This is a genomic window from Bradyrhizobium sp. CCBAU 45389, from assembly GCF_028128625.1.
GTDB lineage: Bacteria > Pseudomonadota > Alphaproteobacteria > Rhizobiales > Xanthobacteraceae > Bradyrhizobium > Bradyrhizobium liaoningense_B.
Genome location: NZ_LBIY01000089.1, coordinates 169323 through 226993, shown reverse-complemented (window position 1 = coordinate 226993; position 57671 = coordinate 169323). Strand labels below are relative to the sequence as shown.

51 protein-coding genes (2 of these 51 cut by a window edge) are annotated in these 57671 nt (G+C 63.6%); 25 read left to right on the top strand and 26 right to left on the bottom strand.

Going from position 1 to position 57671, the window contains the following annotated elements; genetic code table 11:
* On the top strand, positions 1–3876 hold the 3' portion of the coding sequence (locus XH79_RS19990; RefSeq protein WP_271582746.1) for an RHS repeat protein. It extends 486 nt beyond the left edge of the window; the window shows 3876 of its 4362 coding nt (coding positions 487–4362); its start codon lies off the left edge, out of view; its stop codon occupies positions 3874–3876.
* A gap of 142 nt (positions 3877–4018) precedes the next feature.
* A complete protein-coding gene (locus tag XH79_RS19985) occupies positions 4019–4180 on the top strand; it encodes a hypothetical protein (protein WP_271582745.1) in 162 nt (53 codons plus the stop codon).
* 119 nt (positions 4181–4299) lie between these two features.
* Here the strand turns inward: XH79_RS19985 and XH79_RS19980 are convergent, their stop codons facing one another.
* The 6 genes from XH79_RS19980 to XH79_RS19955 form a co-directional block, all read right to left on the bottom strand.
* The gene (locus XH79_RS19980) at positions 4300–5409 is read right to left on the bottom strand and encodes an acyltransferase family protein (protein WP_212346689.1); all 1110 of its coding nucleotides are present in this window, start codon (positions 5407–5409) and stop codon (positions 4300–4302) included.
* 352 nt (positions 5410–5761) lie between these two features.
* Positions 5762–6313 (bottom strand): serine O-acetyltransferase, encoded by a 552-nt coding sequence (locus XH79_RS19975; RefSeq protein WP_271582744.1) that lies wholly within the window; start codon positions 6311–6313, stop codon positions 5762–5764.
* A gap of 31 nt (positions 6314–6344) precedes the next feature.
* Positions 6345–7799 (bottom strand): lipopolysaccharide biosynthesis protein, encoded by a 1455-nt coding sequence (locus tag XH79_RS19970; RefSeq protein WP_271582743.1) that lies wholly within the window; start codon positions 7797–7799, stop codon positions 6345–6347.
* Positions 7800–7847: 48 nt separating this feature from the next.
* The gene (locus tag XH79_RS19965; protein ID WP_271582742.1) at positions 7848–8900 is read right to left on the bottom strand and encodes an acyltransferase family protein; all 1053 of its coding nucleotides are present in this window, start codon (positions 8898–8900) and stop codon (positions 7848–7850) included.
* An 88-nt stretch (positions 8901–8988) separates the two neighbouring features.
* Positions 8989–10347, bottom strand: coding sequence for a hypothetical protein (locus tag XH79_RS19960; protein ID WP_271582741.1), 1359 nt, complete (start codon positions 10345–10347; stop codon positions 8989–8991).
* Between the two features lie 4 nt (positions 10348–10351).
* A complete protein-coding gene (locus XH79_RS19955) occupies positions 10352–11536 on the bottom strand; it encodes an acyltransferase family protein (RefSeq protein WP_212346704.1) in 1185 nt (394 codons plus the stop codon).
* A 266-nt stretch (positions 11537–11802) separates the two neighbouring features.
* Here XH79_RS19955 and XH79_RS19950 point away from each other — a divergent pair, with 266 nt between their 5' ends.
* From XH79_RS19950 to XH79_RS19925, 6 genes are all read left to right on the top strand, one after another.
* The gene (locus XH79_RS19950) at positions 11803–13182 is read left to right on the top strand and encodes an O-antigen ligase family protein (RefSeq protein WP_271582740.1); all 1380 of its coding nucleotides are present in this window, start codon (positions 11803–11805) and stop codon (positions 13180–13182) included.
* A gap of 11 nt (positions 13183–13193) precedes the next feature.
* Positions 13194–13856 (top strand): hypothetical protein, encoded by a 663-nt coding sequence (locus XH79_RS19945; RefSeq protein ID WP_271582739.1) that lies wholly within the window; start codon positions 13194–13196, stop codon positions 13854–13856.
* Between the two features lie 158 nt (positions 13857–14014).
* Positions 14015–14656 carry a transglutaminase-like cysteine peptidase gene (locus XH79_RS19940; protein ID WP_271582738.1) on the top strand — a complete coding sequence of 214 codons (642 nt, stop codon included), beginning with the start codon at positions 14015–14017 and terminating at the stop codon, positions 14654–14656.
* 332 nt (positions 14657–14988) lie between these two features.
* On the top strand, positions 14989–15576 hold the full coding sequence (locus XH79_RS19935; protein WP_271582737.1) for a hypothetical protein: 588 nt from the start codon (positions 14989–14991) through the stop codon (positions 15574–15576).
* A gap of 20 nt (positions 15577–15596) precedes the next feature.
* On the top strand, positions 15597–17807 hold the full coding sequence (locus XH79_RS19930) for a GNVR domain-containing protein (protein WP_212346713.1): 2211 nt from the start codon (positions 15597–15599) through the stop codon (positions 17805–17807).
* A complete protein-coding gene (locus tag XH79_RS19925; RefSeq protein ID WP_271582736.1) occupies positions 17791–18591 on the top strand; it encodes a hypothetical protein in 801 nt (266 codons plus the stop codon). Before XH79_RS19930 ends, XH79_RS19925 begins: the two co-directional genes overlap by 17 nt.
* A gap of 133 nt (positions 18592–18724) precedes the next feature.
* On the opposite strand, the gene XH79_RS19920 is transcribed toward XH79_RS19925, so the two are convergent.
* On the bottom strand, positions 18725–20149 hold the full coding sequence (locus XH79_RS19920) for an undecaprenyl-phosphate glucose phosphotransferase (protein WP_245004034.1): 1425 nt from the start codon (positions 20147–20149) through the stop codon (positions 18725–18727).
* Positions 20150–20490: 341 nt separating this feature from the next.
* Between XH79_RS19920 and XH79_RS19915 the strand changes: the two genes are divergently transcribed.
* On the top strand, positions 20491–20769 hold the full coding sequence (locus tag XH79_RS19915) for a hypothetical protein (RefSeq protein WP_271582734.1): 279 nt from the start codon (positions 20491–20493) through the stop codon (positions 20767–20769).
* Between the two features lie 170 nt (positions 20770–20939).
* Positions 20940–21674 (top strand): metallophosphoesterase family protein, encoded by a 735-nt coding sequence (locus XH79_RS19910; protein WP_212346719.1) that lies wholly within the window; start codon positions 20940–20942, stop codon positions 21672–21674.
* Between the two features lie 18 nt (positions 21675–21692).
* Here XH79_RS19910 and XH79_RS19905 read toward each other — a convergent pair whose 3' ends face one another.
* From XH79_RS19905 to XH79_RS19895, 3 genes are all read right to left on the bottom strand, one after another.
* Positions 21693–22115 (bottom strand): hypothetical protein, encoded by a 423-nt coding sequence (locus XH79_RS19905; RefSeq protein WP_271582733.1) that lies wholly within the window; start codon positions 22113–22115, stop codon positions 21693–21695.
* Positions 22116–22166: 51 nt separating this feature from the next.
* Entirely contained in the window at positions 22167–22586 is a 420-nt protein-coding gene (locus XH79_RS19900; protein ID WP_333938883.1) for a hypothetical protein, read from the bottom strand.
* Positions 22587–22664: 78 nt separating this feature from the next.
* A complete protein-coding gene (locus tag XH79_RS19895; RefSeq protein ID WP_212346726.1) occupies positions 22665–22820 on the bottom strand; it encodes a hypothetical protein in 156 nt (51 codons plus the stop codon).
* Positions 22821–23546: 726 nt separating this feature from the next.
* On the opposite strand from XH79_RS19895, the gene XH79_RS19890 reads away from it, so the two are divergent.
* The 4 genes from XH79_RS19890 (at position 23547) to XH79_RS19875 (ending at position 25055) form a co-directional block, all read left to right on the top strand.
* Positions 23547–23720 carry a hypothetical protein gene (locus tag XH79_RS19890; protein ID WP_183246004.1) on the top strand — a complete coding sequence of 58 codons (174 nt, stop codon included), beginning with the start codon at positions 23547–23549 and terminating at the stop codon, positions 23718–23720.
* Between the two features lie 233 nt (positions 23721–23953).
* On the top strand, positions 23954–24205 hold the full coding sequence (locus XH79_RS19885; RefSeq protein WP_212346729.1) for a hypothetical protein: 252 nt from the start codon (positions 23954–23956) through the stop codon (positions 24203–24205).
* A gap of 174 nt (positions 24206–24379) precedes the next feature.
* Positions 24380–24538 carry a hypothetical protein gene (locus tag XH79_RS19880; RefSeq protein WP_271582732.1) on the top strand — a complete coding sequence of 53 codons (159 nt, stop codon included), beginning with the start codon at positions 24380–24382 and terminating at the stop codon, positions 24536–24538.
* Positions 24539–24686: 148 nt separating this feature from the next.
* Entirely contained in the window at positions 24687–25055 is a 369-nt protein-coding gene (locus XH79_RS19875; RefSeq protein WP_271582731.1) for a VanZ family protein, read from the top strand.
* 19 nt (positions 25056–25074) lie between these two features.
* On the opposite strand, the gene XH79_RS19870 is transcribed toward XH79_RS19875, so the two are convergent.
* From XH79_RS19870 to XH79_RS19815, 12 genes are all read right to left on the bottom strand, one after another.
* Entirely contained in the window at positions 25075–25359 is a 285-nt protein-coding gene (locus XH79_RS19870; RefSeq protein WP_271582730.1) for a hypothetical protein, read from the bottom strand.
* Positions 25360–25484: 125 nt separating this feature from the next.
* On the bottom strand, positions 25485–25934 hold the full coding sequence (locus XH79_RS19865) for a hypothetical protein (protein ID WP_271582729.1): 450 nt from the start codon (positions 25932–25934) through the stop codon (positions 25485–25487).
* A 153-nt stretch (positions 25935–26087) separates the two neighbouring features.
* Positions 26088–27815, bottom strand: coding sequence for a chemotaxis protein (locus tag XH79_RS19860; RefSeq protein WP_271582728.1), 1728 nt, complete (start codon positions 27813–27815; stop codon positions 26088–26090).
* Positions 27816–27820: 5 nt separating this feature from the next.
* On the bottom strand, positions 27821–28912 hold the full coding sequence (locus tag XH79_RS19855) for a protein-glutamate methylesterase/protein-glutamine glutaminase (RefSeq protein WP_212346747.1): 1092 nt from the start codon (positions 28910–28912) through the stop codon (positions 27821–27823).
* A gap of 16 nt (positions 28913–28928) precedes the next feature.
* A complete protein-coding gene (locus XH79_RS19850; protein WP_271582727.1) occupies positions 28929–29783 on the bottom strand; it encodes a CheR family methyltransferase in 855 nt (284 codons plus the stop codon).
* Positions 29784–29915: 132 nt separating this feature from the next.
* Positions 29916–31718 (bottom strand): methyl-accepting chemotaxis protein, encoded by a 1803-nt coding sequence (locus XH79_RS19845; protein WP_271582726.1) that lies wholly within the window; start codon positions 31716–31718, stop codon positions 29916–29918.
* A 61-nt stretch (positions 31719–31779) separates the two neighbouring features.
* Positions 31780–32268, bottom strand: a complete 489-nt coding sequence (locus XH79_RS19840; RefSeq protein ID WP_211407569.1) for a chemotaxis protein CheW — start codon at positions 32266–32268, stop codon at positions 31780–31782.
* Positions 32269–32333: 65 nt separating this feature from the next.
* Positions 32334–34031 (bottom strand): methyl-accepting chemotaxis protein, encoded by a 1698-nt coding sequence (locus XH79_RS19835; protein ID WP_271582725.1) that lies wholly within the window; start codon positions 34029–34031, stop codon positions 32334–32336.
* A gap of 46 nt (positions 34032–34077) precedes the next feature.
* The gene (locus XH79_RS19830) at positions 34078–34539 is read right to left on the bottom strand and encodes a chemotaxis protein CheW (protein WP_271582724.1); all 462 of its coding nucleotides are present in this window, start codon (positions 34537–34539) and stop codon (positions 34078–34080) included.
* Complete coding sequence (locus XH79_RS19825) at positions 34539–36614, bottom strand: chemotaxis protein CheA (RefSeq protein WP_271582723.1); 2076 nt, start codon at positions 36612–36614, stop codon at positions 34539–34541. The genes XH79_RS19830 and XH79_RS19825 overlap by 1 nt, the downstream gene beginning before the upstream one ends.
* The gene (locus XH79_RS19820) at positions 36611–36976 is read right to left on the bottom strand and encodes a response regulator (protein WP_018644022.1); all 366 of its coding nucleotides are present in this window, start codon (positions 36974–36976) and stop codon (positions 36611–36613) included. Before XH79_RS19820 ends, XH79_RS19825 begins: the two co-directional genes overlap by 4 nt.
* The gene (locus XH79_RS19815) at positions 36976–37299 is read right to left on the bottom strand and encodes an STAS domain-containing protein (protein WP_197961182.1); all 324 of its coding nucleotides are present in this window, start codon (positions 37297–37299) and stop codon (positions 36976–36978) included. Before XH79_RS19815 ends, XH79_RS19820 begins: the two co-directional genes overlap by 1 nt.
* Positions 37300–37560: 261 nt before the next feature.
* Between XH79_RS19815 and XH79_RS19810 the strand changes: the two genes are divergently transcribed.
* The 3 genes from XH79_RS19810 (at position 37561) to XH79_RS19800 (ending at position 41724) form a co-directional block, all read left to right on the top strand.
* A complete protein-coding gene (locus XH79_RS19810; RefSeq protein ID WP_271582722.1) occupies positions 37561–38700 on the top strand; it encodes an HD domain-containing phosphohydrolase in 1140 nt (379 codons plus the stop codon).
* Positions 38701–38885: 185 nt separating this feature from the next.
* A complete protein-coding gene (locus XH79_RS19805; protein WP_271582721.1) occupies positions 38886–39554 on the top strand; it encodes a hypothetical protein in 669 nt (222 codons plus the stop codon).
* A 19-nt stretch (positions 39555–39573) separates the two neighbouring features.
* Positions 39574–41724 (top strand): adenylate/guanylate cyclase domain-containing protein, encoded by a 2151-nt coding sequence (locus tag XH79_RS19800; protein ID WP_271582720.1) that lies wholly within the window; start codon positions 39574–39576, stop codon positions 41722–41724.
* A 180-nt stretch (positions 41725–41904) separates the two neighbouring features.
* Here XH79_RS19800 and pobA read toward each other — a convergent pair whose 3' ends face one another.
* A complete protein-coding gene (pobA, locus tag XH79_RS19795) occupies positions 41905–43077 on the bottom strand; it encodes a 4-hydroxybenzoate 3-monooxygenase (protein ID WP_271582719.1) in 1173 nt (390 codons plus the stop codon).
* A gap of 50 nt (positions 43078–43127) precedes the next feature.
* Between pobA and XH79_RS19790 the strand changes: the two genes are divergently transcribed.
* Together XH79_RS19790 and XH79_RS19785 are read left to right on the top strand one after the other, a co-directional pair.
* Entirely contained in the window at positions 43128–44033 is a 906-nt protein-coding gene (locus tag XH79_RS19790) for a helix-turn-helix domain-containing protein (RefSeq protein ID WP_271582718.1), read from the top strand.
* Positions 44034–44385: 352 nt separating this feature from the next.
* Complete coding sequence (locus tag XH79_RS19785; protein WP_271582760.1) at positions 44386–44997, top strand: LabA-like NYN domain-containing protein; 612 nt, start codon at positions 44386–44388, stop codon at positions 44995–44997.
* Between the two features lie 24 nt (positions 44998–45021).
* Here the strand turns inward: XH79_RS19785 and pcaG are convergent, their stop codons facing one another.
* Entirely contained in the window at positions 45022–45648 is a 627-nt protein-coding gene (gene pcaG, locus XH79_RS19780; protein WP_271582717.1) for a protocatechuate 3,4-dioxygenase subunit alpha, read from the bottom strand.
* 4 nt (positions 45649–45652) lie between these two features.
* Positions 45653–46441, bottom strand: a complete 789-nt coding sequence (pcaH, locus tag XH79_RS19775; RefSeq protein ID WP_271582716.1) for a protocatechuate 3,4-dioxygenase subunit beta — start codon at positions 46439–46441, stop codon at positions 45653–45655.
* Positions 46442–46538: 97 nt separating this feature from the next.
* Between pcaH and XH79_RS19770 the strand changes: the two genes are divergently transcribed.
* The 4 genes from XH79_RS19770 to XH79_RS19755 all read left to right on the top strand — a co-directional run bounded on the left by XH79_RS19770 (position 46539) and on the right by XH79_RS19755 (position 53384).
* On the top strand, positions 46539–47468 hold the full coding sequence (locus XH79_RS19770) for a LysR family transcriptional regulator (RefSeq protein WP_212346787.1): 930 nt from the start codon (positions 46539–46541) through the stop codon (positions 47466–47468).
* An 80-nt stretch (positions 47469–47548) separates the two neighbouring features.
* On the top strand, positions 47549–48853 hold the full coding sequence (gene pncB, locus XH79_RS19765; RefSeq protein WP_271582715.1) for a nicotinate phosphoribosyltransferase: 1305 nt from the start codon (positions 47549–47551) through the stop codon (positions 48851–48853).
* 238 nt (positions 48854–49091) lie between these two features.
* Positions 49092–50402: a sensor domain-containing diguanylate cyclase gene (locus XH79_RS19760; RefSeq protein WP_271582714.1), complete on the top strand. Its 1311-nt coding sequence runs from the start codon at positions 49092–49094 to the stop codon at positions 50400–50402.
* Between the two features lie 459 nt (positions 50403–50861).
* Positions 50862–53384, top strand: coding sequence for an autotransporter outer membrane beta-barrel domain-containing protein (locus XH79_RS19755; RefSeq protein WP_271582713.1), 2523 nt, complete (start codon positions 50862–50864; stop codon positions 53382–53384).
* Between the two features lie 10 nt (positions 53385–53394).
* Here the strand turns inward: XH79_RS19755 and XH79_RS19750 are convergent, their stop codons facing one another.
* Entirely contained in the window at positions 53395–54030 is a 636-nt protein-coding gene (locus XH79_RS19750; RefSeq protein ID WP_271582759.1) for a TetR/AcrR family transcriptional regulator, read from the bottom strand.
* A gap of 51 nt (positions 54031–54081) precedes the next feature.
* Here XH79_RS19750 and XH79_RS19745 point away from each other — a divergent pair, with 51 nt between their 5' ends.
* Together XH79_RS19745 and XH79_RS19740 are read left to right on the top strand one after the other, a co-directional pair.
* A complete protein-coding gene (locus XH79_RS19745; RefSeq protein ID WP_271582712.1) occupies positions 54082–54348 on the top strand; it encodes a hypothetical protein in 267 nt (88 codons plus the stop codon).
* A 355-nt stretch (positions 54349–54703) separates the two neighbouring features.
* Positions 54704–57671, top strand: the 5' portion of a protein-coding gene (locus XH79_RS19740) for an acyl-[ACP]--phospholipid O-acyltransferase (protein ID WP_271582711.1). Its footprint extends 437 nt past the window's final position; only the first 2968 of its 3405 coding nucleotides appear in the window; it begins with the start codon at positions 54704–54706; its stop codon lies beyond the right edge, outside the window.

The following is a 57671-nucleotide window of genomic DNA, read 5'->3' as shown; positions in this document are numbered from 1 at the left end:
TATAACGACACCACCGACTACGCAAAGCTCGGAGACCTCTCGGGCTCGACGGATTACGCAAATTCCCACGCATATGTCAGCACGAGCCTGACGCCTGCGGCCGCCCTTGAGGCCCTGCTCGGCAATGCCACGTCGGTGACCGGCACCGATCCGGTCGTGATCACCGAGACCGGCTACACGACCAAGAGCGATACACCTTATATTGGCGCCAACGAGAATGTGCAGGCGAAGTCGATCCTGAACACGTTGGTCGATGCCTACAAGGACGGCGTCAGCACAACTTACCTCTATCAGCTGCTCGACGCTTCGGCGAGCAACGACACCACGGACTCCGAATCGCACTGGGGCCTGTTCAACAGCGATGGAACCCCGAAGCTCGCAGCGACCGCGATCCACAACCTGACGACAATCCTGGCCGACGACGGCACGGGCGGCCATACGCCGACCGCTTCGCTGAACTATACGCTCGACGGTCTGCCTGCGAGCGGGAACAGCATGGTTCTCGGCAAAAGCAACGGCGCCTATGAGCTGGTGGTCTGGGCGGAACCGAAGATCTGGAACGACGCTACCGACACCGAGATCTCGAACCCGACCACCTCGGTCACCGTCAATTTGGGCAGCGTCCATCATCTGATCAGCGTTTACGATCCGCTGCAGGGCTCCTCGCCGATTGCCACCTACACCGACGTCAGTCAGATCGTGGTTCCGATCACGGATCATCCCCTGATCATCGAGATCGACGCCCCGACGGGAGGCGGCACGACACCGCCCGCCGTGACCGATGTCAGCGGAACCGCTGAGGACATCGTGTCGCAGATGTCCGAGCTGAACGCCTCGGATTCGCTTCAGACCATCACGCTCACCGACACGCATGTGCTTCCGGTCGCCTCGACCTCGACCATGGAGTACATGATCTCGCACTATACGAAGGCGCTGGCGGCGATCCAGGGCGGCTACCAGTTCTCGGTCACCAATTCGACCGACACCTGGAGCGTGACCAAGGTCTACGACTCCTCGGCGACGCTTCTATCGACCAGCACGTCGAACTTCACGAACGGCGTCATCACCAGCAAGGCCACGATCAATACCGACGGCTCGACGGAGAGCATCGCCTACACCGACGGCAAGATGGTGCGTGACGTCACGGTCACGGCGATCGGCGACAAGGACACCAAGACCTACGATGCGAGCGGCAATTTGATCGCGGACCTCGTCCAGAACAAGGACGGATCCTCCTCGAACACGCTCTACTCGGCCGGCGTCAAGACCAAGATGTACGTCACCAACGCCGACCGCACTCACGACAACTACTATTACAACATCACCGGCCAGTCCTATACCAGCGAGCATGACCAGCTCGACGCCAGCGGAAGGCTGCTGTCCGTCGTCCGCACGCATGCCGACGGCTCCATGGCCTACAGCCAGGTCTTCAACAGCGACGGCAGCAAGGTCACGACCCAGTACGACTCCACGGGTCACAAGACCTCGGTGATCACCGTCACGTCGACGGCGACCACGACCGACCTCTATACCACGGCCGGCGTGCTCAAGCAGACGATCGTGCAGACGACCTCCGGCAACGTGACGACGACCAACTACAATGGCGCGCTGCTGGCGTCCGTCTACGTGGTCAATGCCGACGGGTCCAAGGATTCGAAATTGTATGACGCCAAGGGCATCATCGCGAGCGACCTGATCCAGAACGCCGACGGCTCGTCGTCGAACACGCTCTATACGGCGGGCGTCAAGACCAAGACCTATGTCACCAACGCCGACGGCAGCCGCGACAACTACTATTTCAACATCACCGGCCAGTCCTACACCAGCGAGCACGACCATCTCGATGCAAGCGGCAAGCTGCTGTCGGTGAGCCGAACGCATGCCGACGGCACGATGGCCTACAGCCAGGTGCTGAACAGCGACGGCAGCAAGGTCACGACCCAGTACGACTCCACGGGCCACAAGACCTCGGTCGTCACCACGACGTCGACGGCCACCACGACCGACGTCTACACCACCGCCGGCGTCCTCAAGCAGACGGTCGTGCAGACGACCTCCGGCAACGTGACAACGACCAACTACAACGGCTCGCTGCTGGTGTCGGTCTACGTGGTGAACGCCGACGGCTCGAAGGACTCGAAGCTCTACGACTCCAACGGCATCATCGCGAGCGACCTCGTGCAGAACAAGGACGGCTCGTCCTCGAACACGCTGTACACGGCAGGCGTCAAGACCAAGGCCTATGTCACCAACGCCGACGGCAGCCGCGACAATTACTACTACAATATCACCGGCCAGTCCTACACGACCGAGCACGACCACATCGATCCCAGCGGGAAGCTGCTGCTGGTCAGCCGCACCCATGCCGACGGCTCGATGGCCTACAGCCAGGTGCTGAACAGCGACGGCAGCAAGGTCACGACCCAGTACGACTCCACGGGTCACAAGACCTCGGTCGTCACCGTCACCTCGTCGGCAACGACGACCGACACTTACGACCCGTCGTCCGGCGCGCTGAAGCAGGAGATCGTCAAGACGAGCTCCGGCGACACCACCACGACGAACTACAATGGCACGGTGCTGGCATCGGTCTACGTGGTCAACGCCGACGGGTCAAAGGACACCAAGCTGTACGACTCCAACGGCATCATCGCCAGCGACCTGGTGCTGAACAAGGACGGTTCGTCCTCGAACACGGTCTATTCGGCCGGCGTCAAGATGAAGCTCTACGTCACCAACGCCGACGGCAGCCACGACAATACCTTCTACAACATCACGGGCCAGAGCTATACGACCGAGATCCAGCACCTCACCGCGGCCGGCACGCTGACGACCCTGACCCGGCTTCATGCCGACGACACGCTTGCCTACAAGCAGGTGATCAACAGCGACGGCAGCAAGGTCACCGATCTCTACGACAGCACCGGTCACAAGACGAGCGAGATCCTCAACGGCACCGATGGGTCGACCACGACGGACACCTACAATTCGTCCGGTGACGTCACCCAGCATGTCGTCAAGACCGCCGGCGGCGACGTGACGACGACGAACTACGCGAACGAACTGCCGACGTCGATCTACGTCGTCAACGCCGACGGCACGAAGGAGACCAAGCTGTTCGACAGCAGCGGCAGCCTCACCAGCGACTACGTGCTGAACAAGGACGGGTCGAATTCGACGACCATCTACACGTCAGGCGTCAAGACCAAGGCCTACATCAACAATGCCGATGGCAGCCACGACAACTACGCGTACAACATCACCGGCAAGAGCTACGTGACGGAGCACCAGCACCTCGATTCTTCGAACAAGGTGACGCTACTCGAACGCTCCCACGCGGATGGCACGCTCGACTACACGCAGGTTCTCAAGTCGGACGGCAGCAAGATCACGGATGTTTACGACAGCACCGGGGTCAAGACGACGGAGACCATCAACAACGCCGACGGCAGCTCCGACATCTTCAAGTTCCAGCTCTCGGGCCAACCGGGCGCCGTCGAGCACGACAGCTACAATTCCAGTGGCTCGCTGCTCGCGATCGACGTGACCAACAGCGACGGCACCCACGCCGTCACCGCGGTGAGCGCGGGACTGACGCTGGCCGGCGGAAGCGGCAACGACGTCTTCTCCGCGGCGCCGGGCACCACGACCATCATGTTCGACGGCGGCAACGATCAGATCAAGAGCTTCCACGCCGGAACAGCCTCCAACCACGACACGATCGAAATCCTGAAATCACTGGTGGCCGACTACAGCCATTTGCAGATTTCGCAGTCGGGCTCAGATACGCTGATCCAGATGTCGACGAACGACAGCATCCTGTTGAAGAACGTCAATTCGGCGACGCTCGATCACGGCAACTTCCTGTTTGTCTGACACAGAGGCATGCGCCGGCAGGTTCGCCTGCCGGCGCAGTCTCCGGGACAAGAGGAAGAGCGACTTCAGTGTGACCGGGAAGCTGCGGCCGAGCCGGTGTCGAATTTCCCGCCGACCTCATTTCCGAACGGCCGTGTCCTCAATGACCGGACCATCAGCCGCTGACACGCGCAGTCGTGCAGGCCATTTGACTTTCTTGATGAGCTTCCCGGCAGCCAACGCCGGACGTTCGACAAACCACCACAAAAAGGCTGCGAAACAAACGGTCGCGACGCTCGATCACGGCAATTTCCTGTTCGTCTGACACAAAGACAAGCGCCGGCAGGTGAGCCTGCCGGCGCAATCTCTTTGATAACAGGAAGAGCGACTTCACTAGGGCCGAAGCGCTGTGGCCGCGCAGATGTCGAACCTCCCGGCCGGCAGTCATTTGCGTACGGCTGCGTCCTCAATCTCCATGACTGTACGATCGGGCGCTGACAAGCGCAGTCGTGCAGGCCATTTGATTTTCTTGAGAAGCTTCCTGGCGCCCAGCGCCGGGCGTTCGACACACCACCATGAAAAGGCTGCAAAGCAAACAGTTGCGACGACAGCCGCTGCCGATCCCAGGTTCAGACCCGGCCACAGATGAGCAGCGGCCTGCTGAAGCGGGAACCCGTACAGATAGATGCCGTAAGAATAGTCTCCGCTGAGCATGACCTTGTTTCGAGCGGGATTGGCAACCCCCAGGAACACCGTCACGTATGTCAGCGGGACTGCGACGACAAGGTCGCCATTGGGAAGGCGGAGCAAGAAATACGAAACCGCCAGGGCGATGCCGAACAGCGCAAAAGACCACCTGATCTTGCTCGCGTAAAAGTAGAACAGCACGCCAACCAGAAACGATATCGGCAGCAACGCGGCCTTGGCAGTCAATGGCGACTTCGCCTCATGAACGCTGTACCAATACATCGCGAAGAGATGAGCTGCGACAATTGCGACGATCAACAGCGTTCTGCTCTTCTTCAAACCTGCAAACGCAAGTGCCCCGAGCACAATGTAGCAATCCAGTTCCCACGGGATTGTCCAGAGTTGCTGATTGACCATGTTCGGCCGCGGATTGTCCAGAAACACGCCGGGCAGCGTGAAATGGATATATCCAATGATGTTCAGGAGGTAAGCCCAGAACTTGGGGTGCGAAAAATACTCGGAGAGCGGTAGCGCCGTGAACAAGGCGCCAATCACAAACGCGCTCAGGACAACTTCCGCAATCAGCGCAGGCGCAAGCCTGATGACGCGAAGTGCAAAGAATTCCGGCAAGGTTTGCGTCCGCACCAGACTGCCGGCGACCAAAAAGCCGCTCAGTGCGAAAAACATAGGCAATATGCAGGCCACCAGCGGGCGAACAACGGGCGTGAGATAGGCGCTGGCTGCCTCGTCGCCTAAACCGGTCTGGAAAATATGCACCGCGACTACGCTTAAGGCGAGAGCAAGTCTGAGATAGTCGAATCCAGTCGGCCGACCATTGGCCGCTGCAATCTTGTCCTCAAGCATCATCGAATTGTTCCGGGAATTGCATTTGCCTAAACGCATAATGATTACAGATGAGAAGCAATGCAACATCATTAGAGACGATCAGCAATGCATGTTCATGCGAGGGTTTCACGCACGCATTGAGATCGACGACGGATCCGGCTGAGATACGTTGCTGCAGCCCGCGCCTGCTCCGCGGATTGAACCGCGAAGCGCTGACCGTCTCTCGTGAAACGTCGGGAGAAAACTGTTCGTCATCCTCGGAGCGCCACAACATTCGCCGCGCCAGAGATTGCTGTGCTCGTGCTCAGGCGCGGGCGATCGCCTCTTGCCGTCGACGAACGATCAAACGGCAGGATGGTCCCGTCGCGCTGTTTCAGGCGCGCTTGCGGTCCGGTGCTTCCGAACGCACGATCCGGGCGGGGGCTCCCGCAGCGACGGAATGCGGCGGAACATCACGCGTCACGACCGCATTGGCCGCAACGTTGGCGCCCTCGCCAATCGAAGTCGGGCCGACAATGACGGCCCCGGTGTAGATGACGACGTTGTCGCCGATGGTCGGGCAACCCGGTTCATCCCAGGCGCGCCGTCCGAGCGTGACGTTGTGATACAGCATCACGGAACGGCCGATCCGCGAGCCCTCGCCGATCACGACGCCGGTCGGATGCGGCAGGATCAGCCCCGGGCCGATCTCCGCGAGAACGGAGATGTAGCAGCCGCGGCGCATCAACGCCCGCACCAAGAGCCAGGTGATCTGGTGCCCCCAGCGTGTCTGGAAGCGCAGCATCTTGGCTATCCGCCAGGTCGTGATCACCGCAAAGCCCGGGCTCGTGAGCAAGGCGATGAAGGCTGCTCCGACACCGGACTTGCCGGTATTCGCCATCAGGTCCTCGCGCCACGGAATTCCCGCCTGAGGCTCGCTCCCCATTCCCGCTCCTGAAGACATCAACCAATCTCTACTAACTTGCCGAGGGAAGATTTGCCTGAATCGGCGGAGCCGACCCGCCGAGCAGCGACTGCACGCTGCTCCAGATCCGCCGCCTGAATACCACATAGCTGCCGAGCACGATCAGCGCATAGACCGCCGTCGCGATCAGCCAATGCGACAGGCTTGCGACATCCCCCTTCGTCACGACGAGCGCGCACAGAGCGCCGAGCGTCGTGGCGACCGTGGCCGGCATCAGGGCTCCAAGCAACGATGCATAGGGCACCGCGCAGTTCCGGGCTCCGATGATCAGCATGAACGCGCAAACGAGGATCGATACGACCAGATACACGACGGCCACGGCCGTGAGCCCAAACGGCAATGCGATGAGGAAGGCGAGAATCATGCTGGCGCTGTTGGCGGTGCTGACCCAGAACTGAAGTCGCGCCTTGTCGTGAGCCAGAAGAATCGGGCCGGCATAGGCCGCGATCGACTGCGCGGCGCCGGCCGGCGCGAGAATCGCAATCAGCGGCAATACTTCCTGCCAGTGGGCCGACAGGAATGTCGCAACGGGGTATTTCAGCCCGAATGTCAGATAGATCATCGCCGGGAACGTGATCATCGCCGTCATGCCGAGAACCGCGCAAATCGCCGCCTTGCGCCGTTCCCGTTCTTGCTCGCCGTTCATCCGGCTCAAGGTGGCCATCAGAACTCCGCCGCCCGGCCATGACAGGATCATCAGCGGCAGCGTCATGAACTGGAAGGCGAGACCGAACAGGCCGACCGCCGCTGCGCCCAATTTGGCGCCGATCATGAGATTGCCGACGTTTCTCGCCGCGAAGTTGAGGACGTTCGAAGCCAGCACCCAGCCGCCGAACGACAGCATCAGGGCGACGCTGCGCCATTTGAAGGACAGGTGAATGTGGCGCCTGGTGTTCACATAGAACGCGACGGCGCGCACCGCCTGCATCAGGACGTAATACGCGATCAGCGCCCAGATTCCCCAGCCCAGCACGGCGCCGACCACGCCGACGATCGCAGCAATGAGGGCCGCTCCAGCCTCGATCAGCGCGATCGTCTGATAGCGCAGGGATCGCTCCAGAACCGCGCGCGGTCCCATCGCGGAGATCGACAGGACGACCGAACCGGAGAGCGCAGCCAGCACCGCCGGCAGGCCTGGCATATTGACCGCGGCACCGAGCGGCTTCGAGGCTGCGGCCAGCACCAGGGCGCAGCCGATCCCGATCGCAACCATCAGGGTCGTCGCCGCACCGGCCTCCTCCTTCGTCAGCGAGCTCCTCTGGATCATCGCGCTCGAGAGCCCGAGATCGGTCAGCATGGAGATGAAGGCGATGAACGGCAGCGAAAACGCCACGAGCCCGAATTCGGTCGGCGTCACGAAATAGGTGATGAGCAGCGTGATGAGGAACTGAACCGCCGACTTCACGACGTTCACGCTCGACATCGAGAGCAGATTCTTGATGATCATGACGTCACCCGTACGTGATCCGGCTGAAACGATGGCATGGGGACGCGCTCAGGCGACATAACGGGCTTCACGACGCACTCCGAAAAACAGGCCCCGCAGCGCCGGATCGAGCAAGCGGCGGAGTCTCACCTCGATCAGCTCGTAGCTGACCGCACCCGCGATCAGCGAAGCAACCAGACCGAGGCCCGCAAAGGCGGACCAGATCAGCCACAGATTGACGCCATGCGCCGCCAGCTTCACGCCGATGACCTGCAACGGAAATAGCGCAAAAGGATGGACCAAATAGAGGCTGTAACTGATCTTTCCGAGGAACTGCAGGAACTTGCCGCTCAGCGCGACGGCAACACCGGAGTCCGGAGCAAGGACCATTCCAAACAGCAGCGCTCCCGGCAGCAGCCCGACCAGCGGATGCACATATTCGATCGACACATACATGGCGGCGCCGCAGACGATGCCGGCCAGCAACCCGAGCCAGCCGCCGATCCGGATCCGCAGGTCGATGAGACTGAACAGCAATCCGACCAGGAAGAAGGCGGCGATCGGCCGGAACGCGATGCCTGCAACACCGAGCAGGATGAACGGCGCCGCCAGCAGCCAGTTCCTCCGCTGCACCACCATCATGAAGGCCAGCGCGAACAGGATGTAGAACGCCCATTCATAGCTCAGTGTCCAGGCGTTCTGCTGGCCGATCGGCAATCCCAGCGCGTCCGGCAGGAACGCGAGATTGACGAAGAACAGCTTGAGATATGTCGGCAGATCGATGCCCTTGAAGAACTTGTAGCCGACCAGGGGCCCCGCCGTGAACAGGATCAGATGCAGGATCACGAACACGGGCAGGATTCGCAAAGCGCGATCGAGAAAAAACTTTCCGACACTGCGGTGACGCATGAGGCTCGCCGGGATCAGAAAGCCGCTGATCATGAAGAACAGCTCGACGCCGTGCCCGCCCATATTGACCGTGGCTTCGAGCCACGGCCAGATCGGAGGCAGGAAGCCCGCCAGAAGCGGCATGTCCTGCAGATGCACGATCAGAACGCTGAGCGCCGCGATGCCGCGCAGCCCCTGGATCGCCTCCACGAAATTCTTGCTGTCTCCGCTCACTGCTGCGATCCGATCCCAAGATAAAGGAAAGTTACGGACCGGAGCCCGTGCCGCACGACGCAGCTCATTGCATGGGGCAACATGGCCCTCACGCCGGCCGCGAAACCAGGTCATCGACGTCAGGCGCCAGCGGCGCCGCACTCGAGGCGATCCTGTCAGCCCTCCCCTTTTCCCGCGCGAAGACCTCGCTGAATACCACACTCAGCATGATCAAGCCGCTTGCCGGACCATAGGCCAGAACCGTGATGGTGAAGAGATTCATCGCGATCGCGAAAGAGAGCTTGTAGATGTCCCTGGTCCTCGCGACCGCGAGGATGACCAGGATCACAAACACCACGAAGATCGGCCCGAACATCAGATACGTGCCGAGGTAGAAATTATCCACCGGCACGTAATAGCTGAGCTTGTTCGAGAACAGCAGCTGCGGATAGTTGAAGCATCCGAGGCCGCAGCCGAAGAAGAAACCCACCGGCATGAGATCGGCCATGTAGACGAACGGCAGTTGCCAGCTGTTGTTGACGCGGTCCTGCAGGCTGTACAGGCTGCGCGAAATGCTGACGAGCGAGGTCCCGGAGAACAGGGCCATCAGCAGCGCGGGTACGAGGATCGACAGGAACGACAGCAGCGCCATTCGGCGCAGCATGGGAAACTTCTCGCGCTCGGGCAGAAGCCGGACAATGACCAGACAAACGACGTAGATCACCATCACGCCCAGCGAGGTCTTGCTGGTCGTCAGCTTGATCGCATAGAGGCCGACCGGCGCCCAAAGCAGGCACCACAGCAGGCTGCGGCGCACGGACGTCACCACGTAGGTGATGAACACGAAGAAGGCGGCCATGGTGCTGTCGGCCGCAAGGCCAGCCAGCCGCGTCTCCGACGCCGCCCACCAGAGCCGGCTCGCCTGCCGCGTCCCCCCGAAGGTCTCGTAGGCGAAGCCGACCCACGGCAGCTGAATACGGGAGGACAGGAAGATGCCGAAAATCGTCAGATAAAAGAGGGGATGAATCCAGGCCAGCAATCGCCGGTACTGGCCGAAATCGCGGCCGCAGAAGCAGAACCCCACGAATACCGGCGCGATCATCTTGAACGACGATATCATGCCGGTGAAGTAGCCGAGGAAAACGTATCCAAGATAAAGTGCGAACGCGATGTAGAACAGCGTGAGGATCGCAACCAGGCTTCTCCCCACCAGGATGTAGCGCTGGATGAACGCGAGGATGCAAACCATCGCGAAGATGTCAGGCAGGAACCAGATGGGGTCGATCTTGGCGACCGCCAGGTAATAGCGCAATGCGCCGGCCAGCGCGTCGCGATAGAAGTAGAGAACCAGCGCGATCGCCTCAAGATTGAAGGTCGAACCGCTCGCCTGCACGCCATCGTCGATAGGCGGTTCCGCGAAGCGGAAGCCCGGAGCAACAAGCGTTGAAGATGATGGATGAGCGGCCATCGATTCACTCGGCTGCGGCGAGCGAATTGGCTGGACGGGGCCTCAGCAGCCCGAGAACCAGCCGCGACCCCGGCATTTCGATGGTGGCGTAGGTCAGGTTCGAAAGCGCGAGCACCGCGCCAACGAAAGCGACGAGCAGCACCGAGGCAGGCAGGCCGGGCAGCAGACCATCCAACGACTGGAAACGGGCCGTTCCAACGCCGCGCGCAAAATATTCGAGCAGGACGAGCACCAGCGCGTGGACCATGTAGATCGAATAGGATCGCTTGCCCAGCCACACCAGCGGCTTCGCCGTCAGCAGTTCGGGCAGGGGACGATTGGGGAACACCATCAGCGACCCGAGCAGGATCGCAAAGACAACCGGCGCGACGAAGCTGATGGCCGGCAGCCACCCGACCACGGAGATGATCACGATCGCCGTGACCGCCGCGCCGATCTGCACGGCCGACTGAAGCACAGGGCTCACGCCCGGCCGCACCATCGCCGCCGCACGAACCGTCAGCACCCCGAGGAAGAAGCTGAGAATGCAGCGAACGATGCCGAACTGATAATGAAAATCCAGGCTTTCCATCCGCAGCACGAACAGGATGATTCCGAGGCTGCCCACGACCAGCAGGATCGAGAGGGCGTAGACCATGCGGACATTCCTCGCGGCCTGCGCCGCGAGCATCACGGCTGCGAATACGAGGTAGGTGTAGAACTCGGAACTGATGCTCCAGCTCGGCCCATTCCAGCTCAGATAGCCAATGATGCCGGACGCCTGCAGCAGCAGCAGGTTCACCACGAAGGAGACGTAGTTGTTGACCACCATCTCGGGTGCCGCGAAGTGCAGGACGCCGACCGCCACCAGGCCCATCTTCATCAATCGAAACGACAGGAAGGCGAGCAACGTCGCGAGGTGAAGCGGATAGATTCGCGCAATGCGCCGCGAGACGAAGTCACGGAAGTCGAACCCGCCGAATTCCGACTTCATGTAGCTCATCGAAATGACGATGCCGCTGAGCACGAAGAACAGGTCGACGCAGAGCCACGAATTGTGAAAGAACGCGACGTCGATCCACGCCCGATGCGGCAGGGTCGTCTTGAGCAACTCCGAGCCGACAAAATGGTGAACGACGACGCACAAAGCCGCGATACCTCGAACGCTGTCGAGCGGCACGTAGTGGGCTTTCGGCTTATGAACCGGCAAGGCAGAGCACCTGACAATGAGCTAGAGCAAAATGCTGCGTCGCAACATAATGCCTTTCTTCGACCTGCGGTTCAACTGGCAACACTCAAATTGAACCGAGATTTATCGAGATGCTTAGCGCTCATCGTCGCTTGATGTTCGGCCGTTGCATCCATCGATGGTAAACGCGCCGATCGTGCTGAAATCGTGACGGGATGCGCATTAACTTGATCTCGCGCGAAGTTCTGATAGCTCCGTCGTCGCTGAGCTGAACGACAGAGGGGCCTTTGGGCGCGATATCGCGATTTTTCGCCGCAGCCGTGTTCGTGCTGGCGCCACTTCCGCTCGGATCCCTCGACCTCGCGTGGATTTGTGTCTGGAATTTGCTGCTCGTTTGCAGCCTGCTAACGGCTGATCTCTCAGTCGTGAGTCGTCGCAACGCTATGCTGCTGATTCCTGTGGCAGTCGCCGTCGCAACGGTGGGCGTCATGATTGCGTTACAAATGTGGAGCGACCCCACTGCACAATCCGCAGCCATCTGGGAACTGCCGCGACGGCTATTCGGCCTCGCATTGCCGGACCGCCTCTCCGCGACCGCGCGCGGCCCGTGGCTGGCATTTGGTTCGGTCCTGCTGCTGGCGCTCGCCTTCACCCGCGCAATCATTCTTGCAAGCGATGCGGGAGCTGCCCGCTCGCTGGTACGAATAATGGCATGGGCGGGCTGCCTGTATGCACTCTACGGAATTCTCGCCGAGCTGATCGCACCTGACATCGTCCTGTTCAGGCAGAAAGAAGCCTATCTGGGCTTCGCCACGGGAACGTTCGTCAACCGAAATACGGCGGCGACATTCTGGGGCACCTGCGCGCTGCTGTTTCTGGTGCCGCTCCTGCGCAGCATGCATCGCCAGGAAGGCGGGGCGCCGGCACAACCGAACTGGCGATCGCGGCTGGAGCAGGCTCTTTCCACGCCGGTGGCGCTCGGCGCAGGCTTCGCAATCTGCACGATCGCGCTCGCCATGACCGGATCGCGGGCGGGACTACTGCTGTCGGTCGGCGCGTTTGCGCTCGCCATCGTCCTTTATCTCATTCCTCTCGAGCTCGGCCGATCGAGGAAATGGCTGGTCCTCGGCGGCTCAGCGGCGGCGGGGCTGGTGCTGTTGCAACTTGTCGGCGGCCTCGTGGCCGGTCGAATTATCGAATACGGGCTGATCGATCCTCAGCGGATTGCCGCCTATCAGGCATCAGCGGGAATCATCGCCGACCACCCGCTGCTTGGCATCGGGCTGGGCAATTTCGAGGCTGTTTTTCCCGCCATTCGGCCCGCAGCACTCGGCAGCCTCGGCATCTGGGATCGCGCTCACAGCACACCATTGGAAATTGCCGTCGAATTGGGCATTCCTGCCTTCGCCGTGATCGCGCTCGTCAGCCTCTGGTGCTTTTACCATTTGTTCACCGGCAGCTTGCGCCGGAAGCGCGATCGCTACATACCCGTGATCGGCGCAAGCGTCGCCGTGTTGGGAGTTGCACATAGCTGCATCGATTTCTCGCTCCAAATCCCCGGCTACGGCGTGTTTTTCGCGGCCATTGTCGGATGCGGCCTCGCGCAATCGCGATCATCACAATTTCGAAAAGAACGTGGCAAATTGGTGCAAATCGAGTTAAGCTAAAAATATTGGAAATGGGCAGGGTTATGATTTGGAATTTTAGTAGCCGCTTCGGCGTGATCGTCGGAGCACTGGCGATGGTCGCCGGATCGCCGGCGGCATTCGGCGCAACGGGTGTCAGCGCGGGCTGTGTCGCCAACACCGGGATCGTTTCAGCGGAACGTGCGACCGACTTTCTCGCCAATCCGAGCGGCCTTCTCGACCAGTTCAAGGACGGACAAGGTGGTCTCGCCTCGGCCGTTCGCGACCTCCTGACGGCCCGCCCCGAAACCGTCGAAGGCATTGTCTCGCTGGCGAAGGCCAGCAGCGCCGATCAAAGCCGCGCCATCGGCGCGGGTCTCGGCACGGCCGCCTCAACCTGTGTCCTGTCGCAGCCTCAAGTTGCACAGTTGATCCAGGAAGCGGTCCTCAGGACAGAGAATCCCGACCTCATCACCTCATTCACCAGCATCACCGGCGATATCCCGACCGAAGCGACGAACGGCGCCGATCCGACCGGCGAGACGACGGCCGGTGGCGGCCCGGGCTCGACCGCCGCGGAAGCCCGCGCTGGCGCGGCCAGCTCGACCACGCCCACGGCCCTGAATCAAGCCGGCCCCAGCGCGGCGTCGCAGACGCAGACACTGTTTGCGGCCACGACGACTTCGGTGCTGACCTCGGTAAGCCCGTCGCGCTGACGACGGGAATTGCTGCATTGGCAGCGCATTAACCACCCCTCTCCGGCCGGTCCAGCGACCGGCCGATTTCGTTAGAATTGTAAATTTCCGCGGAACCAAAGTTCAAATCGTTTGTGAGATACCCGTAGCGTCAACAAAAAAGACGAGACGGGGATGTCATGAGCTGGATCATCAAATCGCTGGTCGCGATCGGGATCGCGTCGACCGGTGCCGCCGCCAAGGCCGAAATCGTGAACGACAGTTCGCTCAATCAGGCGAAGGGTGCGTTCATCCGCGAGTACGATAATGCGCTCGCGCCGCTGCAGTTCGTCAAGTTCTGCATGAACAACGGTACGGAGTGCGCTCCCGACACCGCGGAGCGGAGCCTGCCCTCAGGCGAGCGCGCCATGAGCATGCTGCGCGAGGTGAACAGCTCGGTCAACGCGACGATCACCCCGATGCAGAAATCGACCAATCCGATGGTGGCACGCTGGACGATTGCGCCGTCCGCCGGCGACTGCAACGACTACGCCGTCACCAAGCGTCATCAGCTGATCGAGATGGGCTGGCCGAGCTCGGCGCTGCGACTTGCAGTTGTGCTGACCAATGGCGGCCAGGGCCATCTCGTGCTGGTCGCGCGGCTCGCCGACGGCGACTTCGTCCTGGACAATCTGTCCGCTTCGGTGCGCCCCTGGAATGCGGCGGAATACGAGTGGATCTCGATGCAGTCCGCCGGCAATCCGCGGTTCTGGGTCGCGATCGGCGAGCATGGCGAGCGCCTTCGCGCCACCCGTCTCGCGATGCTGCGAACCGTCCAATAACCGCACTTCAGTCTACCCGCCTCTCAGTCACAAGTTCCGACAGGCGCGAGGAGATGGTCGATGGACCGTCCCTCGCGCCTTTGTCTTGGGTAGTGGCGTTTGCCTAAGAAACGTGCTCCACGCATGCGAACATGTGCAAACATTCGCTGAATCTGCGCCTGATTGCAGCACGAGTTTCGTTCATGTTGAATCGCGGTGCGAGGCCAGGCAAGGATGGCAATTCGGTCCGCGCTGGTTTATATTTTGCGCCGCACAAGAATTTGACATAGTTTTGGGCCATCAAGGACCTACGGCCTAAATCCCCACACACCATCAATCCTTCGCAACGAGATATGAGCGCGATCCTCCTCAAACTCGATAGCTTGTTGCGTGGCCATGCTGCGGCCTCACGGATCGCTGCGGCTGTCGTCGTCGCGCTGTACGCAACCTTCGCAGCGCCGGCGCGCGCTCAATGCGTCGACCGCACCGAGCGCGCACCTCCGGCCGCAGTCAGCGCCTTCATCGCGGACCCGACGGTGATTCTTCGATCGTCGAAGAACGACAGGGACAAGCTTACGGGCCGGCTGACCGGGGTGCTGGTGACCGATATCGCTGCACTCGATTCGGTCCGTGAGATGCTGCGCGAGGCCAGCCAGGCCGATCGCATTGCCATCGGCGCCGGACTCCATCGTGCTGAAGACCGTTGCGTGTCCACCAAGCCCGACGTTGCACGCAGGATCAGCGAGTTCGTCGCCAAGCTGCACGACGGTGCCGTGCTCAAGGGATATTTCGGGGACCTGGATGCGGCGGCGGCGCCCGCGCCGGGCAGCCCCACTCCACCTGCAGTGCCGACGGGCGCAAGCTCGAGCGCCGGCCTGATGTCGGGTGAATGGAAGACCGAACTCGCCGATCCGTTCAAACCCGTCCCCCTTCCCGAGTGACAACCTCAAGATTTCCAGAAATGTTTCAGCCTCGAGATCAGTTTCCGCACCGCCCGAGATATGCCATCGAGGTCGGTGGCACGACGCTCAGCGCCGAGCGCGCTCTGGATATCGTGCGTCGCCAGTGGCCGCTGATCGCGGCCGTCGTGGCCGGCGCGTTCGCACTCGTACTCTTCTACCTTGTCGTCGCAACGCCGATGTACACGGCGAATGCGCGTATCCTGATGGACACGCGCCAAACCCAGGTGCTGGACAAGGACAGCGGAACATCCAACGCGCTGATCGACCCGGGCTTCGTCGACAGCCAGGTCGAAATTCTCCAGTCCGACGACCTGCTGCTGTCGATCGTCCGGCGCCTGAAGCTTACCGAAGACGCCGAATTCAACGGCTCGGAGCCCGGATTGATTCCGCTGGTCATCGGCAAGGTCATCGGGCTGTTCGGATCGGACGGCCCTCCCAGCAAAGAGCGGGTCGAGCGGGGCGCGGTCGAGCTGCTCCAGAAGAATCTCAAGGTCGAGCGCGTGCTGACGACCTATGTTCTCTCCATGAATTACCGCTCGATCGATCCGAACAAGGCTGCGAAGATCGCCAACGCGATCGCCGACGCCTATATCGTGGGTGCCCTGGAGGCGAAGTATCAGTCGACCAAGCGCGCCGGCGAATGGCTTCAGCAGCGCAGCGCCGAGCTGCGCGAGCAGGCGACGGCCAGCGACCGCGCCGTGCAGACCTTCAAAGCCGAGAACAACATCGTCGGCACCAGCCGCGGCCTGATGAGCGAGCAACAGCTCGCCGACGCCAACTCGCAGCTCGTCACTGCGCGCGCGGCAACGGCAGAAGCCAAGGCTCGCCTCGACCGGATCGAGGCCCTGCTCGACAAGGATCTGGTCCAGCCGACGGTCACTGACGCCCTCAACAACACCGTCATCACGCGACTTCGCGCCCAATATCTCGACCTCGCGGCCCAGTATGCCGACTGGTCCAGCCGCTACGGCAAGACGCACCAGGCAGCCATCAACCTCGCCAACCGCATGGACGAGCTGCGCAAGGCGATCGCGGACGAAGTCCGCCGTATCGCGGACGCCTATCGCAGCGAATACGAGATTGCCAAGAGCCGCGAGACGTCGCTGGACGAAAATCTCAAGAACCTGGTGTCCCAGGCCAGCAGCACCAGCCAGGCCCAGGTCAAGCTGCGCGACCTCGAGAGCGCGGCGGACACCTATCGCAACCTCTACAACAACTTCCTCGAAAAGCTCCAGAACGCGACGCAGAATCAGAGCTTCCCGATCAGTGAAGCACGCATCATCAGCACGGCGGTCAAGCCGGACAAGAAGAGCTCGCCCAAGACGCTGCTGGCGCTGGCTGGCGGCCTGCTCGGTGGTCTCTGCTTCGGCTTCGGGGCCGCTTTCACGAAGGAGCTGATGAGCGACGTGCTGCGCTCTCCGAGCGACGTCGAGGACCAGCTCGGGGTGAAATGCCTCGGTGTCCTCCCCGACATTCGTCCGGCAAGAGCGTCGGCGGAGCATCCGGAAGCGAACGTATCCAGTTACGTCGTAGAGCACCCGTTCTCGCGATTTGCCGAGACGCTACGAAACATCAAGGTGTCGATCGACGTCGCGCGGCTCTCGCGCGAGGTCAAGGTGATCGGCATCCTGTCGTCGCTGCCGAAGGAAGGAAAAACCACGGTCGCCGCCAATTTCGGTCATCTGACCGCGTTGACCGGCCACCGCACGCTGCTGATCGACGGCGACCTCCATACGCGCTCGCTGACGCGGGCGCTGGCGCCGCATTCCAAGACCGGCCTCGTCGAGGCGCTCAAGGATCCGCGCTCGTTCGGCTATCACATCCAGCGCAGCAAGGAGAGCGGGCTCGACTTCCTGCCCTCCGTCGTCGCCTCGCGCATGGTCAACTCGGCGGACGTGATTGCCTCCAAGGCGATGGCCGACCTGCTCGCGGTCGTGCGCGAGGAGTATGAGTACATCGTCATCGATCTGGCGCCGGTGATGCCGGTGACGGATGCCAAGGCCGTCAGCCATCTCGTCGACGCCATGGTCTACGTCATCGAGTGGGGCCGCACGAGCCGCAACGCGCTGCAGGAGTCGATGGCGAGCTCCGAGGGCATCCAGAAGAAGCTCCTGGGCGCCGTGCTCAATCGCGCCAATCCGAAGATGCTGAAGCGCATCGAGGCGTACAAGGGCTCGCACTACAACAGCTATTATGTCGAGGGAGCCTAGCGCCAGCGAACCGGCGGCGCAGGCGGAGGGCGAGGCGTTTCGCTGGCTTCTGCGCGGCGCGACCGTCGCACTCGCTGCGGTCACGCTGGTCTGGATCGCTGCCGTCGTCCCCGACGTGACCAACCCCGCCGTTCCGCAGATCGCCGGCCGCGTCGCGCGCGGCGAGCGCTATGATGTCGATCGGCTGAGATGGATCGTCGCGGACAATCTGCCGGCCGCGCGCCGGCTGTGCAGCGCCAAGACGCTGCGCGAGCTGCTGCTGCTCCAGCTCGCGATCGCCGACGAATCGACGCGCTCAGGCGACCTGAAGCAGATCGACGTCGACGCTGACGCCGTCGCGTCCACGAGCCGGGCCCTGCTGGCGTGCGCCCCGACCGAAGGGCTGGGCTGGTTCGGCAGCTACTGGGCCGAAATTCGCCAGGTTGGCTTTGGACCGCGAACGGCGGAGCTGCTCGACCTGTCCTATCGCTTCGCGCCGCACGAGGCCTGGCTCCAGCTCATCCGCGCCCCGCTGGCGCTTCGCGTCTTCCACGCGGCCTCGCCTGCGCTCAGGGATTACGCCGCCCAGGACTTCGCCGACATCTTCCAGGCCCGCCTGTTTCCCAGCGCCGCCACGCTCTACCAGGCGGCAGGAACGGAGGCGCGGGTCGCGCTGCTCGACCGCACTTGTACGGCGCCCGAAGCCGATCGCGACTTGTTCTCGCATTTCGTCGCGGAGAAGGGTCTGCGGATTCGTCACCGCTGCTATCCGGCCGACGGCGACGGCTTTCGCGTGAGCCGCTAGAGCATGATCCGGACCCGGAGGGCCGCGTTAGCGCAGAGTGCGAAGCGGTTTTCCGGAAAGATCATGCGTCAACAGCAACCTCAAGCGTGATACGGGCAGTCGCGCACATCCAGCGCGACGAATGCGGCCCGGCTCAGTAGGCTTCCTGGTGGATCAGCGCCAGTGCGGTCTTCAGGATGATCCTGATGTCGAGCCAGATGCTCCAGTTGCTGACGTACCAGACATCGTACTCGACCCGCTTTTCCATCAGATCGATGGTCGGCGTCTCGCCGCGGAAGCCGTTGACCTGGGCCCAACCGGTCAGGCCCGGCTTCATGTGATGCCGGTAGACGTAATTGCTGATGAGCTGGTCGTAGTAATTGTCATGCGCGAGCGCATGCGGGCGCGGCCCGACCAGCGACATCTCGCCGCGCAAAACGTTCCAGAGCTGCGGCAGCTCGTCGATGCTGGTCCGCCGCAGCACGCGGCCGACCCGGGTGACCCGCGCGTCGCTCTTGGTCGCCTGCGTGACGACATGACCGTTCTCCGCCACGGTCATCGAGCGGAACTTCCAGATCTCGAACTGCTTGCCGTTGAAGCCGCGCCGGAACTGCTTGAAGATCACCGTGCCCTTGGAGTCGAGCTTGATCATGATCGCGGCCGTCACCAGCAGCGGCGCCAGCAGCAAAAGCGCGAAGGAGGCAATGCCGATGTCGAGGCAGCGCTTCTGCGCCTGCTCGAACACGCTGAGCGGCGCACGCTGGATCTCGATCGCGACCGTGCCGCTGACGGGCTGGAACGGACGCGAGACCAGATCGGCGATCGGAAAATCCGGCAGCAGGCGGATCGGCTGGGGAACGACGCGCAGGTGCTGGCTCAGCTTCTGGAGAAGCGGCATCTCGTCCCAGTCGATGACCAGGAGATATTCTTCCACGTCCGCCGTCCGGGCCTGACGAATGATGTCGCGGATCTCGCGATCCCAGCCCGCGCCCTCCTCGGACGGCTCGAGCACGAAATGCCGCACGACATTGAAGCCGTGCTTGCGCAGGTCCTTGAATCGGGTCGAGGTGAAATCGAGGGGCTTGAGGCTGAGCAGCACGACCTTGCGGTCGACGAGACGGCCCTTGGCATAGCTCGAGGTGAGACCCAGGCGCCACAACACGCGCAGTCCGCCCAAGGCAATGCCGCCGGTCGCGGCGAACAACAGCGTGGTTCCGCGCGACAGATCCGCAGACGATTTGAGCAGGAACGCCTCGACGGCGAGAATGGTCAGCGAGATCAGCCAGACCGCCAGGCTCTTGCGCAGCTGCCACATCGTGTTCAGCAGGCGATGGTGATCGTAGACGCCCTGGAAGTAGGAGATCATCACGAACACCGCGGCGACGACGAGACCGGCTCCGACGGATGAATCCTGCTCGACCACGAGCACGCGATACAGGCCGCTCGCCGCGAAATAGCTGAGCAGCACCGCGACGAAGTCACCTGCGATCAAAGCCACCTGGAGGGGTCTCTGGAGGGCACCGCGTCGGTTCGATATTCCCGAATAATAGTTTTCCGAACCGTAAGTTGCTACAGCCATCCGAACCTCGCTGCCTCGTCACGCTCTCTCGCAATGGATGCGAGCAATCCGCCAAAATTCTCGATGCGCGCCAAGTATATCTTAACTAAACAAAGCGACATTGCGGCAGTGCACCGAAAAAATCAAACCGATTTTTCTGCAACGCAGCGTCGTTGCAAGTGAATGCACAAACTACTGTCACGCATGTGACAATTATGCGGGCATCACGCCACGATTTCCGTCAAATCGCGTCATTTGAGCGCAACATGTCGCGCGCATTTGAACGGCTGTTCAACCATGCCGCTTAAGCCGTTATTAGCTCGCGGCCATTAACACTCGTGACCAATTCAGGGAGTTGTGTCGTGAGTACGGTTGCCGTTTTCAGCCTGTTGATCGGATCGTTGCTGGGAGGCCGATTCCGAGTCTTCATCCTGCCGCCCGTCATCCTCGTCGGTGCGGCGATCCTCGGTGCGGGCTTGACCTGGCAAGGACATGATTCGGCTCACATCGTTGTCACGATTCTTGTTTTTGCGGCGGTGCTCCAGCTTGGCTATTTCTGCGGCGCGGCTGTGGTCCGCGCGCGGGCGTCTGCCTATCGCGGCAAGGCCGCGCCCTCGTTCGACGGCCCGAGCTTCGGCTAGTCGCCTGGACACGCTGGGGATCGACGGCTCGCCAAGCGGCGGGATATCGATCAGCCCGCAGAAATCAACCTTTACGCGCGGAAGGTAGGGAAAAAGCGGCTCGTGGCGCCCGGTTTTGGTCGATAGGATATTGACATCCCGGGCGAAGCTCTCTGAAAGAGTTGCACCCCATGTCCACGACCGCGCCCAAAAATTCGCCCCGGCCGAAGCTACCGAATGGCGTGCGCATCTATGCGATGAGCGACATCCACGGCTGCGCGCATCTGCTCGAGCAGATGTTTGCCGTCATCGACGCGGACATGGCGAACAGCCGGCCCTATCGCGCCATCGAGGTCTTCCTGGGCGACTACATCGACCGCGGGCCGGATTCGCGCCACACCCTCGACCTCCTGATCCAGCGCAGCCGCCGCCGCAACACGGTGTTTCTCAAGGGCAATCACGAAGCCTATTTCACCTCGGTGCTGGAGGACCCCTCGCGCACCACCGAATGGTTTCAGTTCGGCGGGCTCCAGACCATGATGTCCTACGGCGTGTCCGCGGCGCCCGGCCTCAGCAAGGACGAACAGTCAGATCTCGTGCGCGAGCTCACCTCCGCGATGCCGCCGGAGCACATCGCATTCCTGCGCCAGCTGCGGCCGACATTCACATGCGGCGACTTCTTCTTCGTCCATGCGGGGGTGCGCCCGGGCATTCCGCTCTCCGAACAGCGCGAGTCAGATCTGTTGTGGATCAGGGACGAATTCCTGCAGAGCAAGCGGCGGTTCGGCAAGTACGTCGTGCACGGTCACACGCCGGTGAAGCAGGCCGAGCTGCTGGAGAATCGCGCCAACATCGATACCGGCGCGTATGCCACCGGAAATCTGACGCTGCTGTCCATCCAGGGCAACAGCATGCTCGCAATCTAGCAGCCTGCGCCCGGCACTCTAATTGGTGGAGCTTGCGGGAGGCTTGTATTCCGGAAAGCGGCTCAGCACCGCCGCCTTCAGGAACTTGAAATGCGCGATCGAAGCGCCGAGCTCCTTGAGCCGGCGCTGGCCGTTCAGGATTTCCTTGTCGAACAAATCCTGGTGATGGTTGTCGAGCGCCTCGCGCTCGAGATATTCGTCGTCGCCGTTGCCGATGGTCACCGCCGCACGCGCCAGCACGTCCTCGACCCGGCGGTTCAAGCCCGACTGTTCCCGCTCCGCCGCGTGGAGCGCATCCTCGATCGCGGTCATGATGGCTTCGATCCGCGTGCGGTCGGTTTCGGCGTCTCGCTCGGGCGAGCGCGCCCGGAAGGTCTGCTCTCCTCCGAAACGGTCCTTCAGGAAGTTATGGGTGCGGGCCCGCAAGAAGAGCTGAAACATGCGTGCATTTTCCGGTTCGAGGCGCCAGACCAGAAAATGGGTCCGGGATGGTTAATAAAGGTTGAATCCTTCGCGCCGTTCGGTGCGGCTTTGCGCCATCCAAGCCTTCCAGGCGCCCTCGTGCTTCTCATAGAGCTCGAGCCGGCGCCGCTCACCGGCATCCGGCCACATATCACCGCCATCGGACGCCAGCTGCACCCGGCCCGGCGCCTGTCCGCTGTCGAGCCGCTCGAACTCGAACGTCTCCTCGGGCGTCAGGCCAATCAGGACGCGCCGGCCTCCCGCATCGACGAAATACCGCCGCGGCGCGGTGTTCGTCGAACTGGTGAAGGCGTCTACCCACGTTCCCGTCATCATCCACTCCCCTGCCGCGATACAAGCCGGCGCGCCGGTTGCAAACCATCGAAATGCACGCGGCGCCCCTCGCCGACGTGACGTGTCAGTCTCGTCTTCGAGTTGTGTCGAGATCATGATGAGCGCCGCTGATTTTCTTGTCACGCCCGAGATTTTTTGGGCAGCACCGTGCTTGCGAAGCGATCCGTCGCGCGCTCAGCTGAAGAACCAGAGGAACAACCTCACCAGCAACAGCGTGATGAAATACACCCATCCCGCCATCGCAATCAGCGCAACGCTGAAAAATGCGCCTTCGAATGCCCACTCTCTGATCTTCGTGAGAGGAAGTGCCGCTCGCGCTTTCTGAAGCATCTCGGTCTTCTGATTTGTTTGATTTGTTCGCGGTCGTTGGCGCGACCATAGCCGAACGAATTCGACGATCTCGTGACGTCTTGTCTGAGCGAAGCGCAATGCTGCTCGTCGAGATTGAGTGCGGGACGCATGCCGTCGCGATTGGATCGATTCTGGTTCGGCACGGTTGCAATCAGCCCGGCGCGATGATTCAATTCAAATCGACTCCGCGCTCCGCAAGCGCGCCCGGCCCGACAACGATTCTGCAATCGCGCCCAAGTGATCGTGGCGAGGCAATGTCCGCGGATTTGTCGTCCGTCATTCACAGATGCGGCGGTTGGCGCGCCGGCTTCGACGGCCCCGGCTTCGCACAAGGGCTCGCGGCCCGATCGGCTTCGTCGCGGATCGCCGCCGTGACCTCACGCCATGAATCGCGGCGATATCGAACGCGATCCCCGCCCGGCATCCTCGCCGAGGTTCGAGCTCCGTTGCCGCCATCGGAGCCCCGCGGATCAACCTCGGCGGGCGAAAACCCCGTGGTACTACGGAGCGCCGCGCGCCGATTTCGTCCTGGTAAGGTTGAGCGGTTAGCTTAATCCGCGGTGTTTGTTGCGAATGCCGAAGGATCGCATATCCATCTTCGCACCGGGCTCCCCCAAGCCCGGCCCCACCCAAGCAAAGCCGTCGAGCGAACGTGGGTCCGCTTGGCGGCTTTGTCGTTGTGTCGACGAGAGGATGAATTCGGTTATGGCGCGCAGGCCCTGGTCGTTCAAGGAAGACCGCCGGCTGATGGAATTGGCCAAGTCATCGACATCGCTGGAAGAGGCGGCGAAACTTCTCGGTCGCTCGCCCGACGCGATCAAGCGCATGGCCTTGCGTCTCGGCTTGTCGCTGAAATCCAAGAGCACCAAGAAGAACTGACGCCCGCCGCGCCGGTCGCGCGCGACAGCTCATGGACGTGCGCGCCTCCCCGCATCAAGCGACGGAAGGCCGCCAAACGACGCAAGCCCAAATACCTTCAGCACACTCGATCTCTCCGCGCCGGGATGTTAAGCTGCCCAGCGACGACAATTGAGCGTCGTCCTTTTTTCGGCGGAGAATGATCGCGCGACCGGCTGCGATATCCGCTCGATCGTTTGTTGGAGGAATGCACCATGTTGTCCCGCGCACTCGCCGTCGCCCTGCTCCTGGCTCTGCCTTCCATGGCGTCGGCGCAAGTCCCCGTGCGGTTCGGATTTCCGAACGGTGCGCCGTGGTGCGCCTTTGGCTTCGATTGCAGGTTCCTGAACTACCGGGAATGCGCGGACTGGATCTATGATCCGGCGCGGAACTGCCTCAAGAATCCGTACTTCGCGGCCCACTACCCGACCAATGTCGACAAGGGCTGGTCCTACAATCGGCGCTGAACGTCACGTCCCGCGAACGACTTTGTCACGCTCAGGCGCATAGCTTTGCGCCTGAGCCTGCTCATCGATGACTCCAGTCAAGGTGGGGACGATCGCCTGCCCGCTCCGCAAAGGCGGAACTCTCGACCGCGCTCTACATTGTTTCCATGAGAAATGCGGGAAGCGGAGGCCGTCGTGGCGAACTCCTTCCTTGTTGTGATGTCGATCTGGTTCGGCATCAACATCTTGTTCGTGGCAGTGCGGCTGTGGGTCACCAGGCCGAAGAACCGGCGGATTGACGCCCGCTCCGGCCAACTCAGAACAGCCTGCGTGAAATCGCGGCAGCACGCGTGATGTGATCCAGACCGTCGTCGCAATGGATCGTCATCGCCGATCGGCGATTTGCCCGTGAACCCCGGTTCATGCCTTGAAGGTTCGTGAACTTTAACGATGTTCTTGGCTTTCGAAAGCGGCCCGCCGGCGGAGCCGTTATGCTGGCGCCATGCGCCGCAACCATCTCATCGCAGCCGCGGGAATCTGCCTCGCGCTCATCATCTACGCCACGCTCGCCAAGCTCGCGGGCAGGCCGGTGCTCATGGGACACGCGGAGGCCTATTGGGTCGTCGTCATCGAGCGCTTCAGCGCCTATGGTCTGTTGGGCTTCCTTCTCTCCTTCCTGTTGCCCGGGCGGTTCAAGCTGGCTTGCATGTTCGTGGTGGCCGTCGCGATCGGGCTCGAGGTGCTGCAAGCGGTAACGCCGGATCGCGATCCGCGGCTCATAGATGTGCTGCAGAAGGCCGCCGGCGGCACCGTCGGCGTCCTTCTGGCTCAAACCATCCTGGCTTTCCTGCCCCGGCCGCCATCCTGGTAGTGCAGGTGGCGCAGCGGAGTTACGCCACGCCGCGCCTGAGGCTCTCCTGCTCGGTCGCGAGAACGCCGGACATCTGCCGATGGGCCTCGCGCAGCGCTGCGATCGCATCGTCGAGCGCGACGTCGGCTTCGCGAATGGTCTCGAAGAACCGGCCCATCAATGCCGGGCTCAGCTTGACGCGCGTGTTCCCATCACGGCTCTTGCGGCGATCGAGCGACAGATGCAGCGCCTGCAGCCGTGCTTCGGCAGCGCTGCAGCCGTTGAGTGTCGCGAGCTCGTCATATGTCATCCAGATTTGAGGCATGTCCCTGTCCGCCTTTTGTTATGGGCCTCAACCTAGAGGTCACCTCTAAAAGCAGGGTTGCTGCAGTGCAGTCCCGCGATGTTTTCGCGACAACAGCGTCAATGCAAAGCTAAGACGCCGGCGCCTCAGGACAGCGGAGGAGCCTTGGTCGGTGTGAACGGATGGCGCGGCCGGGTCCGGCTGTCGAGGCCCTTCGGCAATTTTTCGGCGTTGAGCCTGACCACCGCACAGCGCCCGTCGGAGGCCGGCGCATCCTCCTGGCTGTAGATCAGCGTCGCCTCGAACTTCACATCGGGTGCTTCCCTGGCCGTTCCCGTGCAGGTCGCCAGCAGGCCGTTGCACACACCCGAGAGATCGACCTCGACCTGGTCCGGCCCGAACACGTTCGGCGGACCATCGGAGTGGCGATTCACGGTCAAGACTGCGGAGAAGTGCTTCTCGTCGACACGATACGAGCCGCCATAGGTGAAGAAGCTGTCGCTGCCCGAAATCCGGCCCCCGGCGAGATCCACCACGCCAGTGCCCTGGCCACGCGCGGTCCTGAACCAGGCAGCGTATTTGCCGTCTTTCAACATACGAAATTTCTCGACGCGAAGTTGACGGACTATTTGCGACCAACTCTGGGGCGCGACAATGGCCAACCCGCCAGCGCTGTCGGCAAGGTTAACGTCCCGAAAACCCGATCCATCGAATTGCGGTAGAGGCGCGCGGTGACGCGGGCGCGGACGTCAAAACAATTCTATGCCGTCATCGGCGGCCTCGACCGCCTCGACGCGCCGCGTGGCGGCGATCGATGCAAGTCCGAGCGTATGCAGGAATTCGCGGTGGACGTCCCGCTCGCGCTCCATCGTGTAGCGCGTGAAGAGATCGTCGAGCATGGCCTCGTCCTGCGCTTGCGGCTGCGGCCGCTGAACGCCCGCGCTCGCGGTCTCGAGGCGCGCCGCAACAGCAGGCAGGGCCGCAGAGCCTTCGCCCAGCGTGATCATCAGGCCTTGTGCCGAATTCATCAGGCCTTCGAATTCGGCGCCCTCGTCGACGAGCCGGCTCATCAGCTTGTCGAGCCGTTCGTTGCCCGCCTCGACCTCGCGCAGCGCCTGGAGGATCTGCGGCTCGAGCTTGGCAAGCTGCGTGGGATCGCCCTGCACGCGCAGCTCCTTCAGCTCCCTGGCCGAACGTTCGATACCGTCGAGCACGGGTCGCAACCGCCCTGCCCCCGCCGAGACCTGGTCCGCAGTCGCCTTGAGCTCGTTGGCGATCACGACGAAGGCGCTGCCGCGGCTGCCGAGATGGCTGGCCTTCAGGCCGGCATTCATCCCGATCAGGGTGATGTCGACGGTGGCCTCGGCAAGGCCCGATATCGCCTGGCGAAACTTCGCCAGCGTGTCCTCGACGATCGCGAGCGCCTCGTCCACGGAGCGGCCCGCGCCCTCGCAAGTGGAGATCAATGTCGAGGCATGCGCCAGCGTCTGCTTGATGCGCGCCAGGAACGACGACGAGCCGCCATCCTCACCGCCGTACAGCGTGCGGCCATGGCCGACGACGCTGCCGGCATCGTGCAGGATGGCCGTCAGCGCCCGGACGATCTGTCCGATATCGCCACCGAACTCGCGCTGGGCGTCCCTGAGCAGGGCCGCCTGCAATTGACAGATCGCGCGCGCGCCGTCGTCGCTGGCGACCGGTTCGGGAACGAGGCTCGGGGATGACCCGGACGCAAGGCCGAGGCCGTGACAGACGTGCTCGAGGCGTTGGCGCGTACTGTCGCCGGCCTGCAGCGAGATGATCGCGCTGCCGACCGCCTCGGCGATCTTTTTGGTGCTGGTGCCCGCGAGGTCGGCGAGTTGGCTGCTCTTGCTGCGCTGGTCCCGTAGCCCGCCATAGGCCGCGCCGAGCTCGGCGCTCTCCGATACGAGTTGATTCCGGTACCGGCTCTCGAACTCCTTCTGCCGGGTGGAGGCGGTGGCGACGGCTTCCGACAGACGCTGCTGGTCTTTTCCGCACTCCTCGAGCGAGCGCTGCACGGCCTTTCCGAGGTCATAGGCTTCCTGCGTGAAGGCGAGAAAGCCCTCGCGGTCACCGTCGAGCGAAGCCGCCTCGATCCGCGCACTCCGCGCGATGATGGTGATCATCTGGATGTGCTTGAACAACGGCTTCAGCAGCGAGGACGCCTCTGCCGTACTCGCGCCGATCGTCGCAAGCAGGGCGCTCTCGGCCGGGAGCGCCTGCGCCAGCTCGCTGAGCCGGGCGGCGATCTCCTGCAATGCCGTCGCCGCACCCTCGATCTCGGCGCCGGAGAGTTCCCCGGACATTGTCGCGAGACCCTGGTTCAGCTCCTTGAAGATGATGTGGCCGCGGCCGAGCTCGTGACCGACCCGCGCGAAGACGTCCTCGATGCGCGACGAGACGTCCTCGATCGCGGCGATCGACTCCGTGAGCGTAGTGGGCGGAATGACGGACATCGCGGTCAACCTGCCATCACGGCATGTCCGGCCTGGTACCAGGCCATGATCTCGCGCGGGATATTGTGCAGCGACACGACCTTCTCGACGCCGCCATGCGCGATGGCTTCCTTGGGCATGCCGAACACCACGCAGCTCTCTTCGTCCTGCGCCCGTGTCGAGGCGCCCAGCTTGCGCATCTCCAGCATCCCGCGCGCGCCGTCGTCGCCCATGCCGGTCATGATGACGCCGAGCGCATTGGCGCCGGCATGCTGGGCCGCGGAGCGGAACAGCACGTCGACGGAGGGGCGATGCCGCGACACCGGCGGGCCGTCCTTGATCGCGATCTGATAGCGCAGGCCGATGCGCTGGAGCAGCATGTGGCGGGCACCCGGCGCGATATAGGCACAGCCCGGCAGCACCGGCTCGCCGTCCTCGGCTTCCTTGACCCGGATCTGGCAGACGCTGTCGAGACGCCTGGCAAAGGCCGCGGTAAAGCCCGCCGGCATGTGCTGGACGATCACGATGGGAGGGCAATGCGGCGGCAGCATCTCGAGGACGTCGTTGAGCGCTTCGGTCCCGCCCGTCGACGCGCCGATGCACACGATGCGTTCCGTCGTCGGCCGGACCTTGCCCTGCACCGGCGGCGGGATGATGGCGTCGGCCGTCAGCTTCTTCTCGACCACGCGGCGCTCCGAGCGCGGACGGACCCGCGCGCGAGCCGCCGACTTCACTGCCTCTCGCAGCCGCGTCGAGCATTCGAGCAGCGCCTGGCGCGTGTCGATCTTCGGCTTCGGCACGATGTCGACCGCGCCCGCCTCGAACGCCTCGAACATCACGTTGGAGCCTTCCTCGGTGAGCGAGGAGCAGATGATCACCGGGATCGGACGTTGCGCCATGATCTTGCGCAGGAACGTCATGCCGTCCATGCGCGGCATTTCGAGATCGAGAATGATGACGTGGGGCAGCTCCTTCTCGAGGCGGCGGGCCGCGACGAAGGGATCGGAGGCGGTCGCCATCACCTCGATATCGGGATCTTCACAAAGGATCGTCTGAAGGATTTGGCGCACCGACGCCGAATCGTCCACGATCAGAACGCGAACTTTCTCCCTCGGCATTGTGGTTGCGCTCCGGCTAGACCTGGAAAATGGTTGGCTGAACTTGCTTCAAGCCCGGCACTGCACTGTGAATCATCGATTCCGAATGTCCGACCAGCAGATAGCCGCCCGGCCGCAAATGGTTGCACAATTGCTCGATCACCTTGCGCTGCGTCTCGCGCTCGAAATAGATCAGCACGTTGCGGCAGAAGATGATGTCGACATCGCGATCGACGGGATAGGACGCATCCATGAGGTTCATCCGCATGAAATGCGTCATGCGCCGCAGCTCCGGCACCACCCGCACCTCGCCGCGCGACTTGTCCCGCGACGAGAGGAAATATCGTTTTACGAAGTTCTCGGGCACCGGCGCGAGCACGTCGCGGGTGTAGATCGCGGTCTTGGCGAGGCGCAGCACCGCGGTCGATATGTCGGTCCCGAGGATGCGATACTGGAAGCGCGAGCCGTTCCGCGTCATGTCGTCCAGCACTATCGCGGTCGTGTAGGCTTCCATGCCGGTGGAGCTCGCCGAGCTCCAGATCTTCAGGTTCGCGTTCCTGCGGCCATGCGATTTGAGCAAAGCGGGAACGGCGACGTCCCGCATGAAGGTGAAGTGCTGGGGCTCGCGGAAGAAGTCGGTCTTGTTGGTCGTCACCACATCGATCAGATGGGTGAGCTCGGTGTCGAAGTGGTCGGCCTCGAACAGGTTGTCGACATATTCGTTGAGGTCGGAGAAGTTCAGCGCGCGCACGCGCTTGTGCAGCCGTCCCTCCAGCATCAGCCGCTTGCCCTGCGGCAGCTTGATGCCGACCTGGCCCTCGATCAATTCAGCGATGGTCCGGAAGTGGCGGTCCGAAAGATGCACGGCCGTATCCTGCACGGCGGGCATCATGGCCGCATGCCCCGGTCCGTGACGGCCGCCTGCACTGAATGTCGGGCCGAACGGGCCATCTCGAATCCTACACGTCTACGCAATGACTGACGACAGATCGGCCCCCATTGGGGGCCGATCCCACGAAGAAACTCAGCGCTGGAATTCGGCGTCGCGGTCGTCCTCGCCGTCGTTCATGTCGAAAGCGAAGCCGCCGCCACCGGCAGCCTTCACGGCGCGCGCGGGCCTCGCCATCGGCTTCTTGGCCGGACGCTCGGCCGCCGCCATGGTCGCCGCCTTGGCGCGCAACTGGGTCACCGCCCGGTCGATCGGCGCGGCATGGCCCTTTCCGCCCTGCTCGATCCGGAAATAGGCGATGGTCGACTGCAGCTGCTCGGCCTGGGAGGCAAGCTCCTCCGAAGTCGAGGACACCTGCTCGGAGGCGCTGGCATTCTGCTGGCCGACCTTGTCGAGCTGCTGGATCGCCTGATTGATCTGCGCCGAGCCGACGTCCTGCTCGCGGCAGGCCGCCGTGATTTCCTCGACCAGCTCCGCGGTCTTCTTGATGTCAGGAACGAGCTTGGCGAGCATGGCGCCGGCTTCCTGCGCCACCTTGACCGTGTCGGCCGAGAGCGTGCCGATCTCGGCCGCGGCCGCCTGGCTGCGCTCGGCAAGCTTGCGGACTTCGGACGCAACCACCGCAAAGCCCTTGCCGTGCTCGCCGGCGCGCGCGGCCTCGACCGCCGCGTTGAGCGCGAGCAGATCGGTCTGACGCGCGATCTCCTGCACGATGGTGATCTTCTCGGCGATGGTCTGCATCGCATTCACGGCGCGGCCGACGGCTGCGCCGCTGGCCTCGGCGTCCTTGGCGGACTGTGCGGCGATCTTCTCGGTCTGGTTGGCGTTGTCGGCGTTCTGCTTCACGTTCGAGGCCATCTCCTCCATCGAGGACGAGGCCTCCTCCGCGGACGAGGCCTGCTCGGTCGCACCCTGCGAGAGCTGCTCGGCGCTGGCGGAGAGCTCCTGGCTGCCGGCGGAGACGTTCTGCGCCGCGGTGAGGGCTTCCGACACGATCTGCCGGAGCTTCTCCACCATGCGCTCGAGCGCAAGGCCCAGCGTGTCCTTGTCCGACAGCGGCTTGGCTTCGACCATGAGGTTGCCCTGCGCGATCTCGTTGGCAAGCGCGGCCGTCGCATTCAGGTTCACCGTCATCGCGTTCAGCGACTTGATGAGGTCGCCGATCTCGTCGTTGCTGGAGGACTCGATCTTGTGGCTGAGATCGCCGATCGCGACCGCGTCGGCAAGTCCAACGGCTTGCGCCAGCGCCCGGCTGATGTTCATCGCAATCCAGGTCGCTGCGACGGCGGCGATCAGCAGCGAGGCGATGACCAGGCTCATGAGCAGCAGCTCCGCACGCGAGCCGTCCTGCTTGGCCTGTTCGGCCTGCTCGGCCATGTTCTTCTTGACGTTCTTGATATAGCCGTCGGCCGCTTCCAGCGCGTCTGCGACGACCTTGCGGCCATCGTGCATAGACCGGTCAAGCGCCTTCGGCTTGTCGGTCTTCGCAAGCTGGACCGTCTCGTCCTGATAGGCGTTCAGCTTGGCGAACGCGACGTTGAAGGCCTCCATCAGCTTCTTGCCGCCTTCGCTGGCCGCGGCGTAGATCTCGTCCTTCGACTTGGCGACCGCTTCGCGGTTCTTGATCAGGTCGAGCCGGAACTGCTCGTGCTCTGCGTCGGACGCAGCGAGGATCGAGTTCTTCTCGGCGCGCACCAGGAAGAGAATGCCTTCCTTCAGCTCGGCAGCCTTCTCCATGCGGCCCGCGCGGGCGACCAGAACCTCGGTGGTGCCGACCATGTCGGCCAGCTTCACGTATCCGACCGCACCGGCGATCATGGAGAGCAGGATGACGACGCCGAAGGCGCTGGCAAGCTTGGCTTTGACGGTGAATCTCATTGTTAGGCTCGTTGGTTCGAATTGAGGTGCTTACGCTTGACCACGCTTCACTCTTGCAAACTCAGGCGGCGCGAGGCGCATCGGCGCCGGCATCGCGCCCATCCGGGATCCTGTCATTCGCCATCAGCTTGGCGAGATCGAAGATGACGACGAATTTTTCGCCCTTGCGGCCGATGCCGGCGGCGTAGTCGGACTGCCACGTCCCGCCGACCTCGGGGATCGGCTCGATCGCCTGCTCGTCGATATCGGTCACCTCGAACACGCAGTCGGCGACGAAGCCGACGCCGACCAGGCGGTCCTTCATCGGCACGTCGAGGATGATGATGCGGGTGGCTTCAGTGGCCGCGACGCTGGGCAGGCCGAGCTTGGTCCGGAGGTCGACGATGGGATAGCCGCTGCCGCGCACGTCGATCATGCCGAGCAGGAAGTTCGGCGCATGCGGAAGCCGCGAGATCGGCCGCATGTCCAGGATTTCGCGGACGTTGCGGATGCTGATGCCGAACGTCTCGCCGGCGAGCCCGAGCGTCAGATATTGCGAAGTTGCGGCCATGATGCAGTCCAGGGGTCCGAAGGTTCTAAAAACGGGCACGGTCCGGCGCGAGCCGGACCGGTTGATCAGCGTTGGAATTCGGCGTCGCGGTCGTCTTCGCCGTCATGCATGTCGAAGGCGAAACCGCCGCCGCCCGCGACCTTCATCGCGCGTGCCGGTTTGCGGACGAGCCCAGGCTTCTTCGCACCGCGATCCGCTGCCGCCATGTGCGCCGCCTTGGCGCGCAACTGGGTGACGGCGCGATCGATCGGCGCGGGTGCGGCGCTCTCGCTACGCCCGACATGCTCGATGCGGAAGAACGAGATGGTCGATTGGAGCTGCTCGGCCTGCGAAGCGAGCTCCTCCGAGGTCGACGACACCTGCTCGGACGCGCTGGCGTTCTGCTGGCCGACCTTGTCGAGCTGCTGGATCGCCTGATTGATCTGCGCCGAGCCGACATCCTGCTCGCGGCAGGCCGCGGTGATCTCCTGGACCAGTGCGGCGGTCTTCTTGATGTCGGGCACCAGCTTGGACAGCATGTGGCCTGCTTCCTGCGCGACCTTCACGCTCTCCGTCGACAGCGTGCCGATGTCGGCAGCCGCGGCCTGGCTGCGCTCGGCGAGCTTGCGCACTTCGGAAGCGACCACCGCAAACCCCTTGCCGTGCTCGCCGGCGCGCGCGGCCTCGACCGCCGCGTTGAGCGCGAGCAGATCGGTCTGGCGCGCGATCTCCTGCACGATGGTGATCTTCTCCGCGATGGTCTGCATCGCCTCGACGGCGCGGCCGACGGCGAGGCCGCTGGCCTCGGCATCCTTGGCCGACTGCGCCGCGATCTTTTCGGTCTGGTTGGCGTTGTCGGCGTTCTGCTTCACGTTCGACGCCATCTCCTCCATCGAGGAGGAGGCTTCCTCGGCGGACGAAGCCTGCTCGGTCGCGCCCTGCGAGAGCTGCTCGGCGCTGGCGGAGAGTTCCTGGCTGCCGGCGGAGACGTTCTGCGCCGCGGTCAAGGCCTCCTGAACGATCTGCTGGAGCTTTTCGACCATCATGTTCAGCGATTTGATGAGATCGCCGATCTCGTCATTGCTCGCTGAGGGGATGGTCTGGCTGAGATCGCCGGTGGCCACTGCGCCGGCAAGCCCGACGGCGCGGCCGAGCGAACGGCTGATCGAGATCGAAATCCATAACGCGGCACCGATCGCGACCATCAGCGACACACCGAGAAGCGTCATCAGCAGGAACTGCGCCTGGTGTCCCTCTTGCTTGGATTGGACGGCCTGCTCTGCGAGCTGTTTCTTGGTGTTGGTGACGTAGGCGCCCATGGATTCCATCGCATCCGCAACGACCTTACGGCCGTCGCCCATCGAGCGTTCAACAGCCTTCGCCTTGTCGGTTTTTGCCAGCCTGAACGTCTCTTCCTGGTACGCATTCATCTTGGCGTATGCCACCGCGAAGCCGTCGAGCAGCTTCCTGCCGGCCTCGCTTGCCAACGCGTAGACCTCATCCTTGGTCTTCGTTGCTTCCTCGCGAAGCTTGGCGGCATCAGCGGCGAACTGTTCGGCTTGAGCTTCCGTTCCGAGAATTGAGTTCTTCTCCGCCCGGAGCTGAAGCAGAATGTTCTTCTCGATCTGCGTCGCCTTCTCCATCCGAGTTGAGCGCAGTACCATGCTGTCAGCGGTCGCCATCATGTCGCCGAGCTTCATGTAGGCGACGCCGCCGGCGACCATGGACAGAACAATGACCAGGCCGAACGCACTGGCAAGCTTTGCTTTGACCGTAAATCTCATTTCCAGCCCCTGACCCCAGTCCAAGTCCCGCCCACGGGACCTCATTTCAATTCAGAATGCGTTCCATGTTCGGAACGATGACGAACTCTTCACGCCATTTGGCGATGAAGCGAATGAACTCCGGCTTCCAGTGCATGCCGACGCGCGGCGTCTGCTGCACGTCGGTCTGCGAAATCTCGGTGACCTCGTAGACCTTGTCGGCGGTGACGCCGACCAGAACAGGCTCGCCGTCGAGCTCGAGCTCGATGACGACAATGCGCGTGTCGGCGGAGTCGTCGAGCTGCGGCATGCCGAAGCGGATGCGCAAATCCGCCAGCGGAATGACGTTGCCACGCACGTTGATCACGCTGGGAACGAAGGCCCGGGCGCCGGCGACCTTGGTCACGGGGACGGGATCGATGATCTCGCGCACGAGGCCGGCGTCGAGCGCGAACTTCTCCTCGCCGAGCCCGATCATCACGACCTGCATCGCACCCGTCCGATGCTCTCCGGCCAAGCTATCGTTCATCACGCCGCCTCGCTGATATGCTGCCTCTCGACCTTCGACTGCGCCAGCGTGACGAGCTGGGCGACGTCGAGGATCAGCGCCGCCGTGCCGTCACCGAGGATCGTCGCGCCGGAGAAGATCGTGACGTCGGAATGCAGCTTGGAGAGCGACTTGATCACGGTCTGGTGGTTGCCGATGATCTGGTCGGCGACGAGACCGACGCGGGTCTCGCCGGTCGAGATGATGATCGTCTTCTGGTGCTTGTCGGGCGAACCGGAGGCCGTCAGAAGCTCACGCAGGCGCAGGAACGGCACGAGGTTGCCGCGAACATTGAGGAAGTTGCGGCCGCGCGAGCGCTCGTCCTCGGCCGTCAGCTCGACGCATTCCTCCACCGCCGACAGCGGAATGATGTAGCGGCCCTCGCCGACGCGGATCAGGAGGCCTTCGATGATCGCGAGCGTCAACGGCAGGCGTAGCGTCACGGTCGTGCCCTGGCCCGGCTTGGTCGACAGGTCGATCGAGCCGCGCATGTTCTCGATGGTGCGCTTGACCACGTCCATGCCGACGCCCCGGCCCGACAGCGCCGAGATCGTCTGCGCGGTCGAGAAGCCCGGGTGGAACAGGAACTGGTGGATCTCGTGATCGCTCAGCACGGCGCCGGCGGCGATCAGGCCCTGCTCTTCCGCCTTGGCACGGATGCGCGCAGTGTTGAGGCCGCCGCCATTGTCCTTCACGGTGACGAGCACCTGCGCGCCGGAATGAACGGCGGCGAGCTCGATCCGGCCCTGCTCGGTCTTGCCGTTGGCAGCGCGCGTTGCGGTGTCCTCGATGCCGTGGTCGATGGCGTTGCGGATCAAATGCACCAGGGGATCGGCGAGGCACTCGATCATGGTCTTGTCGAGCTCGGTATCCTCGCCCGAGGTGACGAACTCGACCGGCTTCGACAGATCGCGCGACAGGTCGTGCACCAGGCGGCGGAACCGGCCGAACAGCGAGCCGATCGGCACCATGCGGGCGCCCATCGTGGTGTCGCGCAAAGAAGAAGCGAGGCGCTCGATCTCCTCGGCGATCATCTTGATCGAGAGATCGGAGCCGGAGGCGGCGAGCTGGCTCAGCCGCGCCTGGGCAATGACGAGCTCGCCGACCCGGTCCATCAGCTCGTCGAGGCGCTCGGCCTGGACGCGAACGGTGGCGATGCCGCGCTCTTCGCGCTTGGCCTCGGCTTTCGGCTCAGGCTTCGATTCGGATTTCGGCTCTGCCTTCGCGACAGGCTGCTCGGCGACCGGCGCGGCAGCAACTTCGATCACCGGCGCAGCCATCTCGGCCGCAGGCACCGGCTCCTCGTCGAGCAGCTGGAATAGCGGTAACGGCGCGAGCGCTTCGACCTGCTCGAGCGGCGAAAGCGTCAGCTTCATCTCGTCCTGGACGAACATGAAGACGTCGTCGATCGCGTCCTTGTCGCAGGCCGCGTGCAGCTTGACGTCCCATTTCAGATAGCAGTCTTCCGGCTCCATCTCGTCGAGGAACGGGATGCCGTCGGTAACAGGCACGACGAAGCAGGGGCCGAGCTTGCAGAGATCTTCCAGCAGATCGAGCGGGTTCGAGCCGTTGCGCAGGATGTGCGATTCGAATTCCAGATAAAGGTGCCAGCCGGCCTGCTTGCTCTCGGCCGGCGCCAGCGGTGGCGCTTCCGCGATCGCGGCAACCGGAGCTGCGGGCTGATCCGCCGACACGAAGCGCCTGAGGTCGTCGAGGATGGCTTCGCCGATGATATCGTCGGTCGACTGGGGATCCTCGATCAGCGCGCGGATGTAATCCTTGGCGGCGAGCGCGACCGAGATCAGCTCCTGCGTCGGCTTGATCTCGCCCTTGCGGACGCGATCGAAGGCGGTCTCGAATTCGTGGGTGAAGGAGGCGACCTTGTCGAAGCCGAACATGGCGCCCGAACCTTTGATCGTATGCAAGGCGCGGAAGGCGGAATCGACCAGCTCGCGGTCGTCGGGACGCTGACCGAGATCGAGCAGGGCCCCTTCCAGGACCTCGAACAGCTCGCTGGCTTCCTGGCGGAAGACCTCGGTCGGGTCCATCGCGCTCATGCGCGCACCAGCTTGCCGACGACGGCGAGCAGTTGCTCCGGCTTGAACGGCTTGGTGATCCAGCCGGTAGCGCCGGCGCTCTTGGCTTCCTGCTTCACCGCATCGTTGGATTCGGTGGTCAGGAACACGATGGGCATGCCGACCGCGCTCGGCAGCTTGCGCAGCGCCCGGATCAGCTCGAGCCCGTTCATGACGGGCATGTTGAGGTCGGTGATGACGAGGTCGAGCTTGCCGGCCTGGGCCTTGGCGAGCCCTTGCGCGCCGTCACCGGCTTCGATGACGCTGTGACCGGCCGGCTCGAGCACGACCTTGATCATCTGCCGAATGCTGGGTGAATCGTCGACCGTGAGAATCGTGGCCATCAGGTGCCATCTTTCTTTTGCGGGAAATGCTGATCGATCATCGCCTCGCTGGCGAAGCCGGCGCGGCGCAGGGTGTTGCGCAGAGACTGGGAGAATGAGGTGAGCACCACCGGGCGGCCCTGGGCCTCGCCTGTCTTGGCGGTGGACAGCAGAAGCTGGATCGAGGTCACGTCAGCCTTGTCGACGCTGGAACAATCGATCTCGAGCCGCTCCTGGCGGCCGAACGCCTCGCGAATGAGGTCATAGACGTTACGAATGGCCGCGATGCTGCAATCGGCGGGCAACCGCAGCGACCACTTCGGCTCCGTCGGATTGAGCGCCATCGCTACCCCGCCTTTGCAAAATTCCGATACACGTTTGACGTGAATCGAATGAGCAAACCCCTAACGAAGGACTCCGTACAACTACGGGTCACAATTCGAAAAACTTCGCGCATGCATGCAGACGTGCATGGCCCGCTCAAATCTCATGCGCCGCGCGCAGTCATGAGGCAGCTTGCCGCCGGCGAAACGTTTGCTTCGCGTTAAATCGCAAAGGCTAGTTGTTGAGGTCATGCCTCGCCATCCGAACAAGCCCGGCCGCCGATGCTGACCCAAGCGCTTCTGGTTGACGACAGTCGCTCCGTCCTCAACTTCCTGAAACGGCACATCGAGGCCGAAGGTCTGGTCGAGGCCACCACCTTCCTCGATCCCGTGGACGCGCTGGTGTGCGCGCGGGAGCGCCTGTTCGACCTCGTGCTGGTCGATTACGAGATGCCGCACATGGACGGCATCAGCTTCATCCGCACGCTCCGCACTCTCCCCGGCTGCGCCGACATTCCGATCGCGATGATCACGTCGTGGCAGACCGACGACGTGAAGATGGAAGCGCTGCAGGCGGGTGCAACCGATTTCCTGCCCAAGGCTCCGCAGAGCGTCGAGATGACGGTGCGCCTGCGGAATTTGATTCAGCTTGGTGCAGCCGTACGCAAGCTCAATGATCGCGCCGCGCATCTCGCCAGCGAAGTCGCGGCCGCTACACGAAAGCTCGGCGAACGCGAGGAGGAGATCATCCTCCGGCTCGCGCTCGCGGTCGAGTACCGCGACAACGACACCGGCGAGCACACGCTGCGGGTCGCCCGCTACAGCCGCATCATCGCCGAGCAGCTCGGCCTGCCGGCCCGGCTCTGCCGCGACATCTATCTCGCCGCGCCCCTGCATGACGTCGGCAAGGTCGCCATTCCCGACAAGATCCTGCTCAAGCCCGGCAAGCTGACCGACGAGGAGATGGCGGTGATCCGCACCCACGCCAGGATCGGCGAACGGATCCTGGCGGACTCCAGCTGCGAGCTGATCCAGCTCGGCGCACAAATTGCCGCAGGCCATCACGAGCGCTGGGACGGCGCGGGCTATCCGAACGGCCTCAGGGCGGACGAGATCCCGGTTCCCGCACGCGTGGTCGCGGTCGCCGACGTGTTCGACGCGCTGACGACGCGGCGGCCATATAAGGAGCCGATGCCGCTCGAGATGGCGCGCAACTACCTGATCGAGAACGCGGGACGGCAGTTCGATCCCGCCTGCGTCGAGGCCTTTCTGTCGCGCTGGGACGAGGTCGTGAAGATCGCCGCCGGGCAGCACGCGACGCCATTCCAGAAGACCGAGGCCGCGCTCGTGCCCATTATGGAGAGCGCAGCCGAGAGCCGTCCCACTGAAGATCGTTCGACCCAGGCCGTCCCGGCCGGCTGACGTTATCCATCCCGGCAACAGCTTGCCGCGGCTCTGCTTTCTCCGGTCGCCGGGTTGAACCTGTTCCTGCTAGAGTGGCACCAAGAATAAAGAGTGATTCCGGTCACACTTGCCTGGGCGCACCGCTGCTAAGCATCGGATCAGGGCAGGACCGGCAGCATCGGTCGAATTGGATGAGAATACCCATGAGAAGTCTGATCGGCGCCGTTGTCGGCGCGTTCTGTGTTGCGACCCCCGCGCTGGCGGAGACCCCGGCCGCGATCGTCGAGGACGTCCAGGGCAAAGTCGACGGCATCGCGTTCATGGACTACGTGGCGCCCGGTAAGATCATCAAGCTCGGGCCCAAGGCGAGCATCACGCTCAGCTATCTCAAGTCGTGCCAGCGCGAAACCATCAGCGAAGGCGTCGTGCTGGTCGGCGCCGAGCAGAGCACGGTGCAGCTCGGCGAGGTCAAGCGGGAAAAGGTCCCCTGCGATACCAATGCGGCAAAACTGTCCGAGCGCGAGGCCAACCAGAGTGCCGCGACCACCTTCCGCACGATGCGATCGGATGGCAAGGGCGCCCCGGCCAAGCTGCCGACGCTCTACGGCACCGCCCCGCTGGTGCAGGCCAAGAGCGGCAGCACGCTGGTGATCGAGCGCACCGATGGCAAGGAACCCACGATCAGCGTACCGCTGAAGAATGAGGTCATGGTTGGCGGCAAGTTCTATGACTTCGCCAAGGCCGGGAAGTCGCTGACCCCCGGCGGCAGCTATCTCGCCATCCTCGGCGCCAAGCGCTACGCCTTCCAGATCGATGCCAGCGCCACGTCGTCGCCGACGCCGATCGTCGGCCGCCTGCTGCGGCTCGAATAGGCGGCCTAGCGAAGGCGCGATGCGGCGGATCGGCAGGCGGGACATCGTTGCGGCGATCCTGATCGCGCTCCTTGCGGGCGCGGTCTTCACGTCACCACCGCTTCAAACGCTGCAAGGTCTCTCCCTCGACATCCTCACGGCGCTGCGCGGCAAGATCATTGGCGACCGCCGTGATCCCGCGACGTCGCCAGTCGTGGTGGTGGCGATCGACGGGGAGACCTACGACACCCCGCCCTTCAAGGGATCGCCGACCCAAACCTGGACGCGCGAGATCGGCCGCGTGCTCGGCAGCATCACCGAGGGCGGCGCCAAGGTGATCGGATTCGACGTCATCTTTCCGAGCTCGATCGAGCAATCGGAAATTCCCTTTGGCGATGCGTCGTTCGGCAGCCGTGTAAGGGGATTTGACCGGGACTATCTGATTGCGCTCAGGCGGCTCTCCGACAGCGGCAAGCTCGTGCTCGGCGAAATTCTGAGCAACGACCATCCCGACAGGCCCGATCGCGCACAGCAGGTCGCAGTGAAATCCAATATCCGCGCCCTCAACGTCCACACCGACAGTGACGACGTGATCCGGCGGATGCCGTTGAGCTTTTCCATCGAGGGCCAACCGGTACCTGCAATGGCCGTCGAACTCGCCGCGCGCGCACTCGGCGCCAAGCCTGAGACCGGGCCGGCCGGGGTGACAAACCTATCCGGCTACGCGATTCCGAGCGCGGTCCCCAACACGCTCACGCTCAATTTCCGCGGCATGGGCCGCGACGTCCCTACCTATTCCTTCGCGGATTTGCGCGCCTGTGTCGAGAAGGGAGACACCGACTTCTTCCGCCGCGCCTTCGACGGCAAGATCGTGCTGCTCGGCAGCATCCTCACCTTCGACGACCGCAAGCTCACCTCGATGCGCCTGGGTGCCGGACATGATGGAACACCCGGGCCGCGATGCGCCCTCCCCGCGCCTGCGAGCAGCCCGCAACAAGCCCGCAGCGCGGTCGCCGGCGTCTTCGTCCACGCCACAGTCGTGCGGAATCTGCTCGAGCATGATGCCGTCACCGAGCTCGGCTCTCCGTGGCGACCGATCCTCACAATTCTGTTCGCCGCCATCGTTGCTCTTGCCGCCTGTCTGCTTGCTCCGACCGGCGCAGCGATCACCTGGCTTTCGCTCACCATCGCCTACGCTGTTGTCGCCGTCAGCACATTCGCGCATGCCATCGCGCTTCCCCTCACCGAACCCGTACTTGCAAGCCTCGCCGCATTGGCGATGATGATCGGCTATCGCTTCGTGCTGGCCGATCGCGACGAGCGCTTCCTGCGCAAGAGTTTTGCGCTCTATCTCGCGCCCGAGGTGATCGAGACCATGGTCGCCTCCGGCAAGATGCCGGCGCTCGGCGGCGAGATGCGCAACGTCACCATGTTCTTCTCCGACCTCAGCGGCTTCTCCTCGATCGCGGAGACGATGACGCCGGGCGAGCTGGTCACGCTGATGAACGAATATCTCTCCGCTATGACCGACATCATCGAGGGCCATGGCGGCTACGTCGACAAATATATCGGCGATTCCATCGTCGCAATGTTCGGCGCGCCCGCCGACGATCCTGCCCACGCCCGCAACGCCGTCCGCGCGGCGCTGAAATGTCATGAGAAGCTGGCGGAGCTCAATGCCGGCAATCCCGCCTTCGCCGGCCACGGCCTGTCGCACCGCATCGGGCTCAACAGCGGCGAAGCCGTGGTCGGCAATATCGGCTCCCGCCGCCGTTTCAACTACACCGTGATGAGCGACACCGTGAACGTCGCCTCGCGACTCGAAGGTGCCAACAAATATTACGGCACTGCGATCATGGCCTCGGAAGCGACGGTCGCGCAGACCGGCGACATATTCGCCTGGCGCGAGCTGGATGCGATCAGGGTGATGGGTCGCGGCGAGGCGATCAGGGTGTTCGAGCCGCTGGCCGAGAGGGGCGCGGAGAGCGCGGAACAGGCGAAGGTGGCCGCGGCATATGCCGAAGGGCTGACATGCTGGCGGGCAAGGGAGTTTGCGAAGGCGGCCGATGCGTTCGACGGCGTAGCGAAGATCGATCCTGCGTCGGCCCTGTTCGCGAAACGAGCGAAAGTGCTAACGGAGAATCCGCCGCCGCCGGACTGGACACCGGTCAATACGCTGGAAGGAAAGTAGCGGCCTCTTCTTACCCTCTCCTGGAGGGGGAGGGTCGGCTCACATTGAGCGCAGCGAAGTGTGAGACGGGGTGGGGTGACGCTCTCTCCACCTCGAACGCTGCCCGCGTGGAGAGATCACCCCGCTCGCGCTTCGCGCGATCGACCTTCCCCCTCCAGGGGAGGGTGAAGGTGCGGCTGCCTAAAACGGCAGGCCCACATAGTTCTCCGCAAGCAACCGCTGGGCCGTCTCCGACGAGAGCAAATAGTCCAGCTCCGTCTGTTGCAGCCGGTCCTCATATTCGATCCGGTCGGGGAAACGATGCAGCATCATCGTCATCCACCAGGAGAAGCGCTGCGCCTTCCAGATCCGCGCCAGTGCCTTGGCGGAATAGCCTTTGAGGCCGGAATCGTCACCGCGCTGATAGTGCGCGAGCATGGCGTGGTAGAGGTAGTAGATGTCGGAGGCCGCACTGTTCAGTCCGCGCGCGCCGGTCGGCGGCACGATGTGCGCGGCATCTCCGGCGAGGAACAGGCGGCCATAGCTCATCGGTTCGGCGACGAAGCTGCGTAGTGGAGCGATGCTCTTCTCGATCGACGGTCCCGTGATCAGGCGGCCTGCGACGTCGTCCGGCAGACGGCGCTTCAGCTCGGCCCAGAACGCATCGTCGCTCCAGTCCTCCACCTTGTCGGTCAGCGGCACCTGGATGTAGTAGCGGCTGAGCACCTGCGAACGCAGGGAGCAGAGCGCAAAGCCGCGCGCGTGCTTCACATAGATCAGCTCGGGCGACACCGGCTTCGTGCGCGACAGCACCCCGAGCCAGCCGAAGGGATAGACCTTCTCGTATTCGCGCAGCACGTCCTTCGGGATCGATTTGCGGCTGACGCCGTGAAAACCGTCGGCACCGACGATGTAGTCGCAATCGACGCGGACGATCTCTCCATTCGAGCGGTAGGTCACGTAGGGCCGGTCCGAGGTCAGCTCGTGCGGCGTCACATCCTCGGCATTGTGCACGACGTTGCCGCCGAAGCGGTCGCGCGCCTCGTAGAGGTCGCGCGTGAGCTCGGTCTGGCCGTAGACCAGCACCGAATTGCCACCGGAATGCTTGTGCAGGTCGATATGGGACAGCTTGCCGTCATGGGCGATCTCGAACCCGTTGTGGATCTCGCCTTCGCGGTCCATCCGCTCGCCGCATTGCGCCTCGCGCATCAGCTTTGCAAAGCCGTGCTCGAGCACGCCGGCGCGGATCCGGGCGAGCACATGATCGCGGCTGTATTTCTCCAGCACGATCGTGTCGATGCCCTTCAAATGAAGGAGCTGGGACAGCAGCAGCCCGGACGGCCCACCGCCGATGATACAGACCTGAACTTTCATTTTTGCGTCCTCCCGTCGGCACTTTTTTGCAGATTTGGCGCTGCCAACCGATGGAGGGTTTCGCCATTGTCTTGTACTATTCGAACATGAGAAGCACCGCCCCTGCCCCGGCGATCCGGGTCTACAACCTGTTCGGGGAATCCGGCGATCTGCCCGACGTCGTGCATTGCGAGACCATTGCGTCCCGCTCTGTGCTGCATGACTGGACGCTGGCGGTGCACCGCCATGCCCGGCTGCACCAGGTGCTGCTGATCGAGCGCGGCGGCGGCGAGGCGACGCTCGACGGCCGGGTCGTGCCCTTGAAGCCGATGCAGATCGTCAACGTGCCGGTCGGACACGTCCACGGCTTCCGCTTCGAGCCGGATACCCAGGGCTGGGTCTTGACCATCGCCGCCGAGATCCTGGACGAGGCGCTGCTCGCGGCCGAAGGCCTGCGCGGAGTCCTGTCGCAATCGGGCGTGGTGCGCGGCACGCCGCAGATCCGGGCCACCATGAAGCAGATCTTCGCCGAGCACGCGGGACGCGACTACGGCCGCGCCCATGTGCTGCGTGCATTGTCCGCAGCCATGATCGGTCTCGTGGCCCGCGCGCTCACCAGCGGGAGCGGCGGCAACGGCACGGCGGAAAGCGGCCTGTTCCGCCGCTTCGAGGCGCTGCTCGAACAGCATCATCTGGAGCGCTGGAGCGTTGCGGACTATGCGGACGCGCTGTCGATCACGCCGACCCATCTCAACCGCGTGACGCGGGCGGCAACGGGCGACACCGCCTCGCACCTGATCCTCAACCGGCTGATCCGCGAGGCGCGGCGGAACCTCGTCTACACCAACCTGCCGGTCTCGACGATCGCCTACGCGCTCGGCTTCGAGGACCCCGCCTATTTCAGCCGGGTCTATGCGGCCGCCACAGGACTGTCGCCGCGCGCCTTTCGCGCGCAGCTTCATGACGGCGAAGGCTGACCCATCGGATGAAGGACCACGCGCGCTGATGGTCGGAGGCAACACTGCAAGCGCGCTGGTTGCCGGCGCGTCCCACTTACCTTCGTATATGGGGTGCTATCCTTTGGATAGAGGCCCTTAACCTCAGTACAATTGAGCAGGGAATGCGCTCGCCCTAGCGTGGCTGCATTCGGCGCCCTGGCGCTGGTGGCATTGGGACCTCCATAACCTCGGCGCAAGACGGCCACCCCTGTCCGGTCGTCTGCGCCGCTTTTTTAGCTGGCCATCGGCGCCTTCGGTGTTTTGCCGCCGATACACCGTGCCTTGGCGGCGAGACCGGCTGGCTTCGTGCGGAACTGGAGATTTGTGCATAATGTCTTCAATTGAGAAGATCGCACTCTTTATCGATGGCTCCAATCTCTATGCCACCTCCAAGGCGCTCGGCTTCGACATCGACTACAGGCGCCTGCTCAGCGAGTTTCAAAGCCGGGGCACGCTGCTGCGCGCCTTCTACTACACGACCGTCGTCGAGGATCAGGAGTTCTCGTCAATTCGTCCGTTGATCGATTGGCTCGATTACAACGGATACACCGTCGTCACCAAGCTCACCAAGGAGTTCGTCGACGCCACCACCGGCCGCCGCAAGGTGAAGGGCAGCATGGATGTCGATCTCGCCGTGAGCGCGATGGAACTTGCCGAACACGTCGATCAGATCGTGTTGTTCTCGGGCGATGGGGATTTTCGTTCGCTGGTGGAAAGCCTGCAACGCCGCGGTGTCCGCGTGACAGTCGTCTCCACACTCTCCACTCAGCCGCCCATGATCGCCGACGACCTGCGCCGGCAGGCGGACGTCTTTATCGATTTGGCTGAGCTGAAACAAAAGGTGGGGCGCGATCCGGTCGACCGCCCGGCATCGCGCGAGGTGCGGCAGCCACCGCAATTCCTCGCGCGCGGAACGGTCAAACGCGACGACCGGGTCGAGTGACCCTGCGCGACGACCGCCGGATCCTCACACGTCGAAGAACACCGTCTCCTCCGGCCCCTGCAAATTGATCGTGAAGGAATACACGACCTTGCCGGCGCGCTCGCTGCGCGTCGCGATCAACGTCTTGCGGCGCGCCGGCTGCTCGATCAGGTTGAGCACGGGATCGGCGGCATTGGCGGCCTCTTCGTCCGAGAAATAGAGCCGCGTGTTGAGACCGATATTGATTCCGCGCGCGACGATCCAGACATTGACGTGCGGCGCGCATTTGCGCCCCGTCTTGTCGGTGATCGCGCCGGGCTTGATGGTCTCGAAGGTGACGAGGCCGCTGTCGAAGTCGGAGCCGGCGCGGCCCCAGCCGCGAAATCCTTCCTCCAGCGCGCCGGCCGAGCGATCCGCCGGATGGTTGTAGCGGCCGACCGCATTGGCCTGCCAGATTTCCAGCAGCACGTCGCGCAGCGGCGTACCGCTGCCGTCGAGCACCCTGCCTTCCAGCGTGATGCGTTCGCCCTTGGTGTTCGGCGTCACCAGCACGTTGGAAAAGTTCTTCTCGAAGATGTCGAAGCCGGCCATGGCCGGGATCAAGCCGATATGGACGTAGGGCCCGGCGGTCTGCGAGGCGGTTTCCTTGAGATAGTTGAGCGGCTGCGGCATGGACTTAGTTCCCCGCGGTGCGATTTTCGAAATAGGTGGAGCGCTGGCCGCGCAGGACGATGTCGAAGCGATAGGCGAGCGAGTCGAACGGCGTCGAGGCGTTGAGATCGAGCGGCGCAACCAGGCGGTCGAGCGCATCCTTGTCCGGGATAGTCGTCAGGATCGGGCAGACCGGGATCAGGGAATCGCCCTCGAAATACATCTGGGTGATCAGCCGCTGCGCAAAGCCCGAGCCGAACACCGAGAAGTGGATGTGGGCGGGGCGCCAGCTGTTGACGTAATTGCGCCAGGGATAGGGACCCGGCTTCACGGTGCGGAAATAATAATAGCCGGTGTCATCGGTCAGCGCGCGGCCGCAGCCGCCGAAGTTCGGATCGACCGGCGCCAGATACGTGTCCTTCTTGTGCCGGTAGCGGCCGCCGGCATTGGCCTGCCAGAATTCGACCAGCGTGTTCGGAACGCCCCGGCCGGTCTCGTCCAGTACGCGGCCGTGCACGATGATGCGTTCGCCGACGGGATCGCCGTCCTTGGCGTAGTTGCGGATCAGGTCGTTGTCGAGCGGACCGAGATCGTTGTGGCCGAACACCGGCCCGGTGATCTCCGAGACCGAGTTCTCCAACGACAACAGCGCCTGGCGCGGGGAGCGCAGCACCGAGGATTTGTAGCCGGGCGCGTGCGCCGGCGGATGGATGGAACGGTCGCGCTGGAAGAAGCCGCCATCGCCGAGCGGCGACGCGAACGGCTCGGGGCGGTTGAGGCGGGGATCCTGCAAGGCTGGCGCCTGGGCATTCATCGGCGTTGTCTCTCCCTTGGGCGTCCCGGGGTCCGGGTGCGCGGCTTATTGAACGATAATGCCGCCACCTATTCTCAAGATAAATAGATCGATTATAATGAATTCCATGAAAGAAATCGATCATTTGGCCCTCGACGGCCACGCCCTCGAATTGTTCCTCGCGGTGCTGGAGGAAGGCTCGGTGACGGCGGCTGCGACACGGCTCGGCCTGACACAATCCGCGGTCAGCCACGGCCTGAACAAGCTGCGGCGGATCGCGGGCGATCCGCTGTTCGCCAAGTCCGGCCGCGGCATCGTCGCCACGGCGCACGCGCAGGCGCTGGCCGCGAAGGCGCGCGCGCTGATCGACGAGATGCGCAGCTTCGCCGGCGGCGTCAGCTTCGCGCCGGCGCGGGCGCAGCTGTCGCTGACGATCGCCGCCAACGACTTCCAGCGCGACCTTCTGCTGCCGCGCTTCTTCGATCATGTCGCCGGCCAGGTGAAGAGCCTGAACCTGCGCGTCATCCCCTCGCAATCCCCCTCGCCCGCCATGCTGCGCGAAAACCGCTGCGATCTCATGATCACGCCGCTGCCGCCGTCCGGCGTCGACATCGTGCAGAAGCGGCTGCTCAGCGATCACTACGTCTGCTACTACGATCCCAAGGCGCGCGCGGCGCCTTCCGACCGCAATGCCTATCTCGCGGCGCGCCACATCACCGTCGTCTATACCGACAACGAGCGGCTCGACTTCGACCGCCGCCTGGCCGCCAATGGATTCCACCGCGACATCGCGATCTCGGTGCCGAGCTTTTCCGGCGTGCCTTCGTTCCTGCGCGGCTCGCAGATGCTCGCGAGCATGCCGAGCCTGCTCGCGTCCGGCGTGATGGGCGGCTTCGCGCAAACGCGCATTCCATTGGCGTCGCGCACACGGACGCTGGCCGAGCTGCCGATGTTCATGGTCTGGCACCAGCGCTACCAGAAGGACCCGGCGCATCGCTGGATTCGAAGCCAGCTCGAAACCGTCGCAACGACCGCAGCCGGAGACTGAGCTCCCGCTCCGAATTCGCGGAAGCCTGCCCCTCGCGGAACCCACTGGTTGCCTCGCGATGGGCACGCTAGAATTGCCCCATGACAGTGACCGACATTGCGAGCCGGACCTACAATCACAGCTGGCGGCTGGATCCCATCATCCGCAGCCTGCTTGATACCGACTTCTACAAGCTATTGATGTTGCAGATGATTCGGGAAGATTACCCGGATCAGCGGGTGACCTTCTCGGTCATCAACCGCTCGCGCCATGTGCGGCTCGCCGAGATCATCGACGAGGGCGAGCTGCGCGCCCAGCTCGACCACGCCCGCACCATCCGCTTCACCAAGAAAGAGCTGATCTGGCTGGCCGGTAACACGTTCTACGGCAAGACCCACATGTTCTCGGCGGATTTCCTCCGCTGGCTCGCCGAATTCCGCCTTCCCGAATACGAGTTGCGCAAGGTCGACGGCCAGTACGAACTGCACTTCCACGGACCGTGGACCCACACCTCGATGTGGGAGATTCCGGCGCTCGCGATCCTGAACGAGCTGCGCTCGCGCGCGGCGATGAAGGGCCGCGGCCGCTTCGAGCTCGACGTGCTCTATGCCCGCGCCAAGGCCAAGCTGTGGACCAAGGTCGAGCGGCTGCGCAAGCTGGAGAACTTGCGGCTCTCCGACTTCGGCACCCGCCGCCGCCACGGCTTCCTCTGGCAGCGCTGGTGCGTCGAAGCGGTGAAGGAAGGCCTCGGGCCCTCCTTCATCGGCACGTCCAATGTGCTGCTCGCGATGGACAACGATCTCGAAGCGATCGGCACCAACGCGCATGAGCTGCCGATGGTCGCCGCTGCGCTTGCCAAGGACGACGAGGAGTTGCGCTGGGCGCCCTATCGCATCCTCGACCAGTGGCGGCAGACCTATGGCGGCAACCTGCTGATCGCGCTGCCCGATGCCTTCGGCACCAAGGCTTTCCTGCGCGATGCGCCGGAATGGGTCGCCGACTGGACCGGCTTTCGCCCCGACAGCGCGCCGCCGATCCAGGCCGGCGAGGAGATCATCGCCTGGTGGGAGAAGAAGGGCCGCAACCCAAGGGACAAGCTGCTCGTCTTTTCCGACGCGATGGACGTCGGCTCGATCGAGGAGACCTATCACCATTTCACCGGCCGGGTGCGGCTCTCCTTCGGCTGGGGCACCAATCTCACCAACGACTTCGTCGGCTGCACCCCGGACGGCTCGTTCGATCTCGATCCGATCTCGCTGGTCTGCAAGGTGTCCTCGGTCGACGGCCATCCGGCCGTCAAGCTCTCCGACAATCCGGAGAAGGCAACCGGCCTGCCCTCGGAGATCGAGCGTTATCTGCGCGTGTTCGGCGACGCCGGCCGCGTACGCAAGCCGGTGCTGGTCTAGCAATTCTCTCGATCGGGTAAACCGCAGACGACGAATGCGCGGCATTGGCTCGCCGATACCGCGCCAGTTCCGCTTTCTCGGCATTTGAAGCGATCTGCGCCCATCCACTTCACGACGTCTTCACCCTGCGATGCGGTCCTGCGCTGTTTTCAGCCGGGGTTAAGCAACCTTCTCCTCTACTTGGCGTTGCAGGCGCAACGCTCCACTGGGGGTCGTTGAGCGATTTGGGGAACGCAGGGTGTTTCGCAGAACAGCGTCGTCGATGAAGGGGCGCAGCTTCCTTCACGTCATCAAGCTCGTCTCGCCTTTCGTGATGGTCGTTGTGCTCCAGGCGACAATTGCGGGATTCAGCCTCGAGGTGATGTCATCGGTCCGCGCCTATGTCGCGGGCGAAGCGCTATGGTCGCGCTCGCAGAAGAACGCGGTCTATTTCCTCAATCTCTATCTGCATTCGGGCGAGCCGCGCCAGTTCGCGCAATATCAGGCCTCGCTCGCCGTTCCCATCGGCGACGAGTTCGCACGCTGGGCGCTCGAGCGCGATCCGGTCGACGTCGAGGCCGCCCGCATCGGCTTCCTGCAAGGCGGCAACCATCCTGATGACGTTCCGGGATTGATCTGGCTGTTTCGCTACTTCAATGGCGTCAGCTTTCTCCAGGAAGCGATCCGCGAATGGGCCGCCACCGATCCCATGCTGCTGGAGCTGAGCGTCTTCGGCGAGGTCATCCGGTCCGAGCTGGCGAAGGGTCCCGTTCAGGACAATGGCCGCCTGCAATTCCTGTCGGCGCGGCTCTCGGAGCTCAACACCCAATTCACGGTGCATGCCAAGCGCTTCTCCACTGTGCTCGGCGAAGGCTCCCGTGCCATCAAGGTGACGCTCACCTGCATCAACATCGCGACCGCCGCTGCCCTGATCCTGCTCCTGATCTGGCACACGCGACGACTGGTGCTGCAGCGACAGGCCTTCGAAGACGCACTCCATGCGGAAAAGGAGCGCCTCGCCTGGCAGGCGTCGCACGACTGGCTGACAGGCCTTTCCAACCGCCGCGCCTTCGAGGCACGCCTGCAGGGCGAGCTGGACAATGTCGCGGCGGGCCCGCTGGGACTGATCCTGCTCGACCTCGACCAGTTCAAGAACGTCAACAGCTGCGGCCATCTTGCGGGCGACCGCCTGCTCTGCCAGGTCTCCGGCCTCCTGCAACAGGACCGGCGGCCGCACGATTTGGTGGCCCGGCTCGGCGGCGACGAGTTCGGCCTGATCCTGCCGCAGTGCTCGCCGCCGAACACCGTCGAAATCGCCGAACGGCTGCGGCGATCGCTCGAGCTGTTCAGCTTCGCCTGGGACGATCGCTGCTTCGCGGTGACGGCCAGCGTCGGCGTCACCTGCATCGCCGACCGCGATACCACGCTCGAGGAGGCGATGCGCCGCGCGGATGCCGCCTGCTATCGCGCCAAGGAAAAGGGCCGCAACCGGGTTCAGGTCGACAGCGTGAGACCGGACGTCGTCGTCGTTGCAGCCCGGGCGCGCGAGGCCGTCGCGGCACGAGGTTGAAGGCCGCCCGCGAGCCGCTGCATCTCGTCGGGCACGAGGACCCGCCGCTCGGACACGTGAGATCAGGCCGAGTGCGTTCCAAGCCATACGTAATGACGCCCTGATCAGGCCTGGCATGAGGGGCAAACGCTGCGGGACGGCCCCGTTGTGGCGCCCCGGCCACATTTTTCCGGAAAGGTCGCCTCTTTCGCATTTCGACACATCGCTTTGCGCGCTGGTCCAAGAAGGCCGGGATCTCCACCACTAAGCATGGCAACTGCCCAGCGTTGCGGCCGGATTCCGTCCGGCCCGAACGATAAAAGGAATTCGCAGGTGTCTTGGAATGCTTCGTTCACCCCACCGGATGTCCCTCGCGCGAAGGCGTATCGGCGGCCTGCGTTTCTTGTGAGCACCGCAATCAGTGCTCTTGCCACGGCTAGCACGCTGACCTGGTTTACCGCCCCCGCTGCAGCGGCCTGTGTGATTAGCGGAAGCGGTTCTCAGACGACGCTTCAGTCAGGCGATTCGATCACCTGCACCGGGGCGGGCAACACCCAGGTCAAGACGGCACCCGTGGTCAGCGGTGTGACCGTCAACATCGGCGACGGCACCGCGACGTCCCTGAACGATCCCACCTTTGCGAGCATTGTCTTCGAAGCGGCATCAAATAGCGCCATCAAGGTCTTCAACAACGCAACGGTTACGTCCGCCAACAGCGACGGCATCGCAGTGATCGGCGGTGGCGGCAATACCATCACCGTGGACGCCGGCGCTATCGTTGGGTCATCGAGCCTCGGCACGTCGGGGCTAGCTCTGGCCAATTCGAGCAACAACGTCATCGCAATCGGAGGTACGGTCGGAAACGGCTTTACCGGAGCCATCGGCATCAGCATCGGCGCCGGGTCGGCGAATAATCAGGCGAGTATCCTGTCGAGCGGCTTTGTACATGCCATCAATGTCGCGGCCGTCGATCTCAGCGGCGCAGCCGACGGCAATATCATCAACAATGCCGGCACGATATCGAGTGCCTCGGGCACGGCAATCATCGGCTCGGCCAATCAGGACACCATCATCAACTCAGGCACGATCAGCAGCGGTGGCGTCAGCACGGCTGCCGACCTCAAGGGAGGCAACGACGTGTTCGAGATGCGTGCCGGATCGGGCATCACCGGGTGGGTCCTGGGCGGCAACGGAACGGACACGCTCCGCTTGGGCGGAGCCACCAACGCAGCGTTCAATCTCAGCATATTCGGCGCGGCCGGTCAGTTCCGGGAATTCGAGGCGCTGGAAAAGACCGGCAGCTCCACCTGGACACTGACCGGCTCGACGACGGACACAGCGATCATGAACGTCCAGGCCGGTACCCTCATCGTCAACGGCGCAATGCCTAATGTTGTGACGACGGTCAGCAGCGGCGGCACCCTCGCGGGCAACGGCAATGTCGGCGATCTCGTCGTGCTGTCGGGCGGCAGGGTCGCGCCCGGCAATTTCGGTTCGCTCACGAGCTACGGCAATGCCACATTCAACGCCGGTTCGACCTATGCGATCTCCGTCAACGCGGCCGGACAATCCGACAAGATCGCTGCGGTGACCGCGACGCTGAACGGCGGCACGGTCGCCGTCACCACGCTTGCGGGCGCCTACGGCGCATCGACGCAATACACGATCCTGACCACGACGACCGGCCTCACCGGGACTTTCTCCGGCGTGACGCTCAGCGGATACAATCCACAGTTCTTCACCTCCGCTCTCAGCTATGACGGGTTCGCCGTCCTCCTGACGCTCAACTACAATGATGCCGCGTTCCTCTCCCTCGCCCAGACGCAGAACCAGAAGGCCGTGGCTGGCGCGCTGAGCGCGTTCGGCCCGAACCTGCCTTTCCTGTCCTCGTTCGCGGGTCTCAGCGATGCGCAGCTTCGTTACAATCTGGACCAGCTCTCAGGGGAAGCTGCGACCGGCGCACGACAGGGTGCCTTCCAGTTTACGGGCCAGTTCCTCGGCCTGATGCTCGATCCATTCGTCGATGGCCGCGGCAGCGGCCTCGTCGATGCGGGCGGCACGGCATTCGGCTTCAGCCCCGAGCGTCCTGCGTTGCCGGAAGCCGTTGCCCTCGCCTACAACAAGGCCTTGGGCATGCCGGCCGCGAAAGCGCCGGCCTTTGCCGAGCGCTGGTCGGCCTGGGGCACCGCGTTCGGCGGCACCAACCGCACCAACGGCGATCCCGTCGTGATCGGCAGCCACGACCTCAACGCGCGCGCCGGCGGCGTCGCGGCCGGCGCCGATTATCACTTCAGCCGCGACGCCCTGGTCGGCTTCGCGCTCTCGGGCGGCGGCACCAAATGGGACCTCGCGCAGGCGATCGGCGGCGGCAAGAGCGAGGCGATGCAGGCCGGCGTCTACACCGCCGTACGCAACGGGCCGGCCTATTTCGCTGCCTCTCTCGCCGTGGCCAATCATTGGATGTCGACCGATCGGCTCGCACCGTTCGGCAATCAGCTCACCGCGAAGTTCGACGCACAAACCGTCGGTGGCCGCATCGAGGGCGGCTATCGCTTCGCCACGCCGATCGGCGGCTTCACGCCATACGCTGCAGCGCAGGCGCAGGCTTTTCGCATGCCGACTTACACCGAGACTGATCCGGCCGGCAGCGGCTTCGGTCTGACCTATCAGGGACGCACCGCCTCCGACACACGGAGCGAGGTTGGCGCGCGTTTTGATCGCGCGACACTGGTCGCGCCGAATGCGGTCCTCACGTTGCGCGGTCGCGCGGCCTGGGCGCATGATTGGGTCAGCGATCCGACGCTCGTCGCTGCATTCCAGGCGCTACCTGGCGCGAGCTTCATCGTCAATGGCGCGACGCCGGCAAAAGACGCCGCGCTCGCGTCCGCCGGTGCCGAGCTGAAGTTTTCGAACGGCGTCGCGCTGTCCGCCAAGTTCGACGGCGAGTTCGCGGCGCGCAGCACGACCTACTCCGGCACTGCGAGCCTGCGATACGCCTGGTAGGGGCGGCGCCTCATCGAGATTGCAGTGCGCCGACCGGCCGAATTCCGAGACCGGCCAAATGCGCGTCGATGAACTGTTCGATCTGCTGGCGCAGCATCTGGGGCGGCACGGCCACCATGCGCTCCTCGAGGCCGAGCGAGATGATGCCGTGCACCGCGGAGAACAGGGTGCGCGACAGCAGCGCAATCTTCACGTCGTCCGCATCCGGTAGCACCCGCACCAGGGGCGCGTGCATCAGCGCGAAGGCGTCCATCACCATCTGAAGGATGTCGTCGGGATAGGGGCGGTCGTCCTCCATCCGGTGCTCGAACAGCGACCGCAGCAGATTGGCGTGCTCGGCAAAGAATTCGAGATAGGTCTCGGCAAGCCCGTAGAGCTGGCGAATGGGATCCTCGGCCGGAACCCCGCGCAGCCGGGCCGTGAGCGCCTGAACGGTCTCCCGGTTGACGGTCAGGATCACCCCGTCGAAGTCGCCGAACTCGTTATAGACGCTGCCGACCGAGCAGCCGGCGGCCTCCGCGACGTCCCGAACCTTGAGCGATCTCAAGCCCTTAGAGGAAATTATGCCACGGGCAATCTCGAGGATCTGGACGCGGCGCCGATTTTTTTTCTGGTCCCGCAGCGATTCTTCTTGAACATTGTTCATTTTCAAGCTACCAATGTGAACATTGTTCAACTTAACCTGGAGACCTGCAAAATGCAAACCCTCGCTGTTGATATCGCCGCCACCTTCGTCGATGACGCCGCAGCCCTCGTGACCGGCCTCGGCCGGGCTGCCCTCAAGTTCGTGATGGCGCCGATCGATCGCATCGCCAATGCCTGCGACATTGCCGGCGTGCTCGCCGAGCGGCGCGCGACCTTCCGGATGTGGCGGGCCAACCGTGGCCGCGTCCGCCGCGACGGCCGCCGGTTCAGCCTGCTTGGCCGCCTGTCACCCTTTCGCCATCTCGCCCATCTCACCTGAGACGCGCCCCGCGAAACGGCTCGAATGCAAGGAAAGGCCGCAATGAAGGGCTTACCATTTGCCGACATTCGCAGCCGATGTCGCGGGCCTCACCGGTGCGGTTCAGTTTTTGCTCACGGCCCGTCGCATATCCGGGTCGGAGCGGCCCTTCCGCCCAAAGCTGACGCGGCCGCGTCAGGAAATTTGCGAACCAAACAAGACCATTTGGAGACCAACAGGATCAGAGGGACCAGGGGGACAGAGCAGACCGACGACAACAGTCACTCTGCAATCGTTCGTCCCATGCCCTTCCGGTCGTGACACTTTCACCGCCAACGTATCAACCTCAGGCTGCCTTTCCAAAACAGGACTAGTCATGATCAGGGAATTGATGTCGTCACGCCGCTTCGCGCCGCTGTTCTGGGCGCAATTCTTTTCGGCGCTCAATGACAACGTGCTCAAGAACGCACTCGTCATCATCCTGCTTTACAGCGCCGCGACCGGCCATGGCGATGCGCTGGTGACGGTGGCAGGCGCCGTCTTCATCTTCCCCTACTTCATCCTGTCCGGGCTCGGCGGCCAGCTCGCCGACAAATACGTCAAGTCCGTCGTCGCACGCCGGCTCAAATTCGCCGAGATTTTTGCCGCGGCCTTTGCCGCCGCCGGCTTCTTCCTGCATTCGGTGCCGCTGCTGTTCGCAGCGCTCGCGCTGTTCGGCACCATCGCCGCCCTGTTCGGCCCGGTGAAATACGCCATGCTGCCGGACCAGCTCGAGCTCGGCGAGCTCGCAACCGGCAACGCGCTGGTCGAAGGCGCGACCTTCATGGCCATTCTGCTCGGCACCGTCGCCGGCGGCCAGTTCGTCGCCGGCTCCGCGCATATGGGCTGGGTCGCCTCCGCCGTGGTCGTGCTGGCCCTGCTGTCCTGGGCTTTCGCCTCCCGCATTCCGCAGACAACGCCCTCCGCGCCCGACCTGCCCGTTGACGCCAATCCCTGGACCTCGACGCTCAGCCTGCTGAAGACGCTCTATGCCGACCACCGTCTGTGGGACGGCACCGTGATCGTCTCCTGGTTCTGGCTGGTCGGCGCCATCGTGCTGTCGCTGCTGCCGGCGCTGATCAAGGAGGTGGTCGGCGGCACCGAGGGCGTGGTGACGCTGTGCCTTGCGATCTTCGCGATCGGCATCGCCATCGGCTCGCTGTTCGCCGCAAGCCTGAGCCACGTCCGCCCCAACCTCGCGCTGGTGCCGATCGGCGCCATCATCATGGGATTTGCCGGCCTCGATCTCGCCTGGGCCATCGGTGTGACCACCAAGGGCCAGGACATCACCGCGGCCGATTTCGCGACCTCGTTTGCTGGCCTGCGCATGCTGGCCGACTTCGTCGCCTTCGCATTCGGCGGCGGCCTGTTCGTGGTCCCGTCCTTCGCTGCGGTCCAGGCTTGGTCGGTCCCCTCCGAGCGCGCGCGCATCATCGCCGCCGGCAACGTGCTGCAGGCTGCCTTCATGGTGATCGGCTCGCTGTTCGTCGCGCTGCTGCAGGCAGGCGGATTGCACGTCGGCTGGATCTTCTTCGGCCTCGGCGTTGCCAGCTTCGGCGCGGTCTGGTTCGTGCTGACCAAATGGGGCAAGGAAGGCGTGCGCGATGCCGGCGGACTTTTGTTCCGCGCGCTGTTCCGCACCGAGGTTCGTGGCCTCGAGAACCTGCCGCCTCCGGGCACGCGCATGCTGATCGCGCCCAACCATGTCAGCCTGATCGACGGCCCGCTGCTGCACGCGGTGCTGCCGATCGATGCGAGCTTCGCAGTCGATACCGGCATCGCCAAGGCCTGGTGGGCCAAGCCGTTCCTGCGCGTAGTCAAGCACTACACCATGGACCCGACCAAGCCGCTGGCCGCGCGCGATCTGATCAAGCTCGTCGCCGCCGGCGAGCCTGTCGTCATCTTCCCGGAAGGACGCATCACCGTCTCCGGCTCGCTGATGAAGGTCTATGACGGCACCGCGATGATCGCGGACAAGGCCGACGCCGTGGTCGTGCCGGTCCGCATCGAAGGTGCGCAGCGCTCGCATCTCAGCTATCTCAACTCCAGCCAGATCAAGCGCTCGTGGTTTCCGCGCGTGACGGTCACCATCCTGCCGCCGGTCAAGCTTCCGGTCGATGAAGCGCTCAAGGGCAAGGCGCGCCGCAATGCCGCCGGCGCCGCGCTCCAGGACGTGATGATCGATGCGATGGTCAAGAACGCCATGCTCGATCACACCCTGTTCGAAGCGCTTGGGCACGCCTATCGCGACCGCGACACCGGCAAGGTCATCATCGAGGATGCGCTCGGCACCAAGCTGACCTATCGCAAGCTGATCCTCGGCGCGCAGGTTTTGAGCCGCAAGCTCGAGACGGGCACCGCGGCCGGCGAGAATGTCGGCGTGCTGCTGCCGAACTCGGCGGGCGTCGCCGTGGTCTTCATGGCGCTGCAAAGCATCGGCCGCGTCCCGGCAATGCTCAACTTCTCGGCCGGCCCGGTCAACGTCCTCGCCGCCATGAAGGCCGCACAGGTCAAGACCGTGCTGACCTCGAAGGCCTTCATCGAGAAGGGCAAGCTCGACAAGCTGATGGCCGCGATCTCGGCCGAGGCCCGTGTCGTCTATCTCGAGGACGTCCGCGCCTCGATCGGTCTGGCCGACAAGATCAAGGGCCTGCTCGCAGGCACCGCGCCGCGCGTCGCCCGCCAGGCCAACGATCCGGCCGTCGTGCTGTTCACCTCGGGCTCGGAAGGAACGCCCAAGGGTGTGGTGCTCTCCCACCGCAACATCCTCGCCAACGCGGCGCAGGCGCTGGCGCGGGTCGATGCCAACGCCAATGACAAGGTGTTCAACGTGCTGCCGGTGTTCCACTCCTTCGGGCTGACCGGCGGGATGATGATGCCGATGCTCGCGGGCATTCCGATCTATATGTACCCCTCCCCGCTGCACTACCGGATCGTGCCCGAGCTGATCTATCAGACCGGCGCCACCATCCTGTTCGGCACCGACACGTTCCTCACCGGCTACGCCCGCTCGGCGCATGCCTACGACTTCCGTACCCTGCGCCTCGTGATCGCCGGCGCCGAGGCGGTGAAGGACCGCACGCGCCAGGTGTTCATGGAGCGCTACGGCATCCGCATCCTCGAAGGCTACGGCGTCACCGAGACGGCGCCGGTGCTGGCGATGAACACGCCGATGGCCAACCGTCCCGGCACCGTCGGCCGCCTCTCGCCGCTGATGGAAAGCCGCCTCGATCCGGTCCCCGGCATCGAGGAAGGTGGACGCCTCTCGGTGCGCGGACCGAACGTGATGCTCGGCTACTTGCGGG

Coding starts and splice junctions, on each gene's coding strand:
- XH79_RS19985 (WP_271582745.1), top strand. CDS start 4,019: ATGACCGGACCATCAGCCGCTGACACGCGCAGTCGTGCAGGCCATTTG.
- XH79_RS19980 (WP_212346689.1), bottom strand. CDS start 5,409: ATGATGCTTGAGGACAAGATTGCAGCGGCCAATGGTCGGCCGACTGGA.
- XH79_RS19975 (WP_271582744.1), bottom strand. CDS start 6,313: ATGGGGAGCGAGCCTCAGGCGGGAATTCCGTGGCGCGAGGACCTGATG.
- XH79_RS19970 (WP_271582743.1), bottom strand. CDS start 7,799: ATGATCATCAAGAATCTGCTCTCGATGTCGAGCGTGAACGTCGTGAAG.
- XH79_RS19960 (WP_271582741.1), bottom strand. CDS start 10,347: ATGGCCGCTCATCCATCATCTTCAACGCTTGTTGCTCCGGGCTTCCGC.
- XH79_RS19945 (WP_271582739.1), top strand. CDS start 13,194: ATGGGCAGGGTTATGATTTGGAATTTTAGTAGCCGCTTCGGCGTGATC.
- XH79_RS19940 (WP_271582738.1), top strand. CDS start 14,015: ATGAGCTGGATCATCAAATCGCTGGTCGCGATCGGGATCGCGTCGACC.
- XH79_RS19935 (WP_271582737.1), top strand. CDS start 14,989: ATGAGCGCGATCCTCCTCAAACTCGATAGCTTGTTGCGTGGCCATGCT.
- XH79_RS19930 (WP_212346713.1), top strand. CDS start 15,597: ATGTTTCAGCCTCGAGATCAGTTTCCGCACCGCCCGAGATATGCCATC.
- XH79_RS19925 (WP_271582736.1), top strand. CDS start 17,791: ATGTCGAGGGAGCCTAGCGCCAGCGAACCGGCGGCGCAGGCGGAGGGC.
- XH79_RS19920 (WP_245004034.1), bottom strand. CDS start 20,149: ATGGCTGTAGCAACTTACGGTTCGGAAAACTATTATTCGGGAATATCG.
- XH79_RS19910 (WP_212346719.1), top strand. CDS start 20,940: ATGTCCACGACCGCGCCCAAAAATTCGCCCCGGCCGAAGCTACCGAAT.
- XH79_RS19905 (WP_271582733.1), bottom strand. CDS start 22,115: ATGTTTCAGCTCTTCTTGCGGGCCCGCACCCATAACTTCCTGAAGGAC.
- XH79_RS19900 (WP_333938883.1), bottom strand. CDS start 22,586: ATGATCTCGACACAACTCGAAGACGAGACTGACACGTCACGTCGGCGA.
- XH79_RS19895 (WP_212346726.1), bottom strand. CDS start 22,820: ATGCTTCAGAAAGCGCGAGCGGCACTTCCTCTCACGAAGATCAGAGAG.
- XH79_RS19890 (WP_183246004.1), top strand. CDS start 23,547: ATGGCGCGCAGGCCCTGGTCGTTCAAGGAAGACCGCCGGCTGATGGAA.
- XH79_RS19885 (WP_212346729.1), top strand. CDS start 23,954: ATGTTGTCCCGCGCACTCGCCGTCGCCCTGCTCCTGGCTCTGCCTTCC.
- XH79_RS19875 (WP_271582731.1), top strand. CDS start 24,687: ATGCGCCGCAACCATCTCATCGCAGCCGCGGGAATCTGCCTCGCGCTC.
- XH79_RS19870 (WP_271582730.1), bottom strand. CDS start 25,359: ATGCCTCAAATCTGGATGACATATGACGAGCTCGCGACACTCAACGGC.
- XH79_RS19865 (WP_271582729.1), bottom strand. CDS start 25,934: ATGTTGAAAGACGGCAAATACGCTGCCTGGTTCAGGACCGCGCGTGGC.
- XH79_RS19860 (WP_271582728.1), bottom strand. CDS start 27,815: ATGTCCGTCATTCCGCCCACTACGCTCACGGAGTCGATCGCCGCGATC.
- XH79_RS19855 (WP_212346747.1), bottom strand. CDS start 28,912: ATGCCGAGGGAGAAAGTTCGCGTTCTGATCGTGGACGATTCGGCGTCG.
- XH79_RS19850 (WP_271582727.1), bottom strand. CDS start 29,783: ATGATGCCCGCCGTGCAGGATACGGCCGTGCATCTTTCGGACCGCCAC.
- XH79_RS19845 (WP_271582726.1), bottom strand. CDS start 31,718: ATGAGATTCACCGTCAAAGCCAAGCTTGCCAGCGCCTTCGGCGTCGTC.
- XH79_RS19840 (WP_211407569.1), bottom strand. CDS start 32,268: ATGGCCGCAACTTCGCAATATCTGACGCTCGGGCTCGCCGGCGAGACG.
- XH79_RS19835 (WP_271582725.1), bottom strand. CDS start 34,031: ATGAGATTTACGGTCAAAGCAAAGCTTGCCAGTGCGTTCGGCCTGGTC.
- XH79_RS19830 (WP_271582724.1), bottom strand. CDS start 34,539: ATGAACGATAGCTTGGCCGGAGAGCATCGGACGGGTGCGATGCAGGTC.
- XH79_RS19825 (WP_271582723.1), bottom strand. CDS start 36,614: ATGAGCGCGATGGACCCGACCGAGGTCTTCCGCCAGGAAGCCAGCGAG.
- XH79_RS19820 (WP_018644022.1), bottom strand. CDS start 36,976: ATGGCCACGATTCTCACGGTCGACGATTCACCCAGCATTCGGCAGATG.
- XH79_RS19815 (WP_197961182.1), bottom strand. CDS start 37,299: ATGGCGCTCAATCCGACGGAGCCGAAGTGGTCGCTGCGGTTGCCCGCC.
- XH79_RS19810 (WP_271582722.1), top strand. CDS start 37,561: ATGCTGACCCAAGCGCTTCTGGTTGACGACAGTCGCTCCGTCCTCAAC.
- XH79_RS19805 (WP_271582721.1), top strand. CDS start 38,886: ATGAGAAGTCTGATCGGCGCCGTTGTCGGCGCGTTCTGTGTTGCGACC.
- XH79_RS19800 (WP_271582720.1), top strand. CDS start 39,574: ATGCGGCGGATCGGCAGGCGGGACATCGTTGCGGCGATCCTGATCGCG.
- pobA (WP_271582719.1), bottom strand. CDS start 43,077: ATGAAAGTTCAGGTCTGTATCATCGGCGGTGGGCCGTCCGGGCTGCTG.
- XH79_RS19790 (WP_271582718.1), top strand. CDS start 43,128: ATGGAGGGTTTCGCCATTGTCTTGTACTATTCGAACATGAGAAGCACC.
- XH79_RS19785 (WP_271582760.1), top strand. CDS start 44,386: ATGTCTTCAATTGAGAAGATCGCACTCTTTATCGATGGCTCCAATCTC.
- pcaG (WP_271582717.1), bottom strand. CDS start 45,648: ATGCCGCAGCCGCTCAACTATCTCAAGGAAACCGCCTCGCAGACCGCC.
- pcaH (WP_271582716.1), bottom strand. CDS start 46,441: ATGAATGCCCAGGCGCCAGCCTTGCAGGATCCCCGCCTCAACCGCCCC.
- XH79_RS19770 (WP_212346787.1), top strand. CDS start 46,539: ATGAATTCCATGAAAGAAATCGATCATTTGGCCCTCGACGGCCACGCC.
- pncB (WP_271582715.1), top strand. CDS start 47,549: ATGACAGTGACCGACATTGCGAGCCGGACCTACAATCACAGCTGGCGG.
- XH79_RS19750 (WP_271582759.1), bottom strand. CDS start 54,030: ATGAACAATGTTCAAGAAGAATCGCTGCGGGACCAGAAAAAAAATCGG.
- XH79_RS19745 (WP_271582712.1), top strand. CDS start 54,082: ATGCAAACCCTCGCTGTTGATATCGCCGCCACCTTCGTCGATGACGCC.